The sequence below is a fragment of the Kitasatospora sp. NPDC050463 genome (genome assembly GCF_040655255.1).
Lineage (GTDB): Bacteria > Actinomycetota > Actinomycetes > Streptomycetales > Streptomycetaceae > Kitasatospora.
Genome location: NZ_JBFAJO010000011.1, coordinates 56,643 through 112,657, shown reverse-complemented (window position 1 = coordinate 112,657; position 56,015 = coordinate 56,643). Strand labels below are relative to the sequence as shown.

Genomic DNA, 56,015 nt, shown 5'->3' with positions numbered 1-56,015 from the left:
TTCGTCGGCCAGCAGGTCCATCAGCAGGTTGTCGTGCCAGGTGCCGTCGGGGCCGCGTTCGTACTGGCGCATGGTGCCCACGGGGCGGAAGCCGACCTTGGCGTAGCAGCGGATCGCCGCCGCGTTGTCCGCCGCCGGGTCGATGATCAGGCGGTGGTAGTGGTGGTCGGTGACGAGGTGGCGGGCCAGGGTGCGGACGGCGTCGGCGCCGAGACCGCGGCCGTGGCGGGCCGGGTCGAGGTAGATGTCCATGCCCGCGTGGCGGTACTCGTCGTCGTTGTTGGCGTACCACTGGATGGCGCCGGCCACCTGCCCGGCCACCAGGATCACCAGGGTCTCGGTGTCCGGCTCCTTGAGATCGGTGGCGACGGCGTCGGCCAGGTCGTCACCACCGCGCCAGCGGGCGTAGACCTCGGGCGTGGCACGGATGGCCACGAGGGCCGGGATGTCGTCCGCCGTCGCGGGGCGGAGGGTGACCTGGGTGCCCTGCAGAATCGTCCCCATATAGGGCATGTTTGCACGGAAAAGGGCCTTCGGCGAGCCTTTTTCAGCGTTGCACTCACCCACTCCCACCAGGGATGATTCGCCGCCGTGACACATTTCCTGATCGTTCTCGTGGCCGTCCTCGTCTACTTCGCGCTGAAGAAGTCCCGTGCCGGCAAGTCGGTGGAGTGGGCCAGGACCCGGTTCGACCCGGCCGCCTTCGGCCTGGTCCCCCGCGAGCGGCTCGACCCGCGCCGTTCCGGGCCGCCGATCTCCGACGAGCGGCGCCGGCGGTCCCAGGCGATAGCCGACGCCGCCTGGGGCGGGGACTGGCGGCCGGCCGCCGCCCACGTGGAGGCGGCGGGCCAGGACTGGGAGGAGCGCTGGTCGCGGCTGGAGCTGCTGGCGAGCATCGCCGACGAGGACGACGCCTGGCTGACGGCCTGGCGCGCCGCGGACCCGAACAGCTGCGACGCGGCCACCTTGGAGGCCAAGCAGATGGTGCACCGCGCCTGGGCGATCCGGGGGTCCAAGTACGCGCACGAGGTGCCGGCCGAGGACATGGCGAAGTTCCGCGCGCTGCTGCCCGCCGCGATCGAGGCGGCCCGCCGGGCCGCCCTGCTGGCGCCGGCGGATCCGGCTCCGTGGGTGGTCATGGTGACGACGGCGCGCGGCGCGCAGTACTCGCCGGAGCAGTTCGAGCCGCTCTGGGCCGGCCTGGCCGAGCGCGCGCCGCACCACTACGAGGCGCACTGGCAGGGCATGCAGTACTGGTGCGCCAAGTGGTTCGGCTCGGACAAGCAGATGCTGGCGTTCGCCGAGCGGGCGATGGACGGCGCGCCGGCCGGGAGCCCGCTGCCGGGGATCTACCTGCACGCGCTGTCCGAGCTGGAGAAGCGCGAGACGCTCGGCTCCACGCTGGCCGGGGGGAAGGCCAAGGAGCGGCTGAAGGCGATCGCGGCGGCGCTGGCGTCCGTCCCGGCGGACGACGAGCGGCTGCCGATGCTGCGGCACCTGCTCGCGTACTACTGCGGCAAGGCCGAGCTGCACGCGGAGGCGCTGGAGCAGTTCCGGCTGATCGGCCGCTGGTGCGGGGCTTCGGTCTGGGTGGACCAGGGCGACCCGGTGGCGGTGTTCGACCTCGCGCGCGGTGTGGCGGTGAAGCTCTCGGAGGCGCTGCCGCTGCCGCCCGAGCTGCGGCCCACCAAGGACACGGATCACCACTACAGCGGGTGATCGTTCATCTCGGAGCGTGCTGAACGGCCGTCATTCGTCGAGCACACCTGGCGGGCGGGAACAGCGGGCGGGGCGGAGGCAACGACAGTCCGCCGGGCACCGGAGAGCGTACCCGCGGGACATCGTCCGTCCGGGCCCCCGGCACCACCCTCCCGGGGGTAACACCCGGGGCGAACATCTCCCCCGCCCTCCCCGTCGGCACCCGAAGCCGCCTCGTACGAACCGGAGTTCGCCGACGCCGAGCGGGCCCTGCCGGACCTGCGTCGGGCCGACCCCCGGCTGACCACGAGATAACCGATCGACACCCCGGGCGTCATCGCGTTACCTGGGGGCATGCCCGAACTGCGCACCGATCGCCTCCTGCTCCGCCGGTGGCGGGAGTCCGACCTCGAACCGTGGGCGGCGATGAACGCCGACCCCGAAGTCCGGGAACACCTGGGGGAGCTGCTGACGCGGGAGCAGAGCGATGCAGCGGTGGCATCCATGCAGGCCGCGTTCGACGGGCGAGGTTTCGGCTGGTGGGCGCTCGAAGCACGGGAGACCGGCGAGTTCATCGGCCGCGCCGGCCTGGACGAGGTGAGCGAGGGCATGCCGTTCGCGGGCGTGGACGTCGGGTGGCGGTTGGTGCGCTCGGCGTGGGGTCACGGTTACGCCACCGAGGCCGCCCTGGCCTGCCTTGCCTTCGGCTTCGAGACCCTCGGGCTGCCGGAGGTCCTTGCGTCGACAACCGTCGGCAACCGTCGTTCCCAGGCGGTGATGCACCGGATCGGCATGACCCGGGACCCGGCCGACGACTTCGAGGATCCGAGCGTGCCGGAAGGGCCGCTCCGCCGGTGCGTGCTCTATCGGATCTCCGCGGAGACGTCCACGGCCCGCGGCACCCGGCGGGGCACCACCAGGACTCCGCCGGCCTGCGGGTCACACCGGCCGAGCCCGGCGGGGCCGTGCTGACCACCCTGACAGAGCTCCGAGGCTGTCAGGCAACGAGATCAGCAGACGCCCGCCGGGCCCTCCCCCGACGCACGGTCGGCCGACGGCTGCCGCACCGCCTTCCGGCCGACTCGCTCGACCCCCTCTACCGCCCGGCGTCGTCGAGCAGCAGCTTCGCGGCCACCGCCGCCCCGTCGGCGCGGAACGCACCGGCCACGGCGGTCGCCCGCTCGCGGGTCTCGGGCAGCAGCGCCACCCTGAGCGCGGCCGACAGGGACTCGGCGGTCGGCGTCGGACCGTCGTGCGCCGCGCCGATGCCGAGGCCCGCCACCCGGCCCGCGAAGTACGGCTGGTCCGCCCCCTGCGGCACCACCACCTGGGGCGCGCCGGCCCAGGTGGCCGTCGTCGTCGTGCCCGCGCCGCCGTGGTGCACGACGGCGGCCACCCTGCGGAACAGCGCCTGGTGGTTGACCTCGCCGACGACGAAGCAGTCGTCCCGGTCGTCGACCCGCGCCAGCTCGGCCCAGCCACGGGACAGCACCGCGCGGCGGCCCCGGGCGCGGATCGCCTCGACGACCACCCGGGCGAGGCCTTCCGGGTCGCGCATCGGAATGCTGCCGAAGCCCACGTACACCGGCGGCGTGCCGGTGTCCAGGAACTCCACCAGGTCGGCGGGGAGCGGGCGTTCGTCCGGCAGGACCCACGCCCCCGTCTGCACCACGTCCAGGCCCGCCGGCCGCTCCCACGGGGCCAGGGTCGGGTCCGCGGCCAGCCACGGCAGGTCGGTGAAGACGTGGTCGCGGACGTTGTCCACCGGCGGCAGGCCGATCGACGCCCGGTGGCCGTTGACCGCCTCGCCGAACACCTCCTGCGCGTCCAGGGCGTCCTGGTCCCACAGCACCTGGTTGTCGGTCACATCCTCGCGGAGCGGCCGGCCCGGCCGCGGAATCGGCGGATGGTGCGGCGAGGGCAGACTGACCGGCTGGTAGCTCGCGTACACGTACCGGATGCCCAGCTTCTCGGCCACCGCCTTCACACCGGCCACGGCCGGCACCAGACCCGTCGCCACCAGCACGTCGCACCCCTCGGCCACGGAGCGGACGTTGTCATAGAACGCGGCGACCATGTCGGCCGCGCGCCGGGGCAGGCCTCCCGGCGACGGCGGCGTCTTCCCGGTCACCAGGTCGCGCACCGACTGCCCGGTCGGCACCATCTCCACGCCGACCACGGCCAGCCGCTTCGCGAACTCCTCGTCCGGCGGCGCGCACACCCGCACCTCCGCACCGAGTTCCCGCAACCGCACCGCGAGCCCCACCAGCGGCTCGACGCCCCCACGCGAATCGTAGGCAGACAACACCACGCGCATTCGATACTCCCCGTTTCCTGACGATCTTGGCTTCGAGCGGAGATTCTGCAGCATGACCGGGGCCTTGCCGCAAGGACCCCGGTGCGCTATAAGTTGAGAGTGGAAAGGAGTGGGTTCTCCTTCTTTCCACTCCCGTCCGTCATCTGACGGGCCATCTCCTCGCTCCGGCCGCAGGGTGATCGCCGGCCGAGCCTGACACCCCGGCAAATGAGCCGCACCAAGCCCGGGCGCCCGCACCGCAGTTGACGGTGGACCTGGTAAGTCTCGGTATCGCTGCCGCCATGCCGGCGGCAGCCGGGCCAGGGGGTGCGCGGATGTCGTCGGCCGCAACCCGATGGACGGTCGCGGCGTGCTCCCGCCACTGGCGAGCGCCTTCCAGCCGCGTACCGCCGTCCGCGCCGCCGTCGATCAGCTCGTCCGGGGCGCGGGCGGGACCGGCCCTCCCGGACGACCGCTCCACCGACCTCGCCGGCGCGCTCGGCCACCTGCAGCCGGCGCTCGGGCACGCCCTGCGGTGGCCGCTCGCGGAATCTCCCGAAAGAATTCCGGGGCGGCTGTCGAAACGGCCGTTCCCCGTTCGACGCAGGGGTGAGAGGCGGGGAACAGCCCCGGCCTCCTGATCGAGGAGTCACCATGCCGCGCTTTATGTCGCTGATCCGTATCGACGAGCAGGACGCCCCGGACATGCAGTCGGCGGGCCCGGAGTTCGAGAAGCGGATGGGAGCGCTGTTCGAGGAGATCACCAAGGCCGGGGTGATGCTGGACACCGCCGGGCTGCTGCCGACCGCCGAGGGCACCCGGATCACCTGGGAGGGCGGGAAGCTGAGCTTCACCGACGGGCCGTTCACCGAGACCAAGGAGGTCGTCGGCGGCTACGCCATCATGCAGTGCAAGGACAAGGCCGAGGCGATCGAGTGGACCAAGCGGTTCCTGGAGATCCACCCGGAGAGCTGGAAGGTCGGCGCCGAGCTGCGCCAGATCGACGGGAACACCACCCCGCCGGAGGCCTGATCCCCGCAAGCCCCGGAGCTCCGGTCACCGGAGCTCCGATCACCGGCACCGGCCCGGCCGCCGTGGCCGCGTTTGCCCCGATCCCGTCCGGCTGCTCTGATGGGTGGCCGTGACGGAGAGCAACGCGACCGCGGCGGTCGAGGCCGTGTTCAGGATCGAGTCCGCGCGGATCATCGCCGGTGTCACCCGCATCGTGCGGGACGTGGGCATCGCCGAGGAACTCGCGCAGGACGCGCTGGTCGCCGCTCTGGAGCAGTGGCCCGAGCAGGGCGTCCCGGAGCGGCCGGGCGCCTGGCTGATGGCGACCGCCAAGCACCGCGCGATCGACCTGGTCCGCCGCAAGGAGACGTACGCGCGCAAGCTCGCGGAGGTCGGGCGGACCCTGGAGGACGTGCCGCCGCCGGAGCCGGCCGGGCCGGAGGACATCGACGACGACCTGCTGCGGCTGATCTTCACCGCCTGCCACCCCGTGCTGTCGGCGCAGGCCCGGATCGCGCTCACCCTGCGACTGGTGGGCGGGCTCACCACCCAGGAGATCGCCCGGGCGTTCCTCGCCGCCGAGCCGGCCGTGGCCCAGCGGATCGTCCGCGCCAAGCGGACCCTCGCCACCGCGCGGGTGCCGTTCGAGGTCCCGTACGGCGAGGACCGGTCGGCCCGGCTCTCCTCCGTCCTGGAGGTCGTCTACCTGATCTTCAACGAGGGCTACGCGGCCACCGCCGGCGACGACCTGCTCCGACCGGCGCTCTGCGAGGACGCCCTGCGGCTGGCCCGGGTGCTCGCCGGGCTGGTCCCGCAGGAGCCGGAGGTCCACGGCCTGGCCGCCCTGCTGGAGTTCCAGGCGTCCCGGACGGCGGCCCGCACCGGCCCCGGCGGGGAGCCGGTGCTGCTGGCCGACCAGAACCGCGCCCGCTGGGACCGGCTGCTGATCCGGCGCGGCTTCGCGGCGCTGCGGCGGGCGGGCACCGGGCCGTACTCGCTCCAGGCCGCGATCGCCGCCTGCCACGCGCAGGCGGCGCGTTACGAGGACACCGACTGGGCGATGATCGCCACGCTGTACGGGCGGCTGGCGGCGCTGACGCCGTCCCCGGTGGTGGAGCTGAACCGGGCGGTGGCCGTCTCGATGGCCCAGGGACCGGCGGCCGCCCTGGAGCTGGTGGACGCCCTGGCGGCCGAGCCGGCCCTGCGGGCGTACCACCTGCTGCCGAGCGTGCGCGGCGACCTGCTGGCGCGGCTCGGGCGGGCCGAGGAGGCCCGGGCGGAGTTCGAACGGGCGGCGGCGCTGGCCCGCAACGCGCGGGAGCGCGAGCTGCTGCTGGAGCGGGCGGCGGCGGCCGGTGCGCCCGTCAGGCCCCGTCGTCGAGGCGCAGCCGGGCACTGACCTCGCCGAGGCCCTCGGCCAGTACGGCGAGCTGCTCGCGGCTGAGCACGTCGATGAGCAGCTCGCGCACCAGGGCGACATGGCCGGGCGCGGCCTGGCGCAGCATGTCGCGTCCCTGGTCGGTGAGTTCGGCGAAGACGCCGCGGACGTCGCTCGGACAGGAGCGGCGGCCGACCAGGCCCATCCGCTCCAGCTGGGTGACCTGGTAGGTCAGTCCGCTCTTGGAGGTGACCAGCTTCTCGGCCAGTTCGGTCATCCGCAGCGAGCCGGCCGGGGCGGCGGAGAGGTGCACCAGGATCTCGTACTGGGTGTGCGAGAGGCCCGAGTCCTCCTTGAGCTGGCGTTCCAGCCGGCGGTTCAGGAGGTTGCTCGCGGTGACGAAGCCCCGCCAGGCGGCCATCTCGTCGTGGTCCAGCCAGCGCGGTTCGTTCATGGAGGCCATGGGCCAAGCGTACTCCTGTTGTTCAAATTCGAACCAAGGTGTACGGTCGAGGTGTCGAGGTTCAAAATTGAACTACTTTGGAACGTGTCGACCGGCTGGACGCGTTGAACGAGACACCGGCCGGACGCGTCGAACGAATCGGAAGCGGGAGAAGCCGCCATGAGCACCGCCACCCCCGGGCGCATGCCCGTCCTCTACCTCTCGCACGGCGCGCCGCCGCTCGCCGACGACGCGCTCTGGCCCGGCCAGCTGGCCGCCTGGTCCGCCGACCTGCCCCGGCCCAGGGCGATCCTGATGGTCTCCGCCCACTGGGAGGAGGCACCGCTGGCCCTCGGCGCCGTCACCACCGTGCCGCTGGTCTACGACTTCTGGGGCTTCCCCGAGCACTACTACCGGGTGCGGTACGCCGCCCCCGGCGCCCCCGAACTCGCCGAGCGCGTCCGCAAACTGCTGCGCGCCCCCGGCACGCCCGTTCAGGACATCCCGGACCGCGGCCTGGACCACGGCGCCTACGTACCGCTGGTGGAGATGTTCCCCGAAGCGGACATCCCCGTCCTCCAGGTCTCCATGCCCACCCTGGACCCGCAGCGGCTGCTGGAGATCGGCCGCCGACTCGCCCCGCTGCGCGACGAGGGCGTGCTGATCGTCGGCAGCGGCTTCTTCACCCACAACCTGCGGGCGCTCAGCTCCGACGGCCGGATCAGCTCGGTGATGGCCGAGTTCGACGACTGGGGCCGCCGCGCCCTGGCGGCCCAGGACCTCGACGCGCTGCTCGACTTCGAGCGGAAGGCCCCGGCCGGGCGACTCGCCCACCCGCGCACCGAGCACTTCGCCCCGCTGTTCGTCACCCTCGGCGCCGGCGAGGCCGACCTGGACAGCCAGCGCAGCGTGATCGACGGATTCTGGATGGGCCTGGCGAAGCGCTCGATCCAGCTCGGCTGACCGGCGCCGCCACCGGCCGGCCCGCCCCACCGGCCCGCCGCCGCCGACCGGCACCACCTGCCCGCCCACCCGACCGGCCCGGACCGCACGCGTCACCGCTGCTGTCCCGGGCCGGGTCCGAACCGACGGGCGGCTACTCGGTGTGCAACACCGAGGCGATGGTCATCCGGGCCGCCGACCGGGCCGGGACGAGGGCACCGAGGACGGCGATCGCCACACCCGCCAGGAACATCGCGGCCAGCTGCGGCGCGTGCCACACGTCCTTCATGTACTCGGGGAAGTCGACCACCCCGACGTGGTCCACCACGAGGCGGTGCGCCGCGATCCCGAGCGGGATGCCGAGCAGCCCGCCGACCGCGCCCAGCCCGCCGACCGAGGTCACCGTCATCACCACCACCTGCCGGGGGGTCATTCCGATCGACTTGAGCATGCCCAGGTCCCGGCGCCGCTCGCGGGTGTTCAGGAGGACGGTGTTGAAGACGCCGAGCGACGCGACGAGGGTCAGCAGCACCGTGAACACCGTCGAGAAGGTGATGACGGTGGCGGTGCCGGCGTTGCCCGCGTCCAGCACCGAGGCACTCAGTCCCGGGTCGATCGCCGCGACCGCCTCGGCGTAGGCCCGCGCGTCGGCCCCGGGGGCGAGCCGTACCGTGTACTCGGTGGCGTGGGCCTCCGGCGCGAGTTGGGCGAGGGTCTGCCACGAGGCCTCCAGGGCCCGGGCGTTGCCCTCGATGAGCCGGCCCACGATGGTCACCTGGACCTGCCTGCCGTTGAGCTCCAACGTGACCCGGTCACCGACCTCCAGCCCGCGCTGGGTCAGGAACGACGGCCCGGCCACGGCCTCGCCCGCCGCGGCCGGCGCACGGCCCCTGACGATCGTGTGGGAGTACGAGGAGTCGTCGCCGCGGTAGAAGTCGGCGAAGACGGGCTGGCTCTGCCCGGTCATGCCCGCCTGGGCCAGCGCGCGGGCCCGCACCCCGTCCGCACCCGGGAGGGCGCGCAGCCGTTCCTCGATCTGCCGGTCATCGAGCAGGGGGGCGGTCCGGTCGTTGCCCGGTCCCCCGGTCTGCACCTGGATCCTGGCGCCGCCGTCCTCCTTCCCGACGTTGCCGAAGGCCACCATGGTGCTGGTCAGTCCGGTCGACAGGGTCACCGTGGTGACCCCGAGGACGATGGCCGCCAGGGTCAGCAGCGTGCGGGCGGGGCGGGCGAACGGCTGGCCCAGCCCCAGGCTGACCGGACGCGGCAGCCGGGTGCCACCGAGCATCCGCTGGACGCGCAGACCACGCCCGGTCTTCGGCGCACCGCCCGCGCTGATCGCCTGCGCGGCGGGCAGCCGGTGGGCCCGCAGGGCGGGAACCAGCGCGGCCAGCAGGACGAGGGCGGGCATGCCCAGGAGGCAGGCCACGGACACCCACGGGCTGACGCCGCCGACCGAGGCCCGGCCCACGTCGATACCGGTGAACACGACCTTCAGGATGGGCCCGGCCAGCGCGTTGCCGGCCAGCGTACCCAGCACGCAGCCCGCCACGGCCGGCACCGAGAGCATCGTCAGATAGACGGCGACCACCTGGTTCGGGGTGAAGCCCAGGGCCTTGAGCACCCCGATGTGCCGGTATCCGGAGACGACCGCGCCGCTGACCACGTTGCCGACGATCAGGGTGGAGACCAGCAGGCCGAGGATGCCGAAGAGCGTCATGAAGGGGAGGTAGGAGTCGACCAGTGCCGAGAAGGCCTGCTTGAGGTCGAGCCAGGTCTGCGCGCCGGTCAGCGACTCCGCGGGCAGCCCCGCGGTGGCCCCCGCCAGCCCGGCGCTCAACCGGGCCGGTGTCGAGGACTCCGTGAAGCGGTAGAGCATCTGAGCCGCGGACGGGTGGAGTTCGGTCATCTGCTCGGGGGTGACCCAGGCGCTCGCCGACCTGCTCATGCTGCTGGCGAAGCCGACGACCGTCAGCGTCGGCCCCCCGGACGTCTCCAGCGTGGTGCCCAGCAGCTTCGTTCCGGGGGAACCCTGGACGGACCAGTTGACGACGATCTCCCCGGGCGCGGTGGCCCAGTGGCCCTCCAGCAGCTCGATCCGGTCCACCGGCCCCGCCGGATCGGCCCGGCCCACCACCGTGAGGGTGCCGCCGGCCATCCAGAGCCAGTCCTTGGGGATGTCGACGACGGCCTGCCCGAAGGGCCCGGCCGCGGCCTCCACCCCGGGTTGCCGGGCGGTCCGCGCCAGCTGCTCCGGCGAGACCTTCGTGGTGTCGAAGGTCGCCACCGTATGGGCGCCGCGCTGCTCGGCGAAGGCCTTGTCGAAGGGGCTCGACGCGACGCCGAGCAGGGCCAGGGCGAGCAGGACGGTCGTGGTCGAGCAGAACACGACGAGTCCGATGACGAAGGTCTGGACCCGGCGGCGCTTCACCGCCGCGCGCGAGGCCCTCCACACGGCGCTCACGCGCTCGCCTCCAGCACGCTCTCGCGACCGACCCGGCCGTCGGCCACTTCGATCAACCGGCTGGCACAGCGGGTGGCCAGCCGCGGGTCGTGGGTGACGATCAGGAGGGTCTGGCCGATCTGGTTCAGGTCGATCAGCAGGTCCATCACCTGCTCGCCCGACCGGCTGTCGAGGGCGCCGGTCGGTTCGTCGGCGAGCAGCAGTGCGGGCCGGTTCATCAGGGACCTCGCCACGGCGACCCGCTGCCGCTCGCCGCCGCTCAGCGTCGCCGGATAGTTGTTCCGGCGTTCGGCGACACCGAGCTCGTCGAGGAGCTCCAGGGCGCGACGGCGGGCCTGCCGGGCCGGGGTGCCGGTCAGCTGCGCCGCCAGCGCCACGTTGTCCAGCACCGGCAGGTCGTCGATGAGGTTGAAGAACTGGAAGATCATGCCGACGTTGCGCCGCCGGAACAGCGCCAGGCCGGTCTCGTTCAGCTTCCCGAGGTCGTGGCCCTGCACCTCGACCGTGCCGGAGGTCGGCCGGTCCAGTCCGGCCACCATGTTGAGCAGGGTGGACTTCCCGCAGCCGGAGGGGCCCATCACGGCCACCGCGTCCCCCGCCCTGATCTCCAGCGACAGGCCGTCCAGGGCCTTCGCGTCGCCGTACTCCTTGTGCACGCCGTCCAGCCGCACCACCACGGGCCGGTCGTTTCCATGATCAGTCGTCATGGCCCGAAATCTATGGCGGTGCCCGTGGACGGGGCGTCACCCACCGGATGTATCCGTCCGGGGAGGTCATCCCGGGGATGTACGGAGGATGCACCCGGGGGTGGGCGCGGGGCCCGCCGGGCAGCTGCGAAGATGATCAGGTGTGGGAATCCTGGACGATCTGGCTGGTCATCGCCCTGGTGGCGGCAGTCGGCGCCGCCGGCTGGTTCGGCGTGGCCGCGGCACGGGCGCGGCGGCGGCACCGGGCGGCCATCGAGGAGCGCGGCTGGCTGCTGGAGCGGGAGCGCGAGAGCGCGACGCGGACGGCGGTCGACGCCGAGCGGGCCAGGATCGCCGCCGAGCTCCACGACATCGTCAGCCACAACGTGAGCGTCATGGTGGTCCAGGCCGGGGCGGCCCGCGAGGTGCTGACCACGATGCCCGCGGAGGCCGCGGCGGCGATGAGCGCCGTCGAGACCGCCGGCCGCAACACGATGACCGAGCTGCGGCACCTGCTCGGCCTGCTCGCCCCCGCGCAGAACGGGGAGGACGAGCCCTACGACGTCGACCTGTCACCGCAGCCGAGCCTGAGCCGGCTCAGCCCGCTGATCGACCGGATCGCCTTCGCCGGCCTGCCAGTCGAGATGCGCATCTCGGGCGAGCCCCGCCCGCTGCCGACCGGCATCGACGTCACCGCCTATCGGATCGTTCAGGAGGCCCTGACCAATGCCCTCAAACACGGGGACGGAGCGAAAGCCGAGGTGACGGTGCGATACGCGGACAACCACCTGCGGGTCGAGGTGCTGAACAGCGGACCGAGCGTCCTGTCGGGCGGCCGGCCCGCGACGGCGACGGCCATAGGCCCGGCGACGGCCACGGGCCCGGACACGGCCAGGGGCAAGGCGGACGGAACGGGCCGCGGGCTGCTCGGCCTGCGGGAGCGGGTCGCCGTCTACGGCGGCGACCTGGACGCCCGCCGCCGTCTCGGCGGCGGCTACCGCGTCCGTGCCCGGATCCCCCTGGACCGGCCGTGACGACACACTCCGACCCCGCGCCCCGGGTCGTGATCGCCGACGACCAGGAGCTGGTCCGCACCGGCTTCCGCCTGATCCTGACCGCGCGCGGCATCGACGTGGTGGGCGAGGCCGGCGACGGGGCCGAGGCCGTGGCCGCCGTGCGCAGGCTGCGGCCCGACGTCGTCCTGATGGACATCCGCATGCCCGCCATGGACGGCCTGGAGGCGGCCCGCCGCATACTCGCGCAGTCCCCGGACTGCCGGGTGATCATGCTGACCACCTTCGACCTCGACCACTACGTCTACGCCGCCCTCGCCGCCGGAGCCAGCGGGTTCCTGCTCAAGGACGTCACCCCCGCGCACCTGGCCGCCGCCGTCCACCTGGTCAACACCGGTGACGCCCTGCTCGCGCCCTCGATCACCCGCCGCCTGGTGGAGCGCTTCTCCTCCGGCGCCCCGGGCGCCGGAACGCCCGCCGCGACCCCGGCCGTCCACCGGGACCTGGCCGTGCTGACGCCGCGCGAGCGCGAGGTGCTGACGCTCATGGGCCGGGGCCTCTCCAACGCCGAACTGGCCAGGGAACTGACGCTCAGCGAGGCGACGGTGAAGACCCACGTCGCCCGGATCTTCGCCAAACTGACCCTGCGCGACCGGGCCCAGGCCGTCGTCCTCGCCTACGAGACGGGGCTGGTCGCGCCGGGCGGGTGAGAGGCTGCCCCCGTGAACGGAGACGACGTCCGGGCCGCGCTCGGCGAACTACTGCGCACGCTCGGCCCGCACACCGACGACGGCCGGGCCTGGGCGGCACCGGCCGGCCCCCTGGAGTGGAGCTGCCGGGAGACCGCCGCCCACATCGCGCACGACCTGCTCGGCTACGCCGGCCAGCTCGCCGCCCGGCCCGCCGACGGGTACCTGCCGTTCGACCTCACCGTGCGGGCCGCGGCCGGGCCGGCCGAGGTGCTGGCGGTGGTGACGGCCTGCGGGCAGCTGCTGGCCACCGCGCTGGACGCCGCCCCGCCCGACCTGCGGGCCTGGCACTACGGGCCCTGTGACCCGCCCGGCTTCGCCGCGATGGGGGTGGCCGAGCTGCTGCTGCACACCCATGACCTCACCCTCGGCCTCGGCCTGCCCTGGCAGCCGCCGGCCGGGCTCTGCGCGGCGGTGCTGGAACGGCTCTTCCCCGACGCGCCGGCCGGCGAGCCCGCGGCCGTCCTGCTCTGGTGCACCGGGCGCGGTGAGCTGGACGGCCGCCCGCGCAGGACCTCGTGGACCTGGCGGGCGGCCGTGCCCGAGGGGTGACGGACGACGATGACCGGGAGGCGGTCGCCGGTCAGGAGGTGCGGTGCCGGCAGGTCGGGAAGAGACGGCCAGGACGTGCCGGTCGGGACGTGCCGGTCGGCCAGGACGTGCCGGCCGGTCAGGACGTGGCGATCCGCTCGGCGGCGCTGCGCTCGACGCAGAACTCGTTGCCCTCGATGTCCGCCATGGTCACCCAGCCCTTGCCGTCCGACGTCCGGTGGTCGCCCACGACGGTGGCGCCCAGTGCCAGCAGGCGCTCCACCTCCTCGTCCCGGCTGCGGTCCTGCGGCTGGAGGTCCAGGTGGACGCGGTTCTTCGCCGCCTTGCCCTCGGGCACCCGGATGAAGAGCAGCGCGGCGCCCGGCGACTCCACCAGCGCCTCCGGGTCCCCCGGGTTGTCGTCCTCACTCACCGAGCTGTCCAGCACCTTCGCCCAGAACTCGGCCAGCTCGAAGGGCTCGGCACAGTCGATCGTCACATGTCGTACCAGAGAAGCCATGTGACCACTCTGGCCTGCCCCTTTGCCCTCCGTCCACCCCTTTGGGCCGGGCCCTACACCCGGTCCCCGCCGGCGGGCGGCGCCGAGCGGCTGTGCAGGTGGCCGTCCAGGGGGTACTCCGGCGGCATGGCCCGGAGGAGGCTGCCGAAGTGGTAGCCGGCCTTCTCGGCCACCCGGCAGGAGGCCACGTTGTCCACCTGGTGGAGCAGGTCGAGCCGGACCAGCCCGTCCGCCGCGAAGGCCGCGAACGCCCAGCGGGTGAGCGCCTCCAGCGCGCGCGGGGCCACGCCCCGGCCGCGGGCGGCGGCCGCCGTCCAGTAGCCCACCTCGGCCGTCGCCGCGCCGGGCGTGCCGCGCTTGAGCACCACGTTGGCGACCAGCCTGGCGGGTCCGTCCTCGGCGGCGGCCCCACCGAGCGGTTCCAGGACCGCGAAACTGTACCGCTCGCCGTCCGCCCGGCCGCGGTGCTGCAGCTCCAGCCAGCGGGCCGCCCCGCCCAGGTCCGTCACCGGGATGCGGGTGAAGCGGCGCAGCGTCTCGTCCCGGTAGATCTCCACCAGGGCGGCCGCGTCCTCGTCCCGGAACGGGCGCAGCAGCAGCCCCGCGGCGGCGGGGAGTTCGGTGGCGACCGTCATCGCAGGCCCTCCCAGCCCCAGCGCGGCGTCGGGCCCGGGTCACCGAGGTCCTCGCCGACGGGTGCCGCCGAGACGTCCTTGGCGATCTTCGTGCCCCAGTCGAAGTACTCCAGCACCCGGCGGCGCAGCAGCTCGTCGTCGGGCAGCTCCTGCCGCACGGCGGCGTCCATCAGCTCCATCCAGCGCCCGCGCTGCTCCTCGGTGATGGCGAGGCCGAGGTGCGAGCGGAGCAGCGACTGGTGCCCGCCGAGTTCGGCGGTGAAGCGGGCCGGGCCGCCGAAGATCTCGGCCAGCCAGACGGCGACGTGTTCGATGTGGGTGGTGGTGAAGTTCGCGAAGACGGGCCTCAGCACCGGGTCGGCCAGGACGCCCTCGTAGAAGGTGTTGCTGAGGCGGCGGAGCGCCTCCATGCCCCCCAGGGCGTCGTACAGGCTCTCGGGCCGTTCGTCGCTCATGCGTGTCTCTCCCCGTTCGAGTGCGGTGGCACCTTCCTAGCAGTCCGACCACCCGTGACCGCTCGCGGCCGGGCTCTGTTCGCGCCCGGCACAGCAAACGGAGGCGGGCGTTCCCCGCCCCGCCCCGGCGGTGACTCGACCCTGCCCCGGCGGGTGACTTGACCCTGCCACTGGCGGCAGGGTCGGAGGCTGGGCGCCATGAACGAGCACACGCAGCAGCAGACCCCCCGCATCGTGCTGGTCACCGGCGCCGGGACGGGGATCGGACGAGCCACCGCACAGGCCTTCGCGGCGCAGGGGCCGGAGGTCGAGGTGGTGGCGGTCGGACGGCGGCCCGAGCCGCTGGCGGAGACCGCGCGGAGCGCCCCCGGGCGGATCCACCCACTGGTCGCGGACATCACCGGCGCCGATGCCCCCGAGGCGGTCGTGCGCGAGGTGCTGGACCGGTACGGACGGCTGGACGTCCTGGTGAACAACGCCGGGATCGTCCGCGGCGGCGCCCTCGGCACGCTCACCCGGGACGCGATCGCGACGCAGCTCGCGACCAACCTGACCGCCGCCGTCCTGCTCGGGCAGGCCGCCCTGGCGCCGCTGGGGGCGAGCCGGGGCGTCATCGTCAACGTCACCACGTCGGTCGGCCAACGGGGCTGGCCGGGCAACGCGGTGTACGCGGCGAGCAAGGCCGCGCTGGAGTCGGTCACCCGCAGCTGGGCGGTGGAGCTGGCGCCGCGCGGCGTGCGGGTGGTGGCGGTGGCGCCCGGGGCGATCGAGACCCCGATCGGTGAGCACTCCGGACTCGACGCCGAGCAACGGGAGGCCGTCCGGCGGTGGCAGATCGCCCACACCCCGCTCGGGCGGATCGGCCGGCCCGCCGAGGTGGCCTGGGCGATCACGCAACTCGCCTCGCCGCAGGCCTCGTTCGTCACCGGAGTAGTGTTGCCCGTGGACGGTGGCGCCGTCGTCGGGTGAGCCGGGCGCCGGTCCGGAAGTGAGCCGGGCGCCGGCGCGGAGGGTAGCCGGGCGCCGGCGCGGGAGAGGGGTGGGCAGCGGTGCTGATCGGGGAACTGGCCCGGGCGACCGGCAGCACGGCCCGGGCGCTGCGCCACTACGAGCAGGCCGGGCTGATCGGCTCCTCGCGCGCGGTCAACGGCTACCGGGTGTACGAGGAGACGGCGGCCGTGCGGGTCCGCAACATCCGCGCCCTGCTGGCCGCCGGGTTCACCCTGGCGGACGTCCAGCCCTTCCTGTCCTGTCTGGACGGTGACGTGTTGGCCAACCCGCCGTCGGCGGGGGCGCTGCGGATCGCCCGGGAGCGGCTGGCCGTCCTGGAGCGCCGGATCGCCGCCCAGACCGAGGCCCGGGACCGGCTGGTCGCCGCGCTGGCGGCCGCCGGCGGGGCCGACACCGGCGGCACATCCGGGTGACACCCCCGATCGGGGGTGTGCAGGGGGCGCCGGGCAGGGGACAGTGGGCGCATGCAGATTCCACTCTCCGTGATGGACTTCCTCGACCGGGCCGAGCTGGTCTACGGCGACCGGGTCGGCATCGTCGACGAGCCGGTGCAACCCGCCGGATCCTGGGGCGAGCTGAGCTACCGCCGAGTCGCCGAGCTGGCCCGGGCGCAGGCGGCCGGGCTGGACCGGCTGGGCGTCGGGCCGGGCGAACGGGTCGCGATCGTTTCCCACAACTCGGCGCGGCTGATGACCTCGCTCTACGGCGTCAGCGGGCACGGCCGGGTCCTGGTGCCGGTGAACTTCCGACTGCGGGCGGAGGAGGTCTCGTACATCGTCGAGCAGAGCGGCGCCTCCGTGCTGCTGGTCGACCCCGAGCTCGCCGAGCCGCTGGCCGGCGTCCGGGCCCGGCACACCTTCGTGCTCGGCGCGCAGAGCGACGCGCTGCTGTACGACTTCGACCGCGCGCCGCGCCGGTACGAGATCGACGAGAACGACACCGCGACGATCAACTACACCAGCGGAACCACCGCCCGCCCCAAGGGCGTTCAGCTCACCCACCGCAACATCTGGCTGAACTCCGTGCTGATGGGCCTGCACTTCGGCGCCGGTGACCGCGACGTCTACCTGCACACCCTGCCGATGTTCCACGCCAACGGCTGGGGCCTGCCGTTCGCCCTCACCGGGCTGGGCGCGCGGCACATCGTGCTGCGCAAGGTGGACGGCGCCGAGATCCTGCGCCGGGTCGAGCGGCACGGGGTGACCTTCCTCAGCGGTGCGCCAGCGGTGATCCAGATGGTGCTGGACGCGGCGGCCGACTGGGACGGGCCGATCCCGGGCCGGGACAAGGTGCGGATGATCGTGGCCGGCGCCCCGCCGCCGACCTCGGTGGTGCAGCGGGTCGAGTCCGACCTCGGCTGGGAGTTCATGCAGATCTACGGCCTGACCGAGACCTCGCCGGTGGTCACGGTCAACCGCACGCGCGCCGAGTGGGACGAACTGCCCGCCGGGGAGCGGGCGGAGAAGCTCGTGCAGGCGGGTGCGCCGGCGCTCGGCAACCAGGTCCGGGTGGACGACGAGGGCGAGGTGCTCGTCCGCGCCAACGTCGTCATGGACGGCTACTGGCAGCAGCCGAAGGAGACGGCGGAGGCGCTCCGGGACGACTGGTTCCACACCGGGGACGGTGGCACCCTCACCGACGGCTACCTGACCATCTCGGACCGGAAGAAGGACGTCATCATCAGCGGCGGGGAGAACGTCTCCTCGATCGAGGTGGAGGACTGCCTCTACGACCACCCGTCGGTGGGCGAGGTCGCGGTGATCGGCGTACCGGACGAGAAGTGGGGCGAGACGGTCAAGGCTCTGGTCGTGCTCAAGCCCGGGTACGACGTCCTGGAGGCGGACCTCATCGCGCACTGCAAGCAGCGGCTGGCCGGCTACAAGGCCCCGACCTCGGTGGAGTTCCGGGACACCCTGCCGCGGACCACCACCGGGAAGCTGCAGAAGTTCCGGCTCCGTGAGCCCTATTGGGCCGAGCGGGACCGGCAGGTCAACTGACCGGTCCCGGTTCCCGGGCCGCCGGCGCGAGTTCGGTCCGGTCGCGGACGCCGAGCTCGTGCACGGCGCTCTTCAGGCAACCGGTCACGGTGTTGCGGGTGAGGCCCGGCTGGGCGGCGGTCTCCGGGTTGGTCCGGCCGGTCGCCGCCCGGCGCGGCACTTCGCGCTCGCGCCGGGTGAGGGGGGCCGACGGCGGCGAGAGTCCTGACGTGCGTGTTCCGTGGAGTCCCGGGTGGTTTCGGCGGGCACGACGTAGGGTGCGGGCGCGGGTTACCGGCGAGTCACCACCGACGAGTCACCAGCCGCGAGTCACCACCGAGGGGAAGAGGACGCCCATGACGAAGGACGGCGCGGCGCCGGAGGCCACGGCTGTGCTGACCGGCCTGCTCGACGACCTGCGGGCCGAGAGCGAGGCCCTCGACGACCTGGTGGCCGCCCTGACGCCCGGCGAGTGGGCGGCGGACACCCCCGCCCAGGGGTGGACGATCGCGCACCAGATCGCCCACCTGGCCTGGACCGACGACTGGACCGCACTCTCCGCGCGCGACCCGGAGGCCTTCGTCACCGAGTCCGGCCGGGTCTTCGGGGAGCTGCTGGCCGCCGGCGCGGACCCGGTGGACGAGGGCGCGGCGCGCGGCGCGACGGAGGAGCCCCCGGCGCTGCTGACGCGCTGGCGGGCCGGCCGGGAACGGCTGTGGGCGGCGCTGGCCGCGACACCGGCCGACCTCCGGCTGCCGTGGTTCGGGCCGCCGATGAAGGCCCCCTCGATGGCGACCGCCCGGCTGATGGAGACCTGGGCGCACGGGCAGGACGTCGCGGACACCCTGGGCGCGGTGCGCGAACCGACCGCGCGGCTGCGGCACGTCGCCCACCTGGGGGTGCGGACCATGGGGTTCGCCTTCACGCTGCACGGGCAGCCGGCGCCCCGGGTACCGGTCCGGGTGGAACTGACCGCGCCGGACGGCGGGTCGTGGGCCTGGGGGCCGGCGGACGCGGCGGACCGGGTGAGCGGACCGGCGCTGGACTTCTGCCTGCTGGTGACCCAGCGCCGCCACCGGGAGGACCTGGCCCTGACCGCCACCGGCCCGACGGCCACGGCCTGGCTGCCGATCGCGCAGGCCTTCGCGGGCGCACCCGGCAAGGGGCGCGCGGCAGGGTCCGATGATTAGGTGATCCATCGTCAAAAAACAGCGTCGATAGGCTAAACCACCCCTTTCGGCGATATGCGGAGTTTGCCGACGAATGATGGAATTCCCCCATGATTCGTCCTGGCGCTTTGCGCACCGTTCTGGCCGGCGCCGCCTTCGCCGCCCTCCTGGCGATCGGCGGCCCGGCCGCCCCCGCCCAGGCGGCCTTCGCCCTGCCCACCGACACACCCGGCTCGTCCCGGGCGCAGGCCCGGGCCGGGACGCCCGCCGCCCATCAGGTGGTCACCTTCTTCGAGGAGTACCGGCGGGCGGTGCTCCGCGAAAGCAACGAGGCCCCGCGCGCCGTCCGCGAGCGCCACCTCGCCCCGCACCTGAACTTCCGCCTCGACGCCTGGGCCGCCGAGCACGACGCCGACCCGGTGTTCCGCGCCCAGAACGTCCCGGCCCGGTGGTCCGGCCAGCAGGTCACGGAGGAGCACGGCTTCGCCTCGGTGCGACTGACGGAGTACTGGGGCGGCGGCGGCAGCCAGGAGGTCTGGTACACCGTGCGCCTGAGCGATCTGCGGATCGTCGAGTTGAACGACACCCCCGCCTTTTGAGCCCGCACGCCCCTTCAGCCCCGGCGCGGCGCAGGCGCCCCCACGACTGCGCCGCGCCGGCACCCCCACGCCCGCGGCCGCTGCGGCCGAGCGCGGTGGCCGAGCGCTGTGGCCGCTCACCCGCCCCACCGTGGGACGGGCCGCGGCCTCGACCGAACCGGCCCGACCCTCACCCGATGCCCCCCGGGTTCAGACCCCCAGGCGGAGCGGGGTGAGCCGGGTGGCGACCAGGTTGGTGGCGCCGCGGTCCCGTTCGATGTGGCCGTGCACCAGCAGGCCGGCCCGGTCGAGGGCGGTACGGCGCCGGGACTCCCAGACCGGGCGGCTGCAGATCACGTTGATCAGACCGGTCTCGTCCTCCAGGCTGAGGAACAGGACACCGCCCGCCGTCGGCGGCCGCTGGCGGTGCGTCACCAGGCCGCCGACCACCACCGCCGCGCCGGGTTCCACACCCGGCAGCTCGGCGGCGGTCAGCGCGCCGCCGCGCTCCAGATGGGCGCGCAGATGCTGGACGGGGTGGCTGGTGGCGGAGGCGCCGGTGGCCCAGAGGTCGGCGATGGTCTCCTCCAGCGGGGTCATCTCGGGCAGCGGCGGGGCCTCGGTACCGGGCGTGGTACCGGGGATCAGCGCCGCCGACACTCCGGCGAACGCCCCGGCGGCCCACAGCGCCTGGCGCCTGCTCAGCTCGAAGCAGCCGAACGCGCCCGCCGCGGCGAGGGCCTCCAGCACCGGGGCGGGCAGGCCCGTCCGACGCGCGAAGTCCTCCAGGTCCGCGTACGGCCGCCCGGCCGCGATCACCTCGGCCTGCGGGGTGCCGAGCCCGCGGACGGTGTCCAGCCCGAGCCGGATGGCCGGCTGCGGTTTGCCGGCGGTGAGCGGCGGGGTCGGGGTCGGCCCCCGGTACGGCTCCAGGGTCGGCCGGGGCCCGCTGGCGTTGACGTCCACCCCGCGCACCCGCACCCCGTGCCGCCGGGCGTCCGAGATCAGGCTGAGCGGCGCGTAGAAGCCCATCGGCTGGTTGGCCAGCAGCGCGCAGGTGAAGGCGGCCGGGTAGTGGTACTTGAGCCAGGCGCTCGCGTACACCAGGTAGGCGAAACTGATCGCATGGCTCTCCGGGAAGCCGTAGTTGGAGAAGGCCTCGATCTTGACGTAGACGTCCTCGGCCGTCTCCGGCGGGATGCCGCGCTCGGCCATCCCGCTCAACAACCGCTCGCGCAGCCGGGCGACGCGCTCGTGCGAACGCTTGGAGCCCATCGCCTGGCGCAGCAGGTCCGCCTCGGCGGGGGTGAACCCGGCGCAGTCGATGGCCAGTTGCATCATCTGCTCCTGGAACAGCGGCACCCCGAGGGTCTTGCCGAGCGCGTTCTCCATCAACGGGTGCGGACAGCCGGCCGGTTCGACCCCCGCCCGGCGCCGCAGGTACGGATGGACCGATCCGCCCTGGATCGGGCCCGGGCGGATCAGTGCCACCTCGACCACCAGGTCGTAGAAGTGGTCCGGCTTGAGCCGCGGCAGGGTCGCCATCTGGGCGCGCGACTCGACCTGGAAGACACCGACCGTGTCGGCCCGTCGCAGCATCGCGTACACGCCCGCGTCGTCGTCCGGGATGGTCGCCAGGTCGTAGCGCGCACCGTGGTGCGCGGCGATCAGGTCGCAGGTGTCGTGCAGGGCGGAGAGCATGCCGAGCCCGAGCAGGTCGATCTTGACCAGCCCGGCACCGGCGGTGGAGTCCTTGTCCCACTGCAGCACCGACCGCCCCGGCATCCGGGCCCATTCGGTCGGGCAGAGCTCGGCGATCGGCTCCCTGGTGAGCACCATGCCGCCCGAGTGGATGCCCAGGTGGCGCGGCAAGCCGTGCAGTTGCCCGGCCAGGGCGAGCACGTCGGCGGGGATGACGGCGTCCGCGCCGGGCGGGGAGCGGAAGTCGCTCTGCCGGCTGAACGCGTCCACCTGCCCCTGCGGGTAGCCGAGGACCCGGGCGGCGTCGCGCAGCGCCAGCCGGGGCCGGTAGGTGATCACGTTGGCGACCTGGGCGGCGTGCTCGCGCCCGTAGCGGCGGTAGACGTACTGGATGACCTCCTCGCGGCGGCGGTTCTCGATGTCCAGGTCGATGTCGGGCGGCCCGTCCCGGGCGGTGGAGAGAAAGCGTTCGAACAGCAGCCGGTAGTGGATCGGGTCGACGGCGGTGATGCCGAGCGCGTAGCAGACCGCCGAGTTGGCCGCCGAGCCCCGGCCCTGGCACCAGATGGACTCGCGGCGGCAGAAGTCGACGATGTCGTGGACGATCAGGAAGTACCCGGCCAGGTCCAGGTCCTCGATGACGTCCAGTTCCTTGGCGAGCTGCCGGCGGGCGGGTGCGTTTCCGGGCCCGAAGCGGGCCGGGCCGCCGTCGGCGACCAGCGCGCGCAGATGGCTGATCTCGGTGTGGCCGGGCGGGACGGGGAAGCCGGGCAGCTCCGGGTCGAGCCGGGTGAAGTCGAACGCGCAGGCCCGGGCCAGGTCGACGGTGGCCTGCCGCACCCCCGGGAAGCGGGCCAGCCGGGCCGCCATCTCGCGGCCCGAGCGCAGGTGCGCGGTGCCGGCCGCCTGGGTCCAGCCCGCCGCGTCCTGGAGCGTCCGGCGCTCGTGCAGGGCGGCCAGGCTCTGCGCCAGCCGGCCCTGGGCCGGGCCCGCGTGGTGGGCGTTGGTGGAGGCGACGACGGGGAGGCCGAGCCTGGCCGCCAGGGCCGCCAGGGCGTCGTTGCGCAGGTCGTCGCCGGGCAGCCACTGGTCGATCAGCTCGACGTGGACGTTCTCGCGGCCGAACGCCTCGGTGAGCGTGCGCAGCCGGCGCTCGGCCTCGCGGGTACCTCCCCCGGTGTCGGGGAAGGCACCCGCGGTGGCCCCGGCGGCGGCCCCGGCGGCGAGTGCGGCGGGTACCCGGCCGAGGCGGCAGCCGGTGAGCACCGCCCAGTGGCCGTCGTGCGCGCCGGCGAGCGCGGCGAAGTCGTACGCCGGCCGGCCCTTGGCCCCGCCCGCCAGCTGGGCGGCCCCGATCGCCGCGGAGAGACGCCGGTAGCCGGCCGGGTCGCGGGCCAGCACGAGCAGGTGCTCCACCTCCTGGTCGCGGCGCAGCGTCAACTCGGCGCCGAACACCGTGCCGATGCCCGCCTCGCGGGCCGCCTCGGAGAAGCGGACCGCGCCGTAGAGGCCGTCGTGGTCGGTGAGCGCGAGCGCCTCGATGCCCAGCCGGGCGGCCTCCGCGACCAGTTCCTCGGGGTCGCTGGCACCGTCGAGGAAGCTGAAGGCCGAGTGGACGTGCAGCTCCGCCCAGGCCGGGTCCCCGGTCGGCTCGGCCGGCCCGGGGCCCCGACCCCCGGCACGGCGGAGCGGCACCACCTCACCGACGGCCGGGCCCGGCCGACCGCCGGCCAGGCGCCGGTGCAGTTCGCTCCAGGGGAGCGCGGGGTGGCTGGTGAATCCCATCGGGGGTTGTCGCCTTCGATCTCGCTCGTGTGCTGCCTCCCCCCGCCCTGCTCCTGCTGTGCTCGGCTCTCCGTCCTTCGTCCTCCGTCCTCTGCTGCTGCGCGCCCCTGCCCGCCCGCCTGCGCCTGCCCGCGCCCGCGCCGCGCCCGCCGTCAGTCGTAGCCAGCCTCCACGAACCACTCGCCGTTCTCGACCGTGAGCAGCAGCGCGCGACCGTCCGCCACCGTGACCTGGAAGCGTGCCCGGCGGCGGGCCCGCGCCTGGTCCCACCAGTACTCGACCGCCGGCCAGGGCCCGGTCCAGCCGTCCACCACCAGGTCCCGCCCGCGCACCGCGATCCGGACCGGCCGGGCCGACACCCCCGCCCGGCCGTCCACCACCACCGGCCGGCCGGCCGCGTCCAGCACCGCGACCGGCACCGGGGCGCGGTGCACCACGGCCGGCCAGACGTCCCGCAGCCGCCCCGGCCAGGGCGCGTCGGCCGGGGCCGCCGGGTCGTACGGCTCGCCCCACGGCACCCGGACCGCCTGCTCGCCCGGGCCCCGCCCGCCGGCCGGCTCGATCCGGCGCAGCCCGGCATGCCCGAGCACCGCCTGGACCCGGGCCACCGCGCGCTCCACCCGGTCGTCCGCGACCGCCTGCCCCCAGAGCGCCAACTGCCGCCCCTGGTCGGGCGAGAGGTCGTCGGGTACCAGCCGCAGGGCGGTGAAGCCCGCGTCGTGCGACGGCCCGCCGTCCGGCACGGCGAACGTACCCGCGCCCTGCCAGGCCTGGAGCTGCCAGCGGACGCGTTCGGCGAGCGCCGTCGCCGACAGCCAGCCCTCGTGCCGCCAGAGCCGCGAGACGGTCCGCCCGTCCGCGCAGACCACCTCGACGGCGACCCGCTGACAGGTCAGACCCGCCCCGGCGAGCTGCCGGTGCAGCTGCTCGGCCAGGGTGCGGGCGACGAACACCAACGGTTCGGCGAGCGGCTCCGGCGGGTCGAAGCACTGCTCGACGGAGAGGTCCGGGCCCTCCGTACGCGGCACCAGCGGGCGCGGCTGCAGCCCCCGGGCCAGCCGGTGGGCGGCCGTGCCCGTCGGGCCGAAGCGGTCCGCGACCGCCTCGGCGGGCAGCGCGGCGAACGCCCCGACGGTGGGCAGGCCGAGCCGGTCCAGCAGCTCCGCCAGTCCCTCGTCACCGAGCGCGGCCACCGGGTAGGGCGCGAGGAACTCCGCCGTTCGACCGGCCGGCACCAGCACCCCCGCCCGGGCCGCCAGTACGGCGGCGAACAGGCCGTCGGCGACTCCGACGTGGGCCCGGGGAGCCGCGTCCGCCCCCGCGGGCCGCCCGGCCCCGGCCGACGGCTGCGCCGCGTCCGGCTCCACCGCGGGCGGCTCGGGCGGCCGGGCGAACCCGCCCGGAGCGCCGTCCCGCGCTGCGGGCGCGGCGGCGAACAGCCCGTCCACCGCACCCGCCCGCCGCCGCGCCGCCGCACGGTCGGCCGCCGCCGGGTGCGTCCACGCGGCACGGGCGTCGGGGCCGGGGCCGGGGTGGGCCCCCGGCGGGTGCGGGCGTCCGGCGGGCTCGGGGTCGGCGGGGTGGGTCTGCTGTTCCGGGCCCTCCCCGTCCCGGTCCGCCGCACCGGCCAGGGCGGCCGCCACCGCCCGCTGCACCTTCGCCGTCAGCGCCTCCTCGCCGCCGAAGTACCGGCTCGGCCCCTTCGTCGGAATCGCGCACAGGCCCGGGCGCAGCACCTCCACCCGGGGCGTGAACGCCTCGACCGCCGCAACCACCGGTTCGAACCGCCGGGTCTCCGCCTCCGGATCGCGCTCCCGCAGTTCCAGCGCAGGGCAGAGCCGCTGGGCCAGCTTGAGCCGCTGCCCCTGCCGCACGCCGGCCGCCCGGGCCGCCTCCGAACAGGCCAGGATCCGCCCACCGGCGACCACCGCCACCGGGGCGTCGCTCCCGCCGTCCGCACGCCCTTCGACGGCCACGACCGGCCAGTCCGGGCACCAGACCACCAGCACCCGGGGCGTCCCGGGAGCTCCGGATGCCCCGGTCACTCCGCTGCCGGCCATCTCACACCACCGCCATACGGTCGAGGCCCGCTCCGGCCTCCGACGGCACGTCCTCCCCCACCCCGGCCGGCTCGGCCACCGCCCGCACCTCGCCGTGTGCGTCCGGCAGCCAGAGCCGGGCGGTGCGCCCGCGCACCGCCGAGCCACGCCCCTCGGCCACCACCTCCACCTGCCGCCCGGTGAGCTGACCGTGCCCGTCCCCCAGCCCGGACCACCGGCCGGAGCGCACCTCCAGCCGCAGCCCCGCCCCCGGCCACGGCCCGGCCACCAGCAGCACGCACCCGCTGCGCCGCAGCACGGCCGCCAGCCGGGCGGCCGGCTTCGGCGCCACCGGCCCGTCCGGGCGCAGCATGATCAGCTCGACCGCCCCGGCCAGCACCGACACCACCTCGGCCCAGTGCGGCCCGGGGTCGTCCGCCACCAGCAGCCGCCGCAGGTCCAGCCCGTATCCGGCGGCCGCGGCCAGGCCGAGATCGGGCAGGCCGACCGCCGCCGCCCAGCCGCCGTCCGACTCCCGCGGCCCGGCCGCCAACGCGAGCAGCAGCCCGGTGTCCCCGGCCCCGACCGACACCGTCGTCCCCCGCCGCAGCCCGCCCTCCGGCAGCACCGCCCCCAGCGCGGGCAGCACCGGCAGCAGCCCACGCCGGCCGTCGACCGTCCCCGGGCCGGCACCGGCCCCGAGCGCAGCCGCCGACACCACCGGTCGGAGCGGCTGCCGCTCGACGGTGGATTCGAAAACAGGTTCGAAAACGGGCACACCCCCAGGATCGAACATTCGTTCGCAAAGATTCAAGTCTGCTCAACCCACCTCCACGGTCACTCTCCGTTGCCCCCGGCCGTCGGGCCCGGGGTGCCACGTGGGTCGGGCCGCGTACGCTCGGCCCCGTGCCACGCCATCCGAAGAAACCCCGCCTGCTGGTCGCCGACGGGCGCGGGTACCTGTGGACGCTCCGCCACCGCCACCGCGTGCGGAACGACGGCCGGTCCACGGAGTGCCGCGAGACCCTCACGCTGTACCCGCAGCCCGCCGGCAGCGGCGCTCCGCTGCGCATCGTGTTCACCGCGGGCCCGGACCGGTTCGTCCCGGGCGGGTTCCCCCTGGGCTCCGGCGACGTGGGGCGCGTCCGGGGCGGCGCCCTGAACCTGCACGAACCGGGCGCCGTCCGAGCCCTGCTCGACGTGGCACCGGCCCACGGGTGGCAGCCGGGGGCACCGCGGGCGGTGGAGGTCGACGGCTGGGCCCTGCTGGAGGAGGCGGCCGCCGCCCGAGCCGGGGGTGCCGATCCTGCGGGCCCACCGGGGTGAGCCCCGGGTCGGCGCGAGGTCCGACCACGCCGGCACGAACGGTACGGAACCTCATGTCACACATCGCCGGGCTGTCTCGTCCATGATGTGCAACTGCCAGACAACGGCCTTGGAGCAGATCATGGAAGCACGCCTGAACCCCTTCACCAACCCCGTGCTGGGCAAGGTCTTCAAGCACATCATCGCCGCGAACAAGGTCCTTGAGGGCTCGACCCTGCCGGCCGCGACGCAGGAGCTGGTGAAGCTCCGCGCCAGCCAGATCAACGGCTGCGGCTTCTGCACCGACATGCACTTCAAGGACGCCATTCACGCCGGGGAGTCCGCCGAACGCCTCAACCTGGTCGCCGCCTGGCGGGAGGCCACGGTGTTCACCGAGGCCGAGCGCGCGGCGCTGGAACTCGCGGAGGAGGCCACCCGCATCGCCGACGCGGCCGGCGGCGTCCCGAACAGGGTCTGGGCGAACGCCGCCCAGCACTACGACGAGGACCAGCTCGGCGCCCTGGTGGGGGTCATCACCATCATCAACGCCTTCAACCGCGGGAACGTCATGCTCCAGATGCCCGCCGGCGACTACCGGCCCGGCCAGTTCGCGTAGTCGGGAGTTCCTCCCGGCACAGTCGGGGCCGGGTCCACCCCGGCCCCGGCCGCACCTCCGCCCGCCAGGCCTGACGCCGCGAGGTACGCCAGGAGGCGCCACCGCACCGTGGCGCAGGTCACTCTGACGGGGTGTCACAATCCGCCGGTGCGGGACGTCTCCCTGGCGCACGAGAAGCCGAACCGGCTCGACCGAGGAGGAGATCCGCCATGGAGACCATGACCGTCGAACGCGTCATCGACGCCCCCATCGACGACGTGTTCCGCTGGCTCACCACGACCACCAACTACACGGCCTCGCCGCTGGTGCTGCGCTGCCACCTCGCACGGCAAGGCAGCGGGGCACCCTACGGCGTCGGCGCGGTCCGCAACCACCTGTGGCTCATCGCTGGTTCAGCGAGCGCATCACCCGCTACGACCCCCCGTACGCCACCGAGTACGTCGTCGACCGGAGCCTGCCGCCGTCCCGCCACGAGCTCGGCCGGATGACCTTCACCGAGGTCGACGGCGGCACCCACGTCCGCTGGACCACCCGCGCCGAGGTCGGGATCCCGCTGCTCGGTGGCCTCCTCACCCGCCTGTTCGCCCGGCCGGTCATCACCCGCACGTTCCGGAACATCCTCGACGCCGCCGCCACCGCGCTGTCCGCCCCTCCCGGCGGAACCGCACCGGCCCGCTGAGCGCCCGCTGCCGGCCCCGCCGGAAGGGGGGCCGGTGGCGTGGGAATTGCGCCAAAACCGGTGGGCCGGGACCGCCTGGGCGACAGACTGATCCATATGATCGGATCAGAATCCAAGGCAGACCTTCAGATGTACCTGCAGGACGCACGCGACGCCCTGCTCTGGAAGCTCGACGGGCTGTCGGAGTACGACCTGCGCCGCCCGATGACGCCGACCGGCACCAATCTGCTGGGACTGGTCAAGCACGCGACCGGCGCCGAGGCGGTCTACTTCGGCGCCACCTTCGGCCGGCCGTTCGCCGGGACGCCCCTCTGGATCACGGGCGACGCCGAGCCGAACGCGGACCTGTGGGCGACCCCCGACGAGACGCGGGAGCAGATCGTCGGGCGGTACCGCGAGGCCTGGGCTCACGCGGACACGACGATCGAGTCGCTGCCGCTCGACGCGGTCGGCCGGGTGCCGTGGGGGAACCGGAGCGAACAGACGCTCCACCGCGTCCTCGTCCACATGGTCGCGGAGACCCAGCGGCACGCCGGTCACGCGGACATCGTCCGGGAACTCCTCGACGGAACCACGGGGCTGCGGCCCGGGGACGACAACATGGCGCCCGGCGACCGCACATGGTGGGAGGAGCACCGGAACCGGGTGGAACGCGCGGCCCGGGAGGCCGAGCAGCGTGCCTGACCACCTGCGCCCCTCGTGATCACGGGGGGCGCGGGCACGGGGCTCCCGCTCACCAGCAGGTCGCGCGTGTCCGGAGCCACACGGCCACGCCGCGCCCCGTGCGGCGTCTCAGGCCCCGAGGGAGCGCGCGACGCGGAACCCCACGTCGTCGACCCGGAAGCTCGGGTGGCTGCGGCGCCGCGCGGAGGCCCGGCAACTCCAGTGCTCGTCGAACCAGCCACCCCCGCGCAGCACCCGGTAGGTGGCGTAGACCTCGGCGTCGTAGACGTCCCAGCACCAGTCCCACACGTTGCCGAGCATGTCGTGGAAGCCCCATGGGTTGGGCCGCCGACCGCCCACCTCGTGGATCCGCTCCCGCGAGGTGCCGCGGTACCAGGCGACCTCGTCGAGCGGCCCGTAGTGCGGCCCGGTCGTACCGGCCCGGCAGGCGTACTCCCATTCGGCCTCGGTCGGCAGCCGGTAGCCGTCGGCCGTCGCGTCCCAGGTGACGCCCTCACCGTCGGCGTCCCGACGGTAGGCCGGCGCGAGCCCGTCGCGCCGGGAGAGGGCGTTGCAGAACCGGACGGCGTCCCACCAGGAGACGCTCTCGACGGGCAGCCGGTCCCCGCGGGCCGTGCCCGGCCGCTCGCCGGTGACCTGCGCGTACAGCGCCCGGGTGACCGGGAACGCCCCGAGCCGGTAGGGCGCGAGCTCGACCGCCCAGCTGCGCTGCGTCCGCCGGTCCGACAGCGTCACCCGCCCCGGCGGGACGGCGATCATCGTGAGTTCCGCGCTCGGGTCCATGATCAGCCGATCCTACCGGGACACCGCGGGCGGGGCGCTGGTGAGCATCCGTCAGCCACCGCTCGGGGTGCGGACCCCGGGCCCGGCGGTCGGCCGATCGCCGTCGGCCGAGCCCTCCGGTCGGGGAGCGGAGTTCGCCAGGCGGGCGGCGCGCAGGCTGAGGTGGTGGCGCTCCGGCAGGCTGGCAGTGCGGCGGGCCGCGGCCCGGTAGTCGGCGACGGCGGCCTCGCGCTCCCCCGCCAGCTCGTGCAGGTGGGCGCGGACCGCGTACAGCCGGTGGTGGTCGGCGAGGGTCGCCGGGGCGTCGGCGAGGAGGGCGAGGCCGGCGGCCGGGCCGTCGACCATCGCGGTCGCGACCGCCCGGTTGAGCGTGACCAGCGGACTGTCGGAGATGCGAGCCAGCACGCCGTACAGGGCGAGGATCTGCGGCCAGTCCGTCTCGGCGGCGGTCGGGGCCTCGTCGTGGACGGCCGCGATCGCCGCCTGCACCTGGTACGGCCCGACCGGCCCGCGCGGCAGGGCGGCCGTGATCAGCGCGATGCCCTCGGCGATCGCGGCGGCGTCCCAGCGGGTGCGGTCCTGCTCGGCGAGCGGGACGAGGTCACCGCCCGGGCCGGTGCGGGCCGGTCCGCGGGCGTCGTTGAGCAGCATCAGCGCGAGCAGTCCGGCCACCTCGCCGTCGTCCGGGAGCAGTGCGTGGACGGCCCGGGTGAGCCGGATCGCCTCCCGGGACAGCTCGACGCGTTGCAGGTCGGGCCCGGCGCTGCTGGTGTAGCCCTCGTTGAACACCAGGTAGAGCACGTGCAGTACCGCGTCCAGCCGGGCGGGCCACTCGGCGGCGTCCGGCATCCGGAACGGCACGCCGGAGGCCTTGATCCGCTGCTTGGCGCGGCTGATCCGCTGACCCATGGTGGTCTCCGGGACCAGGAACGCTCGGGCGATCTCCCCGGTGGTCAGACCGCCGACCGAGCGGAGGGTGAGCGCGATCGCCGAGGCGGGCGAGAGGGCCGGGTGGCAGCAGAGGAAGAGCAGGGTGAGGGTGTCGTCGCGGGCGGCCGGGTCGTCCTCGTCGGCGGCCGCCGCGGTGGACCGGTCGGCCGGCACCTGCAAGGCCACCAGGCCTTCGCGCCGGCGGCGGGCCTGCTCGCTGCGGACCTGCTCCGTCATCCGCCGCACCGCGACCTGGATCAGCCATCCACGCGGGTTGCGCGGCAGACCCTCCTCGGGCCACTGGGTGGCGGCGTCCAGCAGGGCCTCCTGCACGGCGTCCTCGGCGGTGGCGAAGTCTCCGTAGCGGCGGGTGAGCACGCCGACGACCTGCGGCGCGAGTGCGCGCAGCAGGTCCTCGACGTCCTCGGCAGGTGCGGTCACAGCTCGGTCGGCGGTGCGGACATCACCTGGCGCACCTCGATCGGCATGTTCAGCGGCCGACCGCCGGGGCCGGGCGCGGCGGAGACGTCCGCAGCGATCTCGACCGCCCGCTCGGCGGTGTCGCAGTCCACGATCCACCAGCCGGCCACCCACTCCTTGGTCTCCGGGAACGGCCCCTCGGTGACCACCGGGGCGCCGCCGCTGTGCGAGCGCACGATCCGGGCGGTCTCCGGCATGGCCAGCCCCTGGGCGTCGACCAGCTCCCCGGCCCCGGCGAGCTTGTCGTTGGTCTCCTTCATGAACCGGATGTGCGCCTCGATCTCCTCGGGCTTCCACTCCTCGATCTTGGGGAAGTCGACCGTCTTCTCACTGAACTGCATGAGCAGCATGTACTTCATGGTCCTGCGCCTCTTCTCGGCTCGTCGTCCCTCGTCGAGGCCCCGGTGGGCGCCTCTCACGAGTAGGTAGAAGCACGCCGCGCGATCTCGACGTCCTCGGCGGAAGATCTGCGAAGAAAGTTAGCCGCGCGGTGGGCGCCGGGCGTGCACCCACGCCCGGCGCCCACCGCACCCGCCACGTTGACCCGTCCCTGACCGGCCCCTAAGGTCGGCCTGTGCAGCGATACGACTGGCTGAAGAAGATTCAGCGGATGGACCCGGAGACCGAGTTCACCGAGATCTACCGGATCAGCAGCTGGTACGAGTTCCCGTGGGACACCACCCAGTCGCTCGGCTTCGCGCTCTACCGCACCTACGCGGTGCCCAGCATCGGCCGGCTGCTCGCGCGGACCGGCGAGTTCACCCGCCGCACGCAGAAGCGCTACGACGACACCGTGCTGATCCTGGAGGCCGTGGTCGAGCACGGCTTCGACTCGGAGCAGGGCCGGGAGGCGATCCGGCGGATGAACCGGATGCACCGCCGGTACGACATCTCCGACGACGACTTCCGGTACGTGCTCGCCACCTTCGTCGTGGTGCCCAAGCGCTGGCTGGACGACTACGGCTGGCGCCCGTACTCGGCGCACGAGGTGCGGGCCACCACCAACTACTACCGCGAACTGGGCCGCCACATGGGCCTGCGCGACATCCCGGAGACGTACGAGGCGTTCGAGCGACTGCTGGACGACTACGAGCGCGCCCATTTCGGCTACCACCGGGGCGGCCGGGACGTCTCGGACGCCACCCTCGGTCTGATGGCCTCCTGGTACCCGGCCCCGCTGCGGCCCTCGATGCGGATGTCCTCGATCTGCCTGCTCGACGACCCGCTGCGCGAGGCCTTCGGCTACCCCAGGCCCCCGGCCGCCCTCCGGTACGCCGTCCGCTCCGGCATGCGGCTGCGCGGCAGGCTCGTCCGCCTCCTGCCGCCGCGCCGCACCCCGTTCCTGGCCCGCGACGGCTCGCAGGTCCGCAGCTACCCGGGCGGCTACCGCATCGGCGAGCTCGGCACCTTCGAGGAGGGCGGCGCCCCGACGGGCGGCTGCCCCTTCCCCCACGCCGCGGACCAGGACGGGACCCAGGAGCCCGCCCCGCGCCCGGAGGGCTGACCCCGCCGCCCCGGGCGGCCCCTCACCCGGGCAGGACGACGGTGTTCTGGCAGGCGGTCAGCAGCCAGCGGCCGTCCTCCTTGGCCATCACGTAGAGCGGGCTGCCCTCGTCGCCGATCTGTTCGCCGGCCAGGGTGAGGTAGCGCTGGCGGACCTTTACCGCGGCGACGTCGGGGCGGATGAAGAGGATGTGCACCACCTCGTAGTCGGCGGTGGTGCCGGAGTCCTTGAAGGCGCCCGGGAGCACCTTGCGGGTGAACTCGGCGATCTCGTCGCGACCGGTCAGGCGCTTGCCGTGGCCGGTGGTCCAGATCGCGTCCGCACGGAAGAGCCCGATGAACTCCTCGGGGAGTTCGTTCACTTGGGAGTGCTGGACGGTGGCGACGACCTGCTTGACGGCTTCGATGTCGGCGGCGGCGTCCGTGTTGTCGGTGTTCATGGTCATCATGATGGACCCTCAAGCCGACTTCAGGTCAAGTGCCGGGACCTGTGCGGAGGAAGGCTCGGCGGCGGGCCCGGCGGGCGGGTCGGGGAGAAGGCGGCGGGTGCGGATCGGCGAGAGGTAGACCGGGAGGAAGGCGGTCGCGAGGAGGGCACCGCCGAGCCAGAGGGTGGGGTGGAGCCCGGCCAGCTCGCCGAGCAGTCCGGCCAGGGCCGCGCCGACGGCCAGCGCCCCGGTGAGCAGGAAGCGGAAGGTGGCGTTCATCCGGCCGAGCAGCGCGTCCGGGGTCATCCGCTGGCGCAGGCTGACGCCGAGCACGTTGTCCATGCCCGTCTTGAAGAGCAGCAGCAGCCAGCCGAAGCCCGCCACGTACAGCCGGGCACCGTCGCCGATCAGCGGCACCAGCAGGCCGGCGGGCGCCATGCAGAGGCCGACCAGGCCGAGCGTACGGCCGTAGCCGACGCGGGCGGCGAACGGACGGGCGCAGCGGGAGCCGCAGAGGACTCCCAGGCCGCCGACCGCCCAGAAGAGGCCCAACGCACCGGCGGGAAGGTGGAGTTCCCGGACGAAGAGGACCGGGAGCAGGGTGTTGACGATCTGGAACCCGAGATTGGTGAGGGCCGCGGTGAGCGCGAGGGCGCGGAGCTCGACGTTGCCGAGGACGTGCCGCAGGCCCTCCCCGATCTGCGCGCCGAGGCCGGGAGCGCCGGCGGAGCCGACCTGAGGCGCGGCCGGCGACGGCGCGGGAGTGTCGCGCAGGGCGATCAGGCGCAGCGCGGAGCCGAGATGGCTGACGGCCGTCGCGGCCACGGCGGCGGGCGCGGTGAGCAGTTGGACCAGGGCGCCGCCCGCACCGCGCCCGGCGATGTTGCCGACGGCCATCAGGCCGACCACGGCGGCGTTCGCCCGCACCAGGTGCTCCCGGCCGACGAGTTGGGGCAGCACGCTCTGCGAGGCGACGTCGTAGAAGACGGTGGCGCAGCCGCTCAGCAGCGCGACGGCGTAGAGCTGCCAGAGGGTGAGCCCGCCCAGCCACCAGGCGAGCGGGACGGAGGCGTACAGGGCGGCCTTCACGAGGTCCGCGACGACGAGGACGCGCCGGTGGCGCATCCGGTCCACCCAGGCACCGGCGGGCAGGCCGATGACCAGGAACGCCAGGGTCCCGAGGGTGGCGAGCGCCCCGACCTGCCCGGCGCTCGCGTCGAGGGCGGCGACGGCGATCAGGGGCAGCGCGACGTAGCCGATGTTGGTGCCGAGCTGGGTGAGCGCGGTGGCGGTGAACAGGGTGCGGAAGTCACTTATCCGCCAGGGTGATTCGGAGCTCATGGTCCGTTTCGTTCAATCGGTGGGGGGCGAAGGGCGCGGAGGCCGCCGCCGGGGCCGGGCGGGCCGTGACCGGCCGGTCCCGGGGGCGGTGCGGGCGGGTCAGGAAGACCCCGGCCAGCACGATGATCATGCCCGTGACGGTCCGGGGGCTCAACGGCTCGTCGAGGACGAGCGCGCCGAGCCCGGTGGAGACGACCGGCAGCAGATAGCCGACGGTGGCGGCGGCGGTGGCGCCCTCGGTGGCGATGAGCCGGTAGTTGAGGTGGAAGGTGAGCCCGGTGGAGAACACCCCCAGGACGGTGACCGCCGCCAGCGCCGGGAGGTTGAACCCGTCCGTGGTGCCGGCGGCGGCCGGCAGCGCGAGCGTGCCCAGTCCGGCCGCGACGGTGAGCTGGGCGGCCGAGAGCGCGAGCGGGGCGGTACCGGTGCCGGTGAGCACGCGGCCCATGTAGGTGAACGCCACCGCGTAGCTGGCGGCCGCGCCCAGCAGGGCGAGTACGCCCCAGCCGAAGGCACCGCCCTGCTGTGACGCCCCCGCGCCCTGCCACGGCGAGAAGATCAGCAGCACTCCGGCGAAGCCGAGCAGCAGCCCGCCGAGGCGCCTCGGGTGCCACCCGCGCTCCGTCCCGACCGCGAGGCCGATCACCAGCGACCAGAGCGGGGTCGTCGCGTTGAGCACCCCGGCCGGCCCCGAGCCGACGGTCCGCACGCCCAGGGCGGCCAGGAAGAAGGGCAGCGCGTTGCAGAAGAAGGCGGCCACGGCGAGCCGGAGCCAGATCGCGGCGCCGCGCGGCAGCCGCTGCCGGGCGGCTCGGGCGAGCAGCAGCAGCACGGCGGCCCCGAGGGCGGAGCGCGCCACGGTGATCTGCAGCGGGGTCAGTCCGTGCTGCAGCGCGAGCTTGGTCCACAGGAAGCCCGAGCCCCAGAGCAGGGCGAGAACGGCCATCCGCACCACGGGACACCTGCCTTTCGGTCGTCGGCCCCCTCCTCGGAGTGCCGTGACGAACGCTGCCCTGCCGGGTCACGACAGGACAAGTGAAATGTTCTGCAGGATGTTTAAGCCGCACTACACCTTTAGGCTGGGCCGCATGCTCGATGTACGACGTCTCCAGGTGCTCCGCGCGGTGGTCACCGGCGGCTCGGTGAGCGCGGCCGCCACCACGCTCGGCTACACCCCGTCCGCCGTCAGCCAGCAGGTGGCGGCGCTGGAGAAGCAGACCGGCACGGCGCTGCTCGAACGCGCCGGGCGCGGGGTGCGGCCGACCGCCGCCGGGCGGCTGCTCGCCGAACACGCCGCCGTCATCGAACGGCAGCTGGCCGAGGCCGGGACGGCGCTCGCCGACCTGCTGGCCGGGCGCAGCGGCTCCCTGGCCGTCCGCTACTTCGCCACGGCGGGTGCCGCCCTGGTGGCACCCGCGGTGGCGGCTTTCCGCGACGGGCACCCGGGGGTGCGGCTCGACCTCGCGATGACCGACCCCGAGGACCCGCTGCAGGACGTGCTCCGGGGCCGGGCCGACCTCGCGGTGGTGGTCCGGCCCGGCGGGCACGAACACCCCGGACTGCGCCTCGTCCACCTGTTCGACGACCCGTACCGCGCCGTGCTGCCGAAGAGCCACCCGCTGGCCGCGAAGCGCGTCCTCGACCTGGCCGATCTGGCCGCCGAACCGTGGGTCGGCAGCGAGCGGGCCGGCCCCTGCCTCGACACCGTCCTGGACGCCTGCGCCGAGGCCGGGTTCCGCCCCCGCGTCGCGGTGGACAGCGACGACTACCCGACCGCGCAGGGCTTCGTCGCGGCCGGGCTCGGGGTGGCACTGGTCCCGCTGCTGGGCCTGGCCCGGCGCCACCCCGGCGTGACCGTGCGGAAGGTCCGCACGCCGGAGCCGGTCCGCGCGATCCACGCCGCCGTCCGGGAGAGCGCCTGGGGCCAGCCCGCCCTCGCCCACCTCGTCACCGCCCTGCGGGAGACGGCGCGCGCGGCGCAGCCGAACTCCCGGGCGACCCCGGCCTGAGCACGGCACGGGCCCGACGCGGCGCCGGCCTGAACGCGGCGCCGACCCGCGGCCGGGCGGTGTTCCGGGCGCCGCGCGGCGCGGCCCAGCGGCAGGGCGGGCGGCGGCTCGACGCCCCCATCGCCGCGGCGCCCGCAACTCGCCGACGGCGCACGGGTGTTCATCACGGCAGCGCCGGCCGAAGACCGCACGACGTACGTGCAGCGGCCCGAAGCTGCCGTGACGCGAGGACTCGGCGCTCGATGCGGCTGGACGGGTGCAGTTCGGCCCCTGACCCCGGCGGCCTCCGGCCGAAGCGGCGCGACGCCGGGTTACATGGGCCTGCGCCTCGGCGCGGGGCGTGCCGGCGTCCTTCACGGACCCGGACCCGACGGATGAAAGAGCACAATGGCAGAGCGAGACCCTCGTAACCGCACTGGCCGCAGCCCTCTAGTTCGCGGGCTCGCCACCGCCGTGCTCGCAGTCGCCGTGCTGGCGGCCTCGGCGGGACCCGGATACGGGACCGGCGCGGCCGGTCTGGCGCCCGGCACACAGTTCACGCCGTTGACGGCGGCGGTGTTGACCGAACCGACGCCGTTCGACGCCACGGACGGCAAGACGCACCTCTCGTACGAACTGCTCACCACGAGCGCACTGTCCAGCAGCACGCGGGTGCAGCTCGACCGGGTCGACGTCCGGGACGCCCGCACCCATGGGGTCATCGGCTCGCTGAGCGGGCAGGCCCTGGGCGAGGCCGCCAATCCGGTGGGCGACCCCCTGCCGGGTGCGGACGGCTACACCCCGCCGCCCCCGCCGCCGACGCCGACCGTCATCCAGGGCTCCCAGCAGTGGGTCATCTGGATCGACCTGACCCTCGACAGCGGTCAGCCGGCGCCCGAGGTGCTCGAACACCATCTCTCGGGTGCCATCCTGACCGCCTCCGGCTCCTCCGCGTTCGAGGAGACGGTGCAGGCCACCCCGACCGGCCGCACCGCGCCGTTGAACCTGAGCCCGCCGGTCCTCCCGGGTGCCTGGTACGCCAGCGAGTCGTGCTGCGGCAACACCCACCACCGGCGCGGCTTCGCCCCGATCAACGGCCGCTTCGGCGTGCCGCAGCGCTTCGCGATCGACTGGTACCGGGTCGGCGAGCAGGGGCAGGCCTGGGAAGGCGACCCCACACAGCTCACCAGCTACCTGAGCTACCGTCAGCCGGTCGTGGCCGCGGCCGGCGGCAGAGTGGTGGAGGTCCAGGACGGAGTCCCGGAGAACCCGCCGCCCGTCACGCCGCCCGTCCCGCCGATCGAGGACACCGTCGGCAACCACGTCACCCTGGAAGTCGCGCCGGGCCGCTACCTGCTCTACGGCCACCTGCAACCCGGCTCGCTCAACGTCCGGGAGGGCGACTGCGTCGACCCCGGCCAGGTCCTCGGGCTGATCGGCAACAGCGGCAACTCCACCACGCCGCACCTGCACTTCCAGGTGATGACCACGGCCGAGTTCTTCCCGACCGACAGCCCGCCGTTCACCTTCCGGGAGTTCCGCGTCCTCGGGCAGGTCGAACCCCGGATCTGGGACGACAACCTGGGCCTGCAGCCGACCGGCTTCCTGCCGATCACGCCATCACCGTACGAGGGAACTCACCACGCCCGGTATCCGCTCGACCGCGAGGTGCTGGAATTCTGACCGGACTCCGGAGGCCGAGGGGCCCTTCACGGGCGGCCTGACGGCGGCCGCGGCCCGGAACGGCCCCGGCGACGTCCGGTCCTCGCCTCCTGCCCGCCCGCCCCGCGCGGGCGGGCAGTACCGGTTCCTGCCCGGCGGCAAGCGGGTTCGTCAGGTGGCGGCGTCGTCGAACGCCACCGGGTCGCCGGCCCGCCTCACCCGAACCACCGGCCGTGCCGCCGTCCCGGACGGGCGGGTTCCGGGGCGGCGGCCGGCTCCCGGGGCCCGTCGCCGGGGCGGGGCGGGCCCGCCCGCGCACGGGCGGAATCCGGGCGACCGGAGGGTCATTGTCAGGGGCACGACATGAACTCGACGCACGGGGCTCCCCGCCGGTACGACCGTCATCTAGGCTGGTGACGTGCTCATACTCGTTCGCCGTCGCCATGTGGACCTGCTCCGCGTGACGACCATGTCCTGTCGACGCTCCAGCTGAACCTCGCGCCTCCCACCCTCATGCGCGGTCCTCGCCGACCGCGTTCCCCCTCCTGGCCCCGGGGCTCCCGCCGCACCAGGCGTGGCCCCGGCGCTCCCCGGTCGATCACCGGGAACGGCCGGGACGAGACCCAGCGGATGTCACCCATGACGCAGCAGCACTCCTCCACCTCCCCCTCCGGCGCCCCCGCGGACGCCCTCCCCGTGATCGACCTGTCGCTCGCGAACGGCACCCCCGACGACCGGCTCCGCCTGCACGACGAGCTGCGGACAGCGGCCACCGGCGTCGGCTTCTTCCAGCTCGTAGGCCACGGCGTCACACCGGCCGAGACGACGGCCCTGATCGACGCGATGCGGGCGTTCTTCGCCCTCCCGGAGGCCGACCGGCTCGCCGTGAGCAACCTCAACTCCCCGCACTTCCGCGGCTACACCCGCACCGGCGACGAGCTCACCGGCGGCAGCCAGGACTGGCGGGACCAGCTGGACATCGGCGCCGAGCTGCCCCCGCACGTCCCGGGGCAGGGCGAGCCGCCGTACTGGTGGCTGGAGGGCCCGAACCAGTGGCCCGGGGCACTCCCGGAGCTGCGGACCGCCGCGCTCGGCTGGATCGACCGCCTCGGCGCGGTCGCCCGGCGACTGCTGCACGAACTCCTCACCGCGATCGGGGCCCGCCCCGACTTCTACGACTACGCCTTCGCGGGCCACCCCCACCTGCGGCTGAAGCTGGTCCGCTACCCCGGCACCGCGCCCGACGGCGCCGGCCAGGGCGTCGGCGCGCACAAGGACTACGGCTTCATCACCCTGCTGCTCCAGGACACCGTCGGCGGCCTCCAGGTCGAGCGCGCGGACGGCAGCTTCCTGGAGGTCCCGCCGATGGAGGGCGCCTTCGTGGTCAACCTGGGCGAGCTGCTGGAGGTCGCCACCGACGGCTACCTGAAGGCCACCAAGCACCGCGTGGTCAGCCCGGCCGGCGCCCGCGAGCGCTTCTCCATCCCGTTCTTCTACAACCCCCGCCTCGACGCCCACATCGAGCCGCTGGACTTCCCCCTCGCGCACCACGCCCCCGGCGCCACCCAGGACCCGGGCAACCCGCTCTTCGCCGAGTTCGGCCTCAACGAGTGGAAGGGCTACACCCGCGCCCACCCCGAGGTCACCCGCCGCCACCACCCCGACCTCGCCGACGCCGGCTCCCGCTGAGGGCGACGCGCCGCGACACCGGGACGCCACCGACCGGCCCCACGCCCGCTCCTCGACACCGGCGTGGGGCCGCTCGGTGCTCCCAGGACCACCGGACCTCGCCGCGCGACCCCGGTGGACCGGGTGGGCCGGCACTGTCACACTGCTGCTGTTACAGCACTGGTGCGACAGAGGCGGAGGAGTGGCGAATGGGGGCGCGGGAGGGTGTCGAGGTCCGGCTGACGGTCGACGAGCTGGCGGCGCGGGCCGGGGTGACGGTGCGGACCGTCCGCTTCTACGGGACGAAGGGGCTGCTGCCCCCGCCGGAGCTGGGGCCGCGCCGGGTCGGGCTGTACGGCACGGACCACCTGGACCGCCTCGGGCTGATCGAGGAACTCCAGCGGCAGGGTCTCACCCTGGCGGCGATCGAGCGCTACCTGGCCTGGCTGCCGCAGGACAGCACGCCGCTGGACCTGGCGATCCACCGGGCCCTGGTGGCCTCGTGGACGCCGGAGACGGCGGAGGAGCTCAGCCGCGGGCAGCTGGAGCGACGGGCCGGGCGGGGGCTCTCGCCGGAGCAGCTGGAGCGGCTGGCGGCGATGGGGGCCCTGGAGCGGACGGCGGACCCGGAGGTGTTCCGGGTGGATCCGGGGCTGCTGCCGCTCGGCGTGCGGATCCTGGACGTGCCGATCCCGCTGGAGACCCTGCTGGCGGCGCGCGCGGTGGTGCTGGAGCACAGCCGGGCGACGGCGCAGGAGCTGCAGCGACTGTTCCGCGAGACGGTCTGGAAGCCGTACCGGGAGAGCGAGCCGGCGCCGGCGGAACTGGAGCGGATGAAGGGGCTGACCGACCACATCCAGCCGATGGTGGCACAGGCGCTGGTGACGGCGTTCCAGCGCTCGCTGCGGGAGGAGCTGGGCGAGGCGGCGCGCTCGGTGGAGGACGCCGACCCGCCCAGCTGACCGGCCGTCAGTCGGTGAAGGTCCGGCCCTCGGCGGCGATCCGCTCCAACAGGGCCGGCGGCGCGAACCGCTCGCCGTAGGCGGCGGCGAGCTCGCGGGCGCGGGCCGCGAAGCCGGCCGGGCCGCCCTCGTACCCGTTGATGTACTGGAAGACGCCGCCCGTCCAGGCCGGGAAGCCGATGCCGAGGATGGAGCCCACGTTGGCGTCGGCGACCGAGGTCAGCACACCCTCCTCCAGGCAGCGGACCGAGTCCAGCGCCTCGCTGAAGAGCATCCGCTCCTTGAGGTCCTCGAAGGGGACGGCCGCGTCCGACGAGGTGAAGTGCTCGCGCAGGCCGGGCCAGAGCCGGCCGCGCCGGCCGTCCTCGCCGTACTCGTAGAAGCCCGCGCCGCCGCTGCGGCCGGGGCGGCCGAACTCGTCGACCATCCGGTCCACCACCGCGTCCGCCGGGTGGGCGGTCCAGGTGCCGCCGGCCTCCTCGACCGCGCGCCGGTACTCGTCGCGGATCCTGCGCGGCAGGGTGAGCGTCAGCTCGTCGAGCAGCGAGAGCACCTTGGCGGGGTAGCCGGCCTGGGCGGCGGCCTGCTCGACGGAGGACGGGTCGACGCCCTCGCCGACCATCGCCACGCCCTCGTTGATGAACTGGCCGATCACCCGGGAGGTGAAGAAGCCGCGCGAGTCGTTGACCACGATCGGCGTCCGGTCGATCTGGCGGACCAGGTCGAAGGCGCGGGCGAGCGCCTCGTCGCCGGTCTGCGGACCGCGGATGATCTCCACCAGCCGCATCTTGTCGACCGGCGAGAAGAAGTGCAGGCCGATGAAGTCGGCGGCGCGCCCGACGCCCCCGGCGAGCAGGCCGATCGGCAGCGTGGAGGTGTTGGAGCAGAGCAGCGCGTCCGGCGCCACCACGCCCTCGATCTCCTGGAACACCTTCTGCTTGAGCTCGGGGTTCTCGAAGACGGCCTCGATCACCGCGTCGCAGCCGGCCAGGTCGGCGGCCTCGGCGGTGGGGGTGATCCGGGCGAGCAGCTCCTCGCGCTGCGCCGCGGTGCTGCGGCCGCGGGCCACCGCCTTGTCCAGCAGGGCGGCGGAGTAGGCCTTCCCCCGCTCGGCGGCCTCGATGGTGACGTCCTTCAGCAGCACCTCGATACCGGCCTTCGCACAGGTGTGGGCGATGCCCGCGCCCATCATGCCGGCGCCGAGCACGGCGACCCTGCGCACCGTCCGCCTCTCGACGCCCTGCGGCCGGCCGGCACCGGAGTTGACCGCCTGCAGGTCGAAGAAGAGCGCCTGGATCATGTTCTTGCTGGTCTGCCCGCAGGCCAGCTCGGTGAAGTAGCGGGCCTCGATCACCATCGCGGTGTCGATGTCCACCTGGGCGCTCTCGACCGCCGCCGCCAGCACGTTGCGCGGCGCCGGGTAGGGCGCGCCGGCCAGCTGCTTGCGCAGGTTGGACGGGAAGGCCGGGAGGTTGGCGGCGAGCGCCGGGGTGGCCGGGGTACCGCCGGGGATCTTGTACCCCTTGACGTCCCAGGGCTGGACGGCGGTCGGGTTGGCCTCGATCCAGGCGCGCGCCCGGGCGGTCAACTCCTCCGGCGTGTCGACCAGTTCGTGGACCAGGCCGTGCTGGAGCGCCTGCTCCGGGCGGTACTGCCGGCCCTGGAGGAGCACCTTCAGCAGCGCGTCGGTGATGCCGAACAGCCGCACCGTACGGACGACTCCGCCGCCACCGGGGAGCAGGCCGAGGGTGACCTCGGGCAGGCCGATCCGGGCGGCGGAGACGTTCAGGGCGATCCGGTGGTGGCAGGCGAGCGCGATCTCCAGGCCGCCGCCCAGCGCGCTGCCGTTGACGGCGGCGACCACCGGCTTGCCGAGCGTCTCCAGCCGGCGCAGCGCGCGCTTGATCCGCATCGACTTCTCGAAGACCGCGGCGGCGTCCTCGGGGCGGGCGGCGGAGAGCATCCTGAGGTCACCGCCGGCGAAGAAGGTCTTCTTCGCCGAGGTGATCACGACGCCGCGCAGGTCGTCGCCGAGGGCGGCGAGGCGCTCGACGGTGGCGTCGAAGTCGGCCGTGAAGGCCTCGTTCATGGTGTTCACGGAGTGGGTGGGGTCGTCGAGGACGAGGGTGACCACGCCGTCCTGGTCCTGCTCCCAGCGGATGGTGGTGGTGTCGCTCATGGGGTTGGGGTCTCCTGTGAGGGCCGGGACAAGGGAGGTGCCGCGCGCACCGCGCCGCTGGAAGGGGCGGCGGCGGGCGACCGGAGGCTCAGACGCGCTCGACGACGGTGGCGATGCCCATCCCGCCACCGACGCAGAGGGTGACCAGGCCGTAGCGCAGGTCACGCCGCTCCAACTCGTCGACCAGGGTGCCGAGGAGCATCGCACCGGTGGCGCCGAGCGGGTGGCCGAGGGCGATCGCACCGCCGTTGACGTTCACCTGGTCCGGGCGGAAGCCGAGCTCACGGACGAAGCGCAGGGCGACGGCGGCGAAGGCCTCGTTGATCTCGACCAGGTCGATGTCGGCGGCGGTCAGCCCGGCCTTGGCGAGCGCCTTGCGGGTGGCGGGGGCCGGCCCGGTGAGCATGATCGTGGGCTCGGAGCCGGAGACGGCGGCGGAGACGATCCGGGCGCGCGGGCGCAGGCCGTACCGCTCGCCGATGTCGCGGTTGCCGATCGCCACCAGGGCGGCGCCGTCCACGATGCCGGAGGAGTTGCCGGCGTGGTGGACGTGGTCGATGGCCTCCACCCAGTGGTACTTCTGCAGGGCGACGGCGTCGAAGCCGCCGGCCTCGCCGATGCCGGCGAAGGAGGGCTTGAGGCCGGCCAGGGTCTCCACGGTGGTGCCGGGGCGGATGAACTCGTCGCGCTCCAGCACGACCAGGCCGTTGCGGTCGCGGACCGGGACGATCGAGCGGTCGAAGAGGCCGTCGGCCTGGGCCTTGGCGGCGCGGGCCTGCGACTCGGCGGCGAAGGCGTCCACGTCGGTGCGGGAGAAGCCCTCGATGGTGGCGATCAGGTCGGCGCCGATGCCCTGCGGGACGAAGTGGTTCTCGTAGTTGGTCATCGGGTCCATCGCCCAGGCGCCGCCGTCGGAGCCCATCTTCACCCGGGACATCGACTCGACGCCGCCGGCCAGGATGAGGTCCTCCCAGCCCGAACGGACCTTGGCGGCGGCCAGGTTGACCGCCTCCAGGCCGGAGGCGCAGAAGCGGTTCTCCTGGACGCCGGCCACCGAGTCGGGCAGGCCGGCCGTGATGGCGGCGATCCGGGCGATGTCGGAGCCCTGGTCGCCGAGCGGGCTGACCACGCCGAGCACGATGTCGTCGACCGCCGCCGGGTCCAGCTCCGGGAAGCGGCGGCGCAGTTCGTGGATCAGTCCGACGACCAGGTCGATCGGCTTGGTGCCGTACAGCGAGCCGTTGGCCTTGCCCCGGCCGCGCGGGGTGCGGATCGCGTCGTAGACGTACGCTTCGGTGGTCACGGTGGAGAGCCTTTCAGGGGTCTGACCGGGCGAGGGGGGCGATTCGAGGGGGCGATTCGAGGAGGGGGCCGGGCGGCGGGGGCCGGCCGCGGCGGGAGCGGCGTCAGTCCAGCAGGGAGCGCCCGACGATCTCCTTCATGATCTCGGTGGTCCCGCCGTAGATGGTCTGGATGCGGCCGTCGGTGAACGCGCGGGCGACCGGGTACTCGCTCATGTACCCGTACCCGCCGTGGAGTTGGAGGCAGCGGTCGGCGGTGCGCTTCTGCAGTTCGGTGGCCCACCACTTGGCCATCGAGGCGTCGGCCGGGGTGAGCGCGTAACGGTTGTGCTCGGTGATGCAGCGGTCCACGAAGGCCCTGGTCACCGCGGACTCGGTGGCCATCTCGGCGATCTCGAAGCGGACGTGCTGGAGCCTGGCGAGCGGCCGGCCGAAGGCCTCCCGCTGCTTGACGTAGTCGGTGGTGATCTCGACCAGGTACTCGGCCCCGGCGATCGCGGCGGCCGCGATGGTGAGCCGCTCCTGCGCGAGGTTCTGCATCAGGTGGAGGAAGCCCTGGTGCTCCCCGCCGAGCAGGTTGGCCTTCGGGACGCGGACGTCCTCGAAGAACAACTCGGCGGTGTCCTGGGCCTTCTGGCCGATCTTGTCGAGGTTGCGGCCACGCTCGAAGCCGGGCATCCCGCGCTCGACCACCAGCAGGCTCAGGCCGCGCGAGCCGCCCTCGGGCGTGGTGCGGGCGACCACGACCACCAGGTCGGCCAGGATGCCGTTGGAGATGAAGGTCTTGGCGCCGTTCAGCAGGTAGTGGTCGCCCTGGTCGACGGCGTGGGTGCGGATGCCCTGGAGGTCGGACCCGGTGCCGGGCTCGGTCATCGCGATGGCGGTGATCAGTTCGCCACTGCAGAAGCCGGGCAGCCAGCGGCGCTTCTGCTCGTCGGTGGCGAGCGAGGTGAGGTACGGGCCGATGATGTCGTTGTGCAGGCCGAGCGCCAGACCGGAGGCGCCCGCCCGGGCGAACTCCTCGGCCAGCACGGCGGCGTAGCGGAAGTCGGCGGCGCCCCCGCCGCCGTACTCCTCGGGGACGGCGAGCCCGAGCAGGCCCTGCCGGCCGGCGGCGAGCCAGGCGGACCGGTCCACGATGCCGGCCCGCTCCCAGCGGTCGTAGTGCGGCAGCACCTCCTTGGCGAGGAAGGACCGGACGGTCGCCCGGAAGTCCTCGTGCTCCTCGGTGTAGATGTCGCGTTCCACGGCAAGCTCCTTATCGGGCCTCGGAGTTCGGGGCGTCCGGACCACCGGGGCGACTTAGGGGGCCCGGGGAGCCCGGGCCACCCAGGGACTCAGGGGAATCCGGGGGGCCCGGGCGGTCCGGCGGGCCCTGGCGGTGCGGCGGTGACAGCAGGGCGGGCACGCCCCAGTCGCGGGCCACCTCGGCGGTGTCGGCGCCCGGCCGGGCCGGCGGGCGGCGCAGCGTGCCGGGGGTGGCGGAGAACCGGGGCGCGGGGGCCGGCTGGGTGAACCCGTCCGACTCGACATACGTCCCCCGGGCCACCAGGTGCCCGTACGCGGCGGCCTGACGCATCGTCAGCACCGGCTCGACGCAGGCGTCGGAGCCTGCGAAGACGTCCTCCCACTCGGCCCGGGTACGGGTGGCGAAGCGGGCCGCGATCAGCGCGCGCAGTTCGGTCCAGCGGGCCACGTCGTACTGGCCGGGCGCGTCCGGGCCGAGCTCCAGCAGCCGGGCGAACTCGGCGTAGAACTGCGGCTCCAGCGCTCCGACGGCGAGGTCGCCGCCGTCCTTGGCCCGGTAGACGGCGTAGCAGGGCGCGCCGCCGTCGAGCAGGTTGACGCCCCGGCGGTCCTGCCACCGACCGGCCGCGAGCAGACCCCAGAGCACGGTGGCGAGGTGGGCGGCGCCGTCCACGATGGCGGCGTCGACGACCTGGCCGACGCCGGTCGCCCCGGCGTGGTGGAGGGCGGCGAGCAGGCCGACGACCAGGTAGAGCGAGCCTCCCGCGTAGTCGCCGAGCAGGTTGGCGGGAACGGCGGGCGGCTGCTCGGGGGCGCCGATCAGGCCGAGCACCCCGGCCACGGCCGCGTACCCGATGTCATGGCCGGCCCGGGTGGCCAGTGGGCCGTCCTGGCCCCAGCCGGTCATCCGGCCGTAGACCAGCGCGGGATTGCGGGCGAGGCAGGCGTCCGGGCCGACGCCGAGGCGTTCGGCGACGCCGGGCCGGTAGCCCTCGATCAGCAGCTGGGCCCGCTCGACGAGGTCGAGCACCCGACCGGGCCCCCTGGGGGCCTTGAGGTCGACCAGCACCGAGCGCTTGTTGCGGTTGGTGACGTCGTGGGCCGGGTCCTGGGCGAGCGGCGAGGGGTCGGGCCGGTCCACCCGGACCACGTCGGCCCCGAGGTCGGCCAGCAGCATGCCGGCGAACGGGCCGGGGCCGATCCCCGCGAGCTCGACCACCCGGACGCCGGCCAGCGGGCCGGGACTGCTCGGGCCACGCACTGGGCCACCACCCCCTCGGGGTTTGACAGTAAAGCTGTAACACTCGCGATGATAGGGAAGCGACCCGCCGGTAACAAGACCCTCCGCCGCCGGACACCGCCCTTGCGAATCCTTGACGCGGACCGCGCAACCGGCGTGACGGAAGGTGCGTCGGTATACCGACGGGGCGGGCCGACACGGTAGCCCCGCTGTCGGAGGGGTTCTGACCTCTCGTCGGAGGAAAGGAAGCAGACGCACATGGTTTCCCCAGGATTCAGCACCGGGCCGGTCAAGCCGGCCTCCCCGCCGGGCGCGCCCAGCAACCCCGCGCCGGGCACCATCATCCCGATCTCGGCGCCGGGCACCTCCCCCTTCGCCGCCGGCCCCACGCCGAACCCCTCCCCCGGGCCGCCCCCGTCCGCGGCCACCACCCGGTTGGACCGGCCGCACGAGCTCAACGCGTCGGCCGGCATCGCCCGGCAGATCGCCACCGACCTGGACAACGCCAACGGCAAGGGCGGCAACAACCTCGCCGAGCACGCGAGCACCGCCGCCACCAGGATCCGCGGCTTCTCCTTCGGCGCCGCCCTCACCGGCTCCACCGAGCGCTGGCTGCAGCAGTGCAAGGGCCTGCACGACAAGCTGACCGCCACCGCCGACAACCTCGACACCACCCAGCGCACCTACCAGGCCAACGAGCACGCCACCGCCGGCCAGTTCGGCCACTGAGACCCCGGCCCGAGAACCGAGAAACTGACAGAGGAGCCCCAGAGGCATGGTGTCCTTCAAGGAACTGCACGAGGCCGACTTCGCCGGCGTCACCGAGACGGCCGACGCCTGGACCAGCATGGCCAAGGCGCTCGACTCGCTCGACACCCGGGTCGGCACGGACCTCACCAACACCCCGCAACGGGCCGGCTGGCAGGGCGCGGCCGCCGACGACGCGGGCCGCACGCTCAAGGCCATCGACACCGACTTCACCCAGGCCGCCGGCGTCGCCAAGGCCCTCGCGGCGATCATCCGCGACGCGGCATCGGACTTCACGGCGGCCCGCAAGGACCTGGACGCGGCGCTCCACGACGCGGAGGCACAGAAGCTCACCGTGGCCGACGACGGCACGGTCAGCTGGCCGCCGATGCCGACCGACCGCACCTCGCACAACGACCCGGACTTCCAGGAGGCCCAGCGCCAGTACGAGGGCGATCAGAAGGGCAGGGCCCAGGCGATATCCGACCGGCTGACCAAGGCCGTCGAGAAGGCCACCGCGGCCGACCAGCGCGCCTCGTCCGCGCTGCAGACCGACGTCGGCACCAGCACCACGGCCTTCAACGCCAGCCCGTACGGCGGCGGCGACGCGGCCGACGCGAAGCGCGCCACCGACCTGCTGGGCAAGGGCGGGAGCCTCTCCGACGAGGAGCGGCAGCGGCTGCAGAACCTGATGGCCGCCAACTCCGGCTCCAAGGACTTCTCCACCACGCTGCTGAACAGCCTCAAGGCGGGTGACAAGACCGGCCCGGACGCACTGCTGGTGTACGCCAAGAACTACAACGACTTCGCGCACGGGGACCGCAACGCCAAGGACTACCAGGACATCTACGGCAACCTCTCCCAGGTGCTCGCCACCGCCACCAAGGACGGCGGGATGGGCCAGGAGTGGCAGGACAACCTGCTCAAGGCCGCCCGCAAGCCGGGCGGTTCGGCCGCCGGGTTCAACGGCAACTACCCGGTCCTCACCCAACTGATGGGCGCGAAGGGCGACTACGACAAGGCGTTCCTGGACAAGGTCGGCAAGGACCTGGTCGACTACGAGCGCAACAGCAAGGTCAAGGGCGACCAGCTCTGGGGCCCGCTCTACGACCGGGACGACCCGATGGGCGGCCTGATGCGGGCGATGAGCCGCAACCCCGAGGCCTCCAAGGAGTTCCTCGACCCGGGCGCCAACAAGAACCTCGACTACCTGCTCAAGGACCGCAAGTGGCCCAACCAGGGCTACGAGGACAAGATGCTCGACAGCGTCGCGCGCAGCTCCTCCCGGGGCGCCTTCGGCGACGCTCTGGAGGCCGCCGCCACCGGCCGCGACCCGCACGGCAACCAGCCGCCGCGCCCGCACGACGCCGCGATGTCCCGGATCATGAACGAGACCGTCGAGACCCTCGGCGGCACCAAGGCCGGCGCCGAGAACAGCCTGCCCGCCGGCCTGCGCCGCCCGCTCGGCAACATGATCGCGGACTACGCGCCGGACGTGCACGAGATCCTCGGCAAGGAGGTCCGGGGCGGCACCGAGCCCAGCGGCCTCACCGTCAGCCGGGAGCAGCTGCTGCGCACCATCCGCGGCTCCGCCGAGGACCCGGAGGCCTTCCGGGTGATCCACACGGCGGAGACCCAGGAGATCGCCCGCCGGATGGACACCTTCGGCCCGGAGAACTTCAAGGCCGACGCGACCGGCCGGGTGAACCCGAAGTTCGCCGGGTTCACCCAGGAGGCCGGCCAGGCCCTGGGCGCCCTCGACGGTGTGCGGGGCGACGTCCTGATCGACCACCGCGAGGACCAGAAGTTCAAGAACAACTGGCAGTCCAAGATCGACTACCACATCTACGGCACGCCGGTGAACTACTTCCTCCCCGCTCCGTTCGGCGACATCGCCCAGCGCCTGGTCGACGTCGGCACCGCCGACTACGCCAACAAGGCCAACGCCGAACTCGACACCAAGGCCCAGGGCGACCTCAGCGACAACTACTCAGCGGGCGAGGAGCAGCTCAAGTCCATGATCGAGTACAAGGCCGTGCTGTCGGGCGTCCCGCACGGCGACATCGACGCCACCGGCGGCGTGACGCAACAGCTCATGGAGGGCGTCACACAGAACTACTCGACGGCCATCGACCGCACCTACAACGGCGCACTCGGCAGGGGGTGATGACGGCATGACGGAACAGGACCACGTGGACGGCGGCACGGGCCCGGACGCGGGCCCGCTGCGCCGGGCCGACGAGGCCCTCAGCCGGCGCGGCTTCACCACCCGGCGGCTGCGCCTGCGGGCGGCGGCCGTGCTCGTGGCCATCGCGGCCGGCGTCTCGGGGGTGCTGCTGTACAGCCTGACGAACGTGCTGGGGCCGGACACCGTCTGCGGGGGCGCCGCGACGGCGGACGAGGTGCATGCGGCGCTCGGGCCCGGGCGGATCAGCGAGGAGAAGAGCGACGGCTGGTCCCCCGGCACCTACGACGGGACCGGTACCGGGACCTGTACGGCGAAGGTCTCGTACGGGCTGTTCGGCCCGACGGGGCGATCCGCGTCGTTCGCCCTCGCGCTCACCCAGGACGACGTCGCCCCGCCGACGGCGCCGGACGCCCGGCTGTTCTCCGGCGGTTCGACGGGCGCCGTGCTGACGTCCCACGCCTGGGCACTGCTCCCGGACGGCTGCCCGAAGGCCATGCGGGCCGAGATCCGGCTGCTCGGCTCGGACGACACGACCGACGACCGCGCCGAGGGGATGGCCGCACTGGCCGTGGCGTTCGCCGACGCGGCCGCCGAGGGCAAGGGATGCGGCAGCAGGCTGCCCGCCCCGTCCGGTCTCTCCGCCGCCGTGGCCTCGCAGCCGGCCGACCTCGGCAACGTCTGCGGTCTGCCCGGGATGGCGCCGGCCCGGGACCCGAAGGCCGGCGACGGCTACCGGCAGACGGTGACCGCCGGGTACGCCCCGGTCTGGTCCTGCGTCCTCGCCGCCCCGGCCGGCGGGAGCACGGTGGCCTCCTTCACGATCACCACCGACCCGCGGGTCACCGGCCTGGACCCGCAGGACGCCCGCACCGAGGCCTACGGGCGCGCCCGGTGGATCGGGTCCTCGGGTGAGAACGCCGTCGCCACCTGCCAGGGGAAGCCCACCTACTTCCACCTCGACCGGAAGTACCTCACCGGGGTGGGCGGCAGCGGGCTCTTCCCGGACGCCCAGGATCTCTGGCGTCAGTTCCTCACCGCCGGCGGCAAGGCGGTCGGCTGCGAGCCGGTCCTCCCGTAGCCGACCGCGCCCGTGGGCCCGTCGCTCCCGTGGGCCCACGGGAGCGACGGGCCCACGGGTAGGAGGTCCCGCGCCGGTGGATCCCCCTGGCGGGGGAGGCGGATCATGTGGTGGGGGGACGTGGCGGCGGCCCCGCCCACGGGAACGTGGGGGCATGACCTCAACGACCTCCGTCGGCCGGGTGCGAGCAGTGGCCGCCGCCGTGGCCGTCGCCGCGACCGTGCCGTACCTGTCGCTCAAACTGCTCTGGCTGACCGGCCACCCCGTGGGAGCCGGCGCCCCGAACGAGCTGGACGACCTCCGGCTGGTGAACCTGCTGAGCTTCGGCATGGACGCGATCGCCGTCCTGCTGGCCCTCGCCTTCGTCCGGCCGTGGGGACGGCGGGCGCCGGCCGGGCTGCTGGCGTTCCCGATGTGGGTGGCGACCGGGCTGCTCGGCACCATCCTGGTGGCGCTGCCGCTGTTTCTGCTCAGCACGCTGGTGCTCGGGCCCGAGGACGCCTCGGCCGACGACGGCGCGGGCGGCGGCCCGGCCGGCTGGGTGTTCCCGGTGGTGTACGGCGGGTTCGCCGTCCAGGGCGTCGCTCTGATCGCCGCCTTCCTGCTGTACGCGCGGCAGCGCTGGGCCGCCCTGCTGCGCGACCGGATCGGCGAACTGCCGGACTCCCCCACGCTCACCGTCCAGCGCGCCTTCGCCTGCGTGGCGGCCCTGCTCGGGCTCGGGGTCGCCGCAGCCCGGGCGTACTGGGCGGCGGGCAGGACGGCCGGGCTGCCGGCCCAGTGGGCGGACGAGCGCAGCCGGGGCGTGGCGGTCATGAACGGCGTGACGGCGGTGATGGCGGTGGCCGCCGCGGCGGCACTGCTGGTCCTGGTCTTCCGGGCCCGGCCGCAGTGGCGGCTGCGGGGACCGCTGGCCGTGGCGTGGACGGCGGGCGGCTCCCTGTTCGCCTGGGGCTCCTGGCAGCTGGTGGCGTACGGGACGTTCACGACGGTGACGGACCTGCGCCGGGCGGCGCCCGGACTGCTCACCCTGGTGCAGTCCGTCCAGGTGGTGGCCGGCGTGCTGGTGCTGGCGGTGGGCGCGATCGCCCTGGTCGAGCGGGCGGCGGCAAGCTCCGCTCGGACCGCGGCCGCTGACGTAGAGTCGACCGGGTGAGCACGGGGGCGGGCACGGAACGACGGGGGCTGCGGCGGGCCGGTGGCGCGCTGTTCGGCCGGCGGGCCCGGCTGCGCTGGGTGCACCTGGTACTCGGCGGCGCCCTGCTGATGCCGTACTGGATGCTCTCCACCGTCGTGCTCGGCGCGCTCGACCCGGCGCACGGCTCCCTGGTCCAGGTCCTCCTCTACTTCGCCGCACTCGCCCTCTCGCTGCCGATGGCCGCCGTCACGGCCCTGGTGCCGACGGTGCGGGCACTGGAGGGGGCGGCGGCGCGGGCACTCTGCGCGCCGGCGCGGGCCGAGGAGGTCTCCACCGGTCCGGCCCGCTCCTGGGCGGCCCGGCGCCGGACGGCTCTCTGGTACGTGCTGCACGTGCTGTTCGGCGGACTGGTCAGCGGGATGACGCTGGCCGGGGCGCCGTTCGCGGTGGTGCTGATGGTCTCGCCGCTGGGCGGGCCGGCGGTGGACGACCTGGTGCGCTTCTGGCAGGACCGTGGGTTCCCGTCCTGGCTGCCCGGCCCCCTGCTCGGCCTCGCCCTCCTGCTGCTGATCCTCGCCACCAGCGCCGGCCTCGGCGCCCTGCTGGCCCGCTGGGCGCCCGTGCTGCTCGGACCGACCCCGGAGGAGCGGCTGGCCGCCGCCGAGCGCCGGGCCACCGTCCTCGCCCAGCGCAACCGGCTCGCCCGCGAGCTGCACGACTCGGTCGGCCACGCGCTCAGCGCGGTCGGCATCCAGGCCTCGGCGGCCGCCCGGGTGCTGCGGTCCGACCCGGAATTCGCCGCCGAGGCGCTGCAGGCGATCGGCGAGACCGCCCGGGCGGCCGTCGCCGAGCTGGACGCGGTGCTCGGCCTGCTGCGCGAGGAGGACCGGGCGGACGCGGGGCCCGCCGGGCCGACCCTGGCCGGGCTGGACGACCTGCTGCGCCAGCTGGCCCGTACCGGCGTCGTGGTCGACGCCGAGCTGGCCCCCGGCCTGCACCGGCTGCCGACCGCCGTCTCCCGCGACGCCTACCGGATCGTCCAGGAGGGCCTGACCAACGTGCTGCGGCACGCCGGACCGGCCCCCGCCGGGCTGCGGGTGGGGCTGGCGGCGGACCGGCTGGAGATCGAACTGACCAACCCGCTGGGCCCGGCCCGCACCAGCCGCCCCGGTGGCGGCCGGGGGCTGCGCGGGATCGGCGAGCGGGCGGCGGTGCTGCGCGGCGGCTGCGCGGCCGGTCCGACGGACGACGGGACGACATGGCGGCTGGCCGTCTGGCTGCCGCTGGAGGGAGCACGGTGAAGGACACGAACGGGGCCGTCCGCGTGGTGATCGCGGACGACGAACGACTGGTGCGGACCGGCCTGCGGGTGGTGATCGACGCGGAGCCGGACCTGACCGTGGTCGGCGAGGCCGCCGACGGCGCCGAGGTCGTCCCCCTCGTGCGCGAGCTGCGACCGGACGTGGTGCTGATGGACGTCCGGATGCCCGGCATCGACGGCATCCGGGCCACCGAGCAGCTGGTCGGCGGGATGGCCGAGCCTCCCAGGATCCTGGTGGTCACCACCTTCGAGCACGACGACCACGTGTACGACGCGCTGCGGGCCGGCGCCGCCGGGTTCCTGCTGAAGCGGGCCAGCGCGGAGGAGATGGTGCAGGCGGTGCGGCTGGTCGCGCGCGGGGACTCGCTGCTCTTCCCGGCCGCCGTGCGCGAGCTCGCGCTGCGCCAGGTACCGGCCGGGCGGCGGGCGGCCGACCGGGGACCGATCGGGCGGCTCACCGAGCGGGAGGGCCAGGTCCTGCGGCTGATGGCCGCCGGGCTCAGCAACGGCGAGATCGCCGGGCGGCTGGTGCTCAGCCAGGAGACGGTCAAGACGCACGTCGGCAGCGTGCTGGCCAAGCTCGGGGCCCGTGACCGCACCCAGGCGGTGATCGCCGCGTACGAGTCGGGCTTCGTCCTGCCGGGGTAGCGGCGGCGGGGGGCGGACGGACGGCGGGGGACGGACGGCGGGGGCCGGGCGGAGGCGGATGGCCGGGCGGAGGCGGGGGACGGCGGCCGCGCTCCATCCGCAGTGACGATTCTTCCGTCCCGGCCCTACCAGCGAGTAGAGTGCGACGTTCCCCCCGCTACCACCCGATACCCCCCGTATCGCCTGAAACGAACTGGTGACCGCATGTCAGTCCGGACCAGCCCCGCGCTCTGGTGGCGCATGGGCATCGTGCTCTCGGCGGGCCTCGGCCTGACCCTCCAGACCGCCCCGCTGGTCTACTTCACCATCCAGAGCAATGTGATCGTGCTGGGCTACTTCATCGGCGCGGTCTACTGGATGGCCAAGCGCGACACCGTCGACGCCCCCGCCCCCCGGCTGCGCGGGGCCGCCACGCTCTACATCCTGATCACCGGACTGGTCTCGCACATCCTGCTGGAACACGGCGCCAACCCGCTGCCCGGACTCTTCGACGGACCGGACAAGCTGCAGCACTGGTCGTCCTTCTTCCTCCACTACGTCACGCCGGTGATGGTGATCATCGACTGGCTCACGCTGAAGCCGCGCAACGCCTCCGCCTGGCGCGACATCCCGCTCTGGCTGGCCTTCCCGCTCGGCTACGCGGCGATCGTGCTCGCCCGCAACGCGCTGTTCTCCAACTACCCGCTGCCGTACCCGTACTTCTTCTTCGACCCGACGACCGAGGGCTACGGCTACGTCTGGGGCCAGATCGCCCTGCTGACCGTGGAGTTCGTCGTCCTCGCGGCGACGGTGGTCGGCCTGGACCGGCTCGGCACGCTGGTCGCCGGCAAGCTGCGGCCCGCGACGGAGCCCACCGGAGCCTGAACCGGCCGACCCGCACCGGTCCGGCCCAGCCCGGCCCAGCCGGACCGGGCCAGCCGGACCGGGCACCGCCGCCACCACGGCTGCATCGGCTACATCGGCTCCACCGACCGCAGGTCGCCGTCCAGCTCCAGCCACCGGGTGATCCCGAGACCGCGCAGGAACGGCAGGTCGTGGCTGGCGACGATCAGCGCCCCCTGGTAGGCGGCGAGCGCCTGGGTGAGCTGGCGAACGCTGGCCAGGTCGAGGTTGTTGGTCGGCTCGTCGAGCAGCAGGAGCTGCGGCGGCGGGTCGGCCAGCAGCAGGGCGGCCAGCGTGGCGCGGAACCGCTCGCCACCGGAGAGGGTGGCGGCGAGCTGGTCGGCCCGGCCGCCCCGGAACAGGAAGCGGGCCAGCCGGGCCCGGATCGCGTTGTCCCCCGCGGCCGGGGCGAACAGCTTGACGTTCCCCACGACGGTGAGCCGGTCGTCCAGCAGATCGAGCCGCTGCGGCAGGTGACGCAGCGGCACCGGGGTGGTGACCTCCCCCTCCAGCGGGGCGAGTTCGCCCGCGATGGTGCGCAGCAGGGTGCTCTTGCCGGCGCCGTTGCGGCCGACCAGGGCGATCCGCTCGGGCCCGCGCAGGTCGAGGTCGGCGGTGGTGCCGTACGGCAGCCGGACCTTCTGCAGGGTGAGCACCGTGCGCCCGGCCGGAACGGCGGTGCGAGGGAGGTCGATCCGGATCTCGGCGTCGTCGCGGACCGCCTCCTCGGCGGCGGTCAGCCGCTGCTTGGCCTCCTCCAGCCGTTCGGTGTGCATGCCCTGGAGCCGCCCCGCCGTCTCCTGGCCCTGGCGCTTCAGCTTGCCGGCGAAGATGTGCGGGTCGTTGCGGGTGACGGAACGCTTCTTGCCGTAACTGGCGCTGCGGTCCAGCTTGGCGCGGGCGTCGACCAAGTCCCGCTTCTGGCGCTGGACATCGGCCTCGGCATTGCGCAGCAGCCGCTCCGCCGTCTCCTGCTGCGCCGCGACGGCGCGCTCGTAGGCGGCGAAGTTGCCGCCGTACCAGGTGACGTCACCGTCCCTGAGATCGGCGATCTGGTCCACGTGCTGGAGCAGCTCGCGGTCGTGGCTGACGATCACCATCACGCCGCTCCAGCCGGCCACCGTCTCGTAGAGCCGCTCGCGGGCGGACCGGTCGAGGTTGTTGGTCGGCTCGTCGAGCAGCAGGACGTCGGGGCGGCGCATCAGCAGGGCGGCCAGCCGCAGCAGGACGGCCTCGCCGCCGGAGAGTTCGCCGGTGGTGCGGTCGAGGGCCAGCCGTTGCAGGCCGAGCCGGTCGAGGGTGGCGCGGGCGCGCTCCTCGACGTCCCAGTCGTCGCCGACGGCGTCGAAGTGGCGCTGGTCGGTGTCGCCGGACTCGATGGCGTGCAGGGCCTCACGGACGGCCCGGACGCCCAGTGCCTCGTCGACCCTCAGCCCGGTGTCGAGGGTGAGGCCCTGCGGCAGGTAGCCGAGCTCGCCGCCGACCTTGACGGTGCCGGCGGTGGGGGTGAGTTCGCCCGCGACGAGGCGCAGCAGGGTGGACTTCCCCGCGCCGTTGAGCCCGATCAGGCCCGTCCGGCCGGGGCCGACGGCCAGGTGGAAGCCGTCGAGCACGGTCGTGCCGTCGGGCCACTCGAAGCCGAGGTCGGTGCAGAGGACAGCGGTGCTGGGTTGTGCCATGGAGGCCTCCCGGGTGGTTGCAGACGGTCTGGGGAGCAACACGGGAGACACCGCGGGCTGTGCGCGGAGAGCCTGGAGGAGGCCGGGGGCCGTCGAACGGATCGAAGGAGGGAACGCCGGGCCGGCTCACCACTGAGGTCGCGCACTCGCACACACACGCACCGCGCGCAGCAGGGCTGCGGGGCGGCGGGGGGCGGTGTCTCGGGACCTCAGTAGAGCAACGGCCTTCTCCTGTTCTGGCGGGTGGCACGAATCACG

At 74.1% G+C, this 56,015-nt stretch carries 51 protein-coding genes and 1 pseudogene (1 of these 52 only partly in view); 29 read left to right on the top strand and 23 right to left on the bottom strand.

The features are described from left to right. Positions 1–504 carry the 5' portion of a GNAT family protein gene (locus AB0J08_RS09895; RefSeq protein ID WP_360629790.1) on the bottom strand. 9 nt of this gene lie to the left of the window's left edge, so only the first 504 of its 513 coding nucleotides appear in the window; its start codon is at positions 502–504; its stop codon lies beyond the left edge, outside the window. An 87-nt stretch (positions 505–591) separates the two neighbouring features. On the opposite strand from AB0J08_RS09895, the gene AB0J08_RS09890 reads away from it, so the two are divergent. Further along, entirely contained in the window at positions 592–1,719 is a 1,128-nt protein-coding gene (locus AB0J08_RS09890; RefSeq protein WP_360629787.1) for a hypothetical protein, read from the top strand. Positions 1,720–2,052: 333 nt separating this feature from the next. Then, positions 2,053–2,670: a GNAT family N-acetyltransferase gene (locus AB0J08_RS09885; protein WP_360629784.1), complete on the top strand. Its 618-nt coding sequence runs from the start codon at positions 2,053–2,055 to the stop codon at positions 2,668–2,670. Positions 2,671–2,794: 124 nt separating this feature from the next. On the opposite strand, the gene AB0J08_RS09880 is transcribed toward AB0J08_RS09885, so the two are convergent. Next, positions 2,795–4,015: a glycosyltransferase gene (locus tag AB0J08_RS09880; protein WP_360629781.1), complete on the bottom strand. Its 1,221-nt coding sequence runs from the start codon at positions 4,013–4,015 to the stop codon at positions 2,795–2,797. Positions 4,016–4,648: 633 nt separating this feature from the next. Here AB0J08_RS09880 and AB0J08_RS09875 point away from each other — a divergent pair. Continuing rightward, positions 4,649–5,026, top strand: a complete 378-nt coding sequence (locus tag AB0J08_RS09875; protein WP_360629778.1) for a YciI family protein — start codon at positions 4,649–4,651, stop codon at positions 5,024–5,026. A 103-nt stretch (positions 5,027–5,129) separates the two neighbouring features. After that, positions 5,130–6,404, top strand: coding sequence for a DUF6596 domain-containing protein (locus tag AB0J08_RS09870; protein WP_360629775.1), 1,275 nt, complete (start codon positions 5,130–5,132; stop codon positions 6,402–6,404). Here the strand turns inward: AB0J08_RS09870 and AB0J08_RS09865 are convergent. Continuing rightward, positions 6,370–6,837: a MarR family transcriptional regulator gene (locus AB0J08_RS09865; protein WP_360629923.1), complete on the bottom strand. Its 468-nt coding sequence runs from the start codon at positions 6,835–6,837 to the stop codon at positions 6,370–6,372. The two genes, AB0J08_RS09870 and AB0J08_RS09865, sit on opposite strands and share 35 nt — an antisense overlap. A gap of 168 nt (positions 6,838–7,005) precedes the next feature. On the opposite strand from AB0J08_RS09865, the gene AB0J08_RS09860 reads away from it, so the two are divergent. Beyond that, positions 7,006–7,788 carry a class III extradiol ring-cleavage dioxygenase gene (locus AB0J08_RS09860; protein ID WP_360629772.1) on the top strand — a complete coding sequence of 261 codons (783 nt, stop codon included), beginning with the start codon at positions 7,006–7,008 and terminating at the stop codon, positions 7,786–7,788. 133 nt (positions 7,789–7,921) lie between these two features. On the opposite strand, the gene AB0J08_RS09855 is transcribed toward AB0J08_RS09860, so the two are convergent. Both AB0J08_RS09855 and AB0J08_RS09850 read right to left on the bottom strand, forming a co-directional pair. After that, entirely contained in the window at positions 7,922–10,231 is a 2,310-nt protein-coding gene (locus AB0J08_RS09855; RefSeq protein ID WP_360629769.1) for an FtsX-like permease family protein, read from the bottom strand. After that, on the bottom strand, positions 10,228–10,938 hold the full coding sequence (locus AB0J08_RS09850) for an ABC transporter ATP-binding protein (RefSeq protein ID WP_360629766.1): 711 nt from the start codon (positions 10,936–10,938) through the stop codon (positions 10,228–10,230). The genes AB0J08_RS09855 and AB0J08_RS09850 overlap by 4 nt, the downstream gene beginning before the upstream one ends. 140 nt (positions 10,939–11,078) lie before the next feature. Here AB0J08_RS09850 and AB0J08_RS09845 point away from each other — a divergent pair, with 140 nt between their 5' ends. From AB0J08_RS09845 to AB0J08_RS09835, 3 genes are read left to right on the top strand one after another with little or no spacing between them, the layout of a single operon-like run. After that, on the top strand, positions 11,079–11,951 hold the full coding sequence (locus tag AB0J08_RS09845; RefSeq protein ID WP_360629763.1) for a histidine kinase: 873 nt from the start codon (positions 11,079–11,081) through the stop codon (positions 11,949–11,951). After that, positions 11,948–12,640 carry a response regulator transcription factor gene (locus tag AB0J08_RS09840; RefSeq protein WP_360629760.1) on the top strand — a complete coding sequence of 231 codons (693 nt, stop codon included), beginning with the start codon at positions 11,948–11,950 and terminating at the stop codon, positions 12,638–12,640. Before AB0J08_RS09845 ends, AB0J08_RS09840 begins: the two co-directional genes overlap by 4 nt. Positions 12,641–12,652: 12 nt before the next feature. Beyond that, positions 12,653–13,231, top strand: coding sequence for a maleylpyruvate isomerase N-terminal domain-containing protein (locus AB0J08_RS09835; RefSeq protein WP_360629757.1), 579 nt, complete (start codon positions 12,653–12,655; stop codon positions 13,229–13,231). A 118-nt stretch (positions 13,232–13,349) separates the two neighbouring features. Here AB0J08_RS09835 and AB0J08_RS09830 read toward each other — a convergent pair whose 3' ends face one another. The 3 genes from AB0J08_RS09830 to AB0J08_RS09820 are packed head-to-tail and all read right to left on the bottom strand — an operon-like array spanning position 13,350 to position 14,820. After that, positions 13,350–13,730, bottom strand: a complete 381-nt coding sequence (locus tag AB0J08_RS09830) for a VOC family protein (protein ID WP_360629754.1) — start codon at positions 13,728–13,730, stop codon at positions 13,350–13,352. 53 nt (positions 13,731–13,783) lie between these two features. Then, positions 13,784–14,365 (bottom strand): GNAT family N-acetyltransferase, encoded by a 582-nt coding sequence (locus AB0J08_RS09825; RefSeq protein ID WP_360629751.1) that lies wholly within the window; start codon positions 14,363–14,365, stop codon positions 13,784–13,786. Further along, positions 14,362–14,820 (bottom strand): group II truncated hemoglobin, encoded by a 459-nt coding sequence (locus AB0J08_RS09820; RefSeq protein WP_360629748.1) that lies wholly within the window; start codon positions 14,818–14,820, stop codon positions 14,362–14,364. Before AB0J08_RS09820 ends, AB0J08_RS09825 begins: the two co-directional genes overlap by 4 nt. Before the next feature lie 198 nt (positions 14,821–15,018). Here AB0J08_RS09820 and AB0J08_RS09815 point away from each other — a divergent pair, with 198 nt between their 5' ends. The 3 genes from AB0J08_RS09815 to AB0J08_RS09805 all read left to right on the top strand — a co-directional run bounded on the left by AB0J08_RS09815 (position 15,019) and on the right by AB0J08_RS09805 (position 17,828). Further along, entirely contained in the window at positions 15,019–15,789 is a 771-nt protein-coding gene (locus AB0J08_RS09815) for an SDR family oxidoreductase (RefSeq protein ID WP_360629745.1), read from the top strand. Between the two features lie 80 nt (positions 15,790–15,869). Beyond that, positions 15,870–16,244 carry a MerR family transcriptional regulator gene (locus AB0J08_RS09810; RefSeq protein ID WP_360629742.1) on the top strand — a complete coding sequence of 125 codons (375 nt, stop codon included), beginning with the start codon at positions 15,870–15,872 and terminating at the stop codon, positions 16,242–16,244. Positions 16,245–16,295: 51 nt separating this feature from the next. Continuing rightward, positions 16,296–17,828, top strand: coding sequence for an AMP-binding protein (locus AB0J08_RS09805; protein WP_360629739.1), 1,533 nt, complete (start codon positions 16,296–16,298; stop codon positions 17,826–17,828). On the opposite strand, the pseudogene AB0J08_RS09800 reads toward AB0J08_RS09805, so the two are convergent. Further along, positions 17,821–18,000, bottom strand: a pseudogene (locus tag AB0J08_RS09800) (LuxR C-terminal-related transcriptional regulator); the annotation flags it as partial. The gene AB0J08_RS09805 and the pseudogene AB0J08_RS09800 sit on opposite strands and share 8 nt — an antisense overlap. A 163-nt stretch (positions 18,001–18,163) precedes the next feature. On the opposite strand from AB0J08_RS09800, the gene AB0J08_RS09795 reads away from it, so the two are divergent. Further along, entirely contained in the window at positions 18,164–18,997 is an 834-nt protein-coding gene (locus AB0J08_RS09795; RefSeq protein ID WP_360629736.1) for a TIGR03084 family metal-binding protein, read from the top strand. Positions 18,998–19,086: 89 nt separating this feature from the next. After that, complete coding sequence (locus tag AB0J08_RS09790) at positions 19,087–19,575, top strand: hypothetical protein (RefSeq protein ID WP_360629733.1); 489 nt, start codon at positions 19,087–19,089, stop codon at positions 19,573–19,575. A gap of 189 nt (positions 19,576–19,764) precedes the next feature. Here AB0J08_RS09790 and AB0J08_RS09785 read toward each other — a convergent pair whose 3' ends face one another. The 3 genes from AB0J08_RS09785 to AB0J08_RS09775 all read right to left on the bottom strand — a co-directional run bounded on the left by AB0J08_RS09785 (position 19,765) and on the right by AB0J08_RS09775 (position 25,857). Beyond that, a complete protein-coding gene (locus AB0J08_RS09785) occupies positions 19,765–23,040 on the bottom strand; it encodes an error-prone DNA polymerase (protein WP_360629730.1) in 3,276 nt (1,091 codons plus the stop codon). Positions 23,041–23,192: 152 nt separating this feature from the next. Further along, positions 23,193–25,100, bottom strand: a complete 1,908-nt coding sequence (locus AB0J08_RS09780; protein ID WP_360629728.1) for a DNA polymerase Y family protein — start codon at positions 25,098–25,100, stop codon at positions 23,193–23,195. 1 nt (position 25,101) lies between these two features. Beyond that, a complete protein-coding gene (locus tag AB0J08_RS09775; RefSeq protein WP_360629725.1) occupies positions 25,102–25,857 on the bottom strand; it encodes a hypothetical protein in 756 nt (251 codons plus the stop codon). Between the two features lie 128 nt (positions 25,858–25,985). Here AB0J08_RS09775 and AB0J08_RS09770 point away from each other — a divergent pair, with 128 nt between their 5' ends. The 4 genes from AB0J08_RS09770 to AB0J08_RS09755 all read left to right on the top strand — a co-directional run bounded on the left by AB0J08_RS09770 (position 25,986) and on the right by AB0J08_RS09755 (position 28,363). Next, positions 25,986–26,405 carry a hypothetical protein gene (locus AB0J08_RS09770; RefSeq protein WP_360629722.1) on the top strand — a complete coding sequence of 140 codons (420 nt, stop codon included), beginning with the start codon at positions 25,986–25,988 and terminating at the stop codon, positions 26,403–26,405. Between the two features lie 121 nt (positions 26,406–26,526). Continuing rightward, a complete protein-coding gene (locus tag AB0J08_RS09765; protein WP_360629719.1) occupies positions 26,527–27,000 on the top strand; it encodes a carboxymuconolactone decarboxylase family protein in 474 nt (157 codons plus the stop codon). Positions 27,001–27,376: 376 nt separating this feature from the next. Next, positions 27,377–27,679: an SRPBCC family protein gene (locus AB0J08_RS09760; RefSeq protein ID WP_360629716.1), complete on the top strand. Its 303-nt coding sequence runs from the start codon at positions 27,377–27,379 to the stop codon at positions 27,677–27,679. Positions 27,680–27,775: 96 nt separating this feature from the next. Continuing rightward, positions 27,776–28,363 (top strand): DinB family protein, encoded by a 588-nt coding sequence (locus tag AB0J08_RS09755; RefSeq protein ID WP_360629713.1) that lies wholly within the window; start codon positions 27,776–27,778, stop codon positions 28,361–28,363. A 108-nt stretch (positions 28,364–28,471) separates the two neighbouring features. Here AB0J08_RS09755 and AB0J08_RS09750 read toward each other — a convergent pair whose 3' ends face one another. The 3 genes from AB0J08_RS09750 to AB0J08_RS09740 are packed head-to-tail and all read right to left on the bottom strand — an operon-like array spanning position 28,472 to position 30,915. Continuing rightward, positions 28,472–29,146: an SUMF1/EgtB/PvdO family nonheme iron enzyme gene (locus tag AB0J08_RS09750; RefSeq protein WP_360629710.1), complete on the bottom strand. Its 675-nt coding sequence runs from the start codon at positions 29,144–29,146 to the stop codon at positions 28,472–28,474. Positions 29,147–29,197: 51 nt separating this feature from the next. Then, the gene (locus tag AB0J08_RS09745; protein ID WP_360629707.1) at positions 29,198–30,517 is read right to left on the bottom strand and encodes a sigma-70 family RNA polymerase sigma factor; all 1,320 of its coding nucleotides are present in this window, start codon (positions 30,515–30,517) and stop codon (positions 29,198–29,200) included. Beyond that, positions 30,514–30,915: a YciI family protein gene (locus tag AB0J08_RS09740; RefSeq protein ID WP_360629704.1), complete on the bottom strand. Its 402-nt coding sequence runs from the start codon at positions 30,913–30,915 to the stop codon at positions 30,514–30,516. Before AB0J08_RS09740 ends, AB0J08_RS09745 begins: the two co-directional genes overlap by 4 nt. 215 nt (positions 30,916–31,130) lie before the next feature. Between AB0J08_RS09740 and AB0J08_RS09735 the strand changes: the two genes are divergently transcribed. Continuing rightward, entirely contained in the window at positions 31,131–32,060 is a 930-nt protein-coding gene (locus AB0J08_RS09735; protein ID WP_360629701.1) for an oxygenase MpaB family protein, read from the top strand. Between the two features lie 22 nt (positions 32,061–32,082). Here AB0J08_RS09735 and AB0J08_RS09730 read toward each other — a convergent pair whose 3' ends face one another. The 3 genes from AB0J08_RS09730 to AB0J08_RS09720 are packed head-to-tail and all read right to left on the bottom strand — an operon-like array spanning position 32,083 to position 34,774. Next, positions 32,083–32,499 carry an SgcJ/EcaC family oxidoreductase gene (locus AB0J08_RS09730; RefSeq protein WP_360629698.1) on the bottom strand — a complete coding sequence of 139 codons (417 nt, stop codon included), beginning with the start codon at positions 32,497–32,499 and terminating at the stop codon, positions 32,083–32,085. An 18-nt stretch (positions 32,500–32,517) separates the two neighbouring features. Beyond that, on the bottom strand, positions 32,518–33,828 hold the full coding sequence (locus AB0J08_RS09725) for an MFS transporter (RefSeq protein WP_360629695.1): 1,311 nt from the start codon (positions 33,826–33,828) through the stop codon (positions 32,518–32,520). After that, positions 33,797–34,774, bottom strand: a complete 978-nt coding sequence (locus AB0J08_RS09720; RefSeq protein WP_360629692.1) for a DMT family transporter — start codon at positions 34,772–34,774, stop codon at positions 33,797–33,799. Before AB0J08_RS09720 ends, AB0J08_RS09725 begins: the two co-directional genes overlap by 32 nt. A gap of 142 nt (positions 34,775–34,916) precedes the next feature. On the opposite strand from AB0J08_RS09720, the gene AB0J08_RS09715 reads away from it, so the two are divergent. The 4 genes from AB0J08_RS09715 (at position 34,917) to AB0J08_RS09700 (ending at position 40,108) form a co-directional block, all read left to right on the top strand. Then, positions 34,917–35,837 carry a LysR family transcriptional regulator gene (locus AB0J08_RS09715; protein WP_360629689.1) on the top strand — a complete coding sequence of 307 codons (921 nt, stop codon included), beginning with the start codon at positions 34,917–34,919 and terminating at the stop codon, positions 35,835–35,837. A gap of 387 nt (positions 35,838–36,224) precedes the next feature. Further along, positions 36,225–37,499, top strand: coding sequence for a M23 family metallopeptidase (locus AB0J08_RS09710; RefSeq protein ID WP_360629686.1), 1,275 nt, complete (start codon positions 36,225–36,227; stop codon positions 37,497–37,499). Between the two features lie 618 nt (positions 37,500–38,117). Beyond that, complete coding sequence (locus AB0J08_RS09705) at positions 38,118–39,167, top strand: 2-oxoglutarate and iron-dependent oxygenase domain-containing protein (RefSeq protein WP_360629683.1); 1,050 nt, start codon at positions 38,118–38,120, stop codon at positions 39,165–39,167. 188 nt (positions 39,168–39,355) lie between these two features. After that, entirely contained in the window at positions 39,356–40,108 is a 753-nt protein-coding gene (locus AB0J08_RS09700; RefSeq protein WP_360629680.1) for a MerR family transcriptional regulator, read from the top strand. Positions 40,109–40,115: 7 nt separating this feature from the next. On the opposite strand, the gene AB0J08_RS09695 is transcribed toward AB0J08_RS09700, so the two are convergent. The 4 genes from AB0J08_RS09695 to AB0J08_RS09680 form a co-directional block, all read right to left on the bottom strand. Then, complete coding sequence (locus tag AB0J08_RS09695) at positions 40,116–42,287, bottom strand: 3-hydroxyacyl-CoA dehydrogenase NAD-binding domain-containing protein (protein ID WP_360629677.1); 2,172 nt, start codon at positions 42,285–42,287, stop codon at positions 40,116–40,118. An 88-nt stretch (positions 42,288–42,375) separates the two neighbouring features. Next, a complete protein-coding gene (locus tag AB0J08_RS09690; protein ID WP_360629674.1) occupies positions 42,376–43,590 on the bottom strand; it encodes an acetyl-CoA C-acetyltransferase in 1,215 nt (404 codons plus the stop codon). 103 nt (positions 43,591–43,693) lie between these two features. Next, positions 43,694–44,836, bottom strand: coding sequence for an acyl-CoA dehydrogenase family protein (locus AB0J08_RS09685; RefSeq protein ID WP_360629671.1), 1,143 nt, complete (start codon positions 44,834–44,836; stop codon positions 43,694–43,696). A gap of 10 nt (positions 44,837–44,846) precedes the next feature. Next, positions 44,847–46,097, bottom strand: coding sequence for a CaiB/BaiF CoA-transferase family protein (locus AB0J08_RS09680; protein ID WP_360629668.1), 1,251 nt, complete (start codon positions 46,095–46,097; stop codon positions 44,847–44,849). Between the two features lie 237 nt (positions 46,098–46,334). On the opposite strand from AB0J08_RS09680, the gene AB0J08_RS09675 reads away from it, so the two are divergent. The 7 genes from AB0J08_RS09675 (at position 46,335) to AB0J08_RS09645 (ending at position 54,060) form a co-directional block, all read left to right on the top strand. Beyond that, positions 46,335–46,805: a hypothetical protein gene (locus tag AB0J08_RS09675; protein WP_360629665.1), complete on the top strand. Its 471-nt coding sequence runs from the start codon at positions 46,335–46,337 to the stop codon at positions 46,803–46,805. Between the two features lie 46 nt (positions 46,806–46,851). Beyond that, positions 46,852–48,990: a DUF6571 family protein gene (locus AB0J08_RS09670; protein WP_360629662.1), complete on the top strand. Its 2,139-nt coding sequence runs from the start codon at positions 46,852–46,854 to the stop codon at positions 48,988–48,990. 7 nt (positions 48,991–48,997) lie between these two features. Next, positions 48,998–50,089: a hypothetical protein gene (locus AB0J08_RS09665; RefSeq protein ID WP_360629659.1), complete on the top strand. Its 1,092-nt coding sequence runs from the start codon at positions 48,998–49,000 to the stop codon at positions 50,087–50,089. A gap of 154 nt (positions 50,090–50,243) precedes the next feature. Beyond that, on the top strand, positions 50,244–51,245 hold the full coding sequence (locus AB0J08_RS09660; protein ID WP_360629656.1) for a hypothetical protein: 1,002 nt from the start codon (positions 50,244–50,246) through the stop codon (positions 51,243–51,245). Continuing rightward, the gene (locus tag AB0J08_RS09655; protein WP_360629653.1) at positions 51,242–52,528 is read left to right on the top strand and encodes a histidine kinase; all 1,287 of its coding nucleotides are present in this window, start codon (positions 51,242–51,244) and stop codon (positions 52,526–52,528) included. Before AB0J08_RS09660 ends, AB0J08_RS09655 begins: the two co-directional genes overlap by 4 nt. Continuing rightward, on the top strand, positions 52,486–53,196 hold the full coding sequence (locus AB0J08_RS09650; protein WP_360629650.1) for a response regulator transcription factor: 711 nt from the start codon (positions 52,486–52,488) through the stop codon (positions 53,194–53,196). Before AB0J08_RS09655 ends, AB0J08_RS09650 begins: the two co-directional genes overlap by 43 nt. A 204-nt stretch (positions 53,197–53,400) precedes the next feature. After that, complete coding sequence (locus AB0J08_RS09645; protein ID WP_360629647.1) at positions 53,401–54,060, top strand: Pr6Pr family membrane protein; 660 nt, start codon at positions 53,401–53,403, stop codon at positions 54,058–54,060. A gap of 89 nt (positions 54,061–54,149) precedes the next feature. Here AB0J08_RS09645 and AB0J08_RS09640 read toward each other — a convergent pair whose 3' ends face one another. After that, positions 54,150–55,757 carry an ABC-F family ATP-binding cassette domain-containing protein gene (locus AB0J08_RS09640; RefSeq protein WP_360629644.1) on the bottom strand — a complete coding sequence of 536 codons (1,608 nt, stop codon included), beginning with the start codon at positions 55,755–55,757 and terminating at the stop codon, positions 54,150–54,152. Positions 55,758–56,015: the final 258 nt, after the last annotated feature.

Coding starts and splice junctions, on each gene's coding strand:
- AB0J08_RS09815 (WP_360629745.1), top strand. CDS start 15,019: ATGAACGAGCACACGCAGCAGCAGACCCCCCGCATCGTGCTGGTCACC.
- AB0J08_RS09725 (WP_360629695.1), bottom strand. CDS start 33,828: ATGAGCTCCGAATCACCCTGGCGGATAAGTGACTTCCGCACCCTGTTC.
- AB0J08_RS09850 (WP_360629766.1), bottom strand. CDS start 10,938: ATGACGACTGATCATGGAAACGACCGGCCCGTGGTGGTGCGGCTGGAC.
- AB0J08_RS09785 (WP_360629730.1), bottom strand. CDS start 23,040: ATGGGATTCACCAGCCACCCCGCGCTCCCCTGGAGCGAACTGCACCGG.
- AB0J08_RS09750 (WP_360629710.1), bottom strand. CDS start 29,146: ATGGACCCGAGCGCGGAACTCACGATGATCGCCGTCCCGCCGGGGCGG.
- AB0J08_RS09695 (WP_360629677.1), bottom strand. CDS start 42,287: ATGAGCGACACCACCACCATCCGCTGGGAGCAGGACCAGGACGGCGTG.
- AB0J08_RS09805 (WP_360629739.1), top strand. CDS start 16,296: ATGCAGATTCCACTCTCCGTGATGGACTTCCTCGACCGGGCCGAGCTG.
- AB0J08_RS09660 (WP_360629656.1), top strand. CDS start 50,244: ATGACCTCAACGACCTCCGTCGGCCGGGTGCGAGCAGTGGCCGCCGCC.
- AB0J08_RS09650 (WP_360629650.1), top strand. CDS start 52,486: ATGGCGGCTGGCCGTCTGGCTGCCGCTGGAGGGAGCACGGTGAAGGAC.
- AB0J08_RS09700 (WP_360629680.1), top strand. CDS start 39,356: ATGGGGGCGCGGGAGGGTGTCGAGGTCCGGCTGACGGTCGACGAGCTG.
- AB0J08_RS09765 (WP_360629719.1), top strand. CDS start 26,527: ATGGAAGCACGCCTGAACCCCTTCACCAACCCCGTGCTGGGCAAGGTC.
- AB0J08_RS09705 (WP_360629683.1), top strand. CDS start 38,118: ATGACGCAGCAGCACTCCTCCACCTCCCCCTCCGGCGCCCCCGCGGAC.
- AB0J08_RS09825 (WP_360629751.1), bottom strand. CDS start 14,365: ATGACGGTCGCCACCGAACTCCCCGCCGCCGCGGGGCTGCTGCTGCGC.
- AB0J08_RS09880 (WP_360629781.1), bottom strand. CDS start 4,015: ATGCGCGTGGTGTTGTCTGCCTACGATTCGCGTGGGGGCGTCGAGCCG.
- AB0J08_RS09740 (WP_360629704.1), bottom strand. CDS start 30,915: ATGAAGTACATGCTGCTCATGCAGTTCAGTGAGAAGACGGTCGACTTC.
- AB0J08_RS09860 (WP_360629772.1), top strand. CDS start 7,006: ATGAGCACCGCCACCCCCGGGCGCATGCCCGTCCTCTACCTCTCGCAC.
- AB0J08_RS09710 (WP_360629686.1), top strand. CDS start 36,225: ATGGCAGAGCGAGACCCTCGTAACCGCACTGGCCGCAGCCCTCTAGTT.
- AB0J08_RS09820 (WP_360629748.1), bottom strand. CDS start 14,820: ATGAGCGACGAACGGCCCGAGAGCCTGTACGACGCCCTGGGGGGCATG.
- AB0J08_RS09875 (WP_360629778.1), top strand. CDS start 4,649: ATGCCGCGCTTTATGTCGCTGATCCGTATCGACGAGCAGGACGCCCCG.
- AB0J08_RS09640 (WP_360629644.1), bottom strand. CDS start 55,757: ATGGCACAACCCAGCACCGCTGTCCTCTGCACCGACCTCGGCTTCGAG.
- AB0J08_RS09670 (WP_360629662.1), top strand. CDS start 46,852: ATGGTGTCCTTCAAGGAACTGCACGAGGCCGACTTCGCCGGCGTCACC.
- AB0J08_RS09665 (WP_360629659.1), top strand. CDS start 48,998: ATGACGGAACAGGACCACGTGGACGGCGGCACGGGCCCGGACGCGGGC.
- AB0J08_RS09755 (WP_360629713.1), top strand. CDS start 27,776: ATGATCGGATCAGAATCCAAGGCAGACCTTCAGATGTACCTGCAGGAC.
- AB0J08_RS09645 (WP_360629647.1), top strand. CDS start 53,401: ATGTCAGTCCGGACCAGCCCCGCGCTCTGGTGGCGCATGGGCATCGTG.
- AB0J08_RS09675 (WP_360629665.1), top strand. CDS start 46,335: ATGGTTTCCCCAGGATTCAGCACCGGGCCGGTCAAGCCGGCCTCCCCG.
- AB0J08_RS09885 (WP_360629784.1), top strand. CDS start 2,053: ATGCCCGAACTGCGCACCGATCGCCTCCTGCTCCGCCGGTGGCGGGAG.
- AB0J08_RS09715 (WP_360629689.1), top strand. CDS start 34,917: ATGCTCGATGTACGACGTCTCCAGGTGCTCCGCGCGGTGGTCACCGGC.
- AB0J08_RS09795 (WP_360629736.1), top strand. CDS start 18,164: ATGACGAAGGACGGCGCGGCGCCGGAGGCCACGGCTGTGCTGACCGGC.
- AB0J08_RS09865 (WP_360629923.1), bottom strand. CDS start 6,837: ATGAACGAACCGCGCTGGCTGGACCACGACGAGATGGCCGCCTGGCGG.
- AB0J08_RS09730 (WP_360629698.1), bottom strand. CDS start 32,499: ATGAACACCGACAACACGGACGCCGCCGCCGACATCGAAGCCGTCAAG.
- AB0J08_RS09830 (WP_360629754.1), bottom strand. CDS start 13,730: ATGGCTTCTCTGGTACGACATGTGACGATCGACTGTGCCGAGCCCTTC.
- AB0J08_RS09780 (WP_360629728.1), bottom strand. CDS start 25,100: ATGGCCGGCAGCGGAGTGACCGGGGCATCCGGAGCTCCCGGGACGCCC.
- AB0J08_RS09720 (WP_360629692.1), bottom strand. CDS start 34,774: ATGGCCGTTCTCGCCCTGCTCTGGGGCTCGGGCTTCCTGTGGACCAAG.
- AB0J08_RS09790 (WP_360629733.1), top strand. CDS start 19,087: ATGATTCGTCCTGGCGCTTTGCGCACCGTTCTGGCCGGCGCCGCCTTC.